At 69.8% G+C, this 54,517-nt stretch carries 33 protein-coding genes, 2 pseudogenes and 1 riboswitch (1 of these 36 only partly in view); of the genes and pseudogenes, 23 read left to right on the forward strand and 12 right to left on the reverse strand.

Going from position 1 to position 54,517, the window contains the following annotated elements:
* A protein-coding gene (locus BIV25_RS16745) for a cation acetate symporter (RefSeq protein WP_071373132.1) crosses the window boundary here: on the forward strand, positions 1–145 show its 3' portion. Its footprint begins 1,448 nt before the window's first position; 145 of the gene's 1,593 nt are visible here — the last part of the coding sequence; the start codon falls outside the window, past its left edge; the stop codon is at positions 143–145.
* Positions 146–161: 16 nt separating this feature from the next.
* Here the strand turns inward: BIV25_RS16745 and BIV25_RS16750 are convergent, their stop codons facing one another.
* Entirely contained in the window at positions 162–854 is a 693-nt protein-coding gene (locus BIV25_RS16750) for a response regulator (RefSeq protein ID WP_071373133.1), read from the reverse strand.
* A gap of 158 nt (positions 855–1,012) precedes the next feature.
* Here BIV25_RS16750 and BIV25_RS16755 point away from each other — a divergent pair, with 158 nt between their 5' ends.
* The 3 genes from BIV25_RS16755 to BIV25_RS16765 all read left to right on the forward strand — a co-directional run bounded on the left by BIV25_RS16755 (position 1,013) and on the right by BIV25_RS16765 (position 3,804).
* A complete protein-coding gene (locus tag BIV25_RS16755; RefSeq protein ID WP_071373134.1) occupies positions 1,013–1,828 on the forward strand; it encodes an ABC transporter ATP-binding protein in 816 nt (271 codons plus the stop codon).
* Positions 1,818–2,681 (forward strand): ABC transporter permease, encoded by an 864-nt coding sequence (locus BIV25_RS16760; RefSeq protein ID WP_071373175.1) that lies wholly within the window; start codon positions 1,818–1,820, stop codon positions 2,679–2,681. Before BIV25_RS16755 ends, BIV25_RS16760 begins: the two co-directional genes overlap by 11 nt.
* A 67-nt stretch (positions 2,682–2,748) precedes the next feature.
* Positions 2,749–3,804 (forward strand): ABC transporter substrate-binding protein, encoded by a 1,056-nt coding sequence (locus BIV25_RS16765; RefSeq protein WP_071373135.1) that lies wholly within the window; start codon positions 2,749–2,751, stop codon positions 3,802–3,804.
* 18 nt (positions 3,805–3,822) lie between these two features.
* Here BIV25_RS16765 and BIV25_RS16770 read toward each other — a convergent pair whose 3' ends face one another.
* The 4 genes from BIV25_RS16770 to BIV25_RS16785 form a co-directional block, all read right to left on the reverse strand.
* Positions 3,823–4,503: a response regulator gene (locus tag BIV25_RS16770; RefSeq protein ID WP_071373136.1), complete on the reverse strand. Its 681-nt coding sequence runs from the start codon at positions 4,501–4,503 to the stop codon at positions 3,823–3,825.
* Positions 4,500–6,191 carry a sensor histidine kinase gene (locus BIV25_RS16775; RefSeq protein WP_071373137.1) on the reverse strand — a complete coding sequence of 564 codons (1,692 nt, stop codon included), beginning with the start codon at positions 6,189–6,191 and terminating at the stop codon, positions 4,500–4,502. Before BIV25_RS16775 ends, BIV25_RS16770 begins: the two co-directional genes overlap by 4 nt.
* Positions 6,192–6,279: 88 nt before the next feature.
* Positions 6,280–7,221: a sucrase ferredoxin gene (locus tag BIV25_RS16780; protein ID WP_071373138.1), complete on the reverse strand. Its 942-nt coding sequence runs from the start codon at positions 7,219–7,221 to the stop codon at positions 6,280–6,282.
* Between the two features lie 77 nt (positions 7,222–7,298).
* A complete protein-coding gene (locus BIV25_RS16785) occupies positions 7,299–8,555 on the reverse strand; it encodes a citrate synthase (protein WP_071373139.1) in 1,257 nt (418 codons plus the stop codon).
* 125 nt (positions 8,556–8,680) lie between these two features.
* Here BIV25_RS16785 and BIV25_RS16790 point away from each other — a divergent pair, with 125 nt between their 5' ends.
* Together BIV25_RS16790 and BIV25_RS16795 are read left to right on the forward strand one after the other, a co-directional pair.
* The gene (locus tag BIV25_RS16790; protein WP_071373140.1) at positions 8,681–9,847 is read left to right on the forward strand and encodes a citrate synthase/methylcitrate synthase; all 1,167 of its coding nucleotides are present in this window, start codon (positions 8,681–8,683) and stop codon (positions 9,845–9,847) included.
* A 64-nt stretch (positions 9,848–9,911) separates the two neighbouring features.
* Positions 9,912–10,982 carry a GTP-binding protein gene (locus BIV25_RS16795; RefSeq protein WP_071373141.1) on the forward strand — a complete coding sequence of 357 codons (1,071 nt, stop codon included), beginning with the start codon at positions 9,912–9,914 and terminating at the stop codon, positions 10,980–10,982.
* Here the strand turns inward: BIV25_RS16795 and BIV25_RS16800 are convergent.
* A complete protein-coding gene (locus BIV25_RS16800) occupies positions 10,979–13,438 on the reverse strand; it encodes a DNA topoisomerase (ATP-hydrolyzing) subunit A (protein ID WP_071373142.1) in 2,460 nt (819 codons plus the stop codon). The two genes, BIV25_RS16795 and BIV25_RS16800, sit on opposite strands and share 4 nt — an antisense overlap.
* Before the next feature lie 269 nt (positions 13,439–13,707).
* Between BIV25_RS16800 and BIV25_RS16805 the strand changes: the two genes are divergently transcribed.
* The 4 genes from BIV25_RS16805 (at position 13,708) to BIV25_RS16820 (ending at position 18,525) form a co-directional block, all read left to right on the forward strand.
* Entirely contained in the window at positions 13,708–15,099 is a 1,392-nt protein-coding gene (locus tag BIV25_RS16805) for a pitrilysin family protein (RefSeq protein ID WP_071373143.1), read from the forward strand.
* A gap of 17 nt (positions 15,100–15,116) precedes the next feature.
* Entirely contained in the window at positions 15,117–16,499 is a 1,383-nt protein-coding gene (locus tag BIV25_RS16810; RefSeq protein WP_071373176.1) for a pitrilysin family protein, read from the forward strand.
* Between the two features lie 210 nt (positions 16,500–16,709).
* A riboswitch (cyclic di-AMP (ydaO/yuaA leader) is annotated at positions 16,710–16,868 on the forward strand.
* Between the two features lie 12 nt (positions 16,869–16,880).
* On the forward strand, positions 16,881–17,621 hold the full coding sequence (locus BIV25_RS16815) for a M23 family metallopeptidase (RefSeq protein WP_071373144.1): 741 nt from the start codon (positions 16,881–16,883) through the stop codon (positions 17,619–17,621).
* A gap of 217 nt (positions 17,622–17,838) precedes the next feature.
* The gene (locus BIV25_RS16820; RefSeq protein ID WP_071373145.1) at positions 17,839–18,525 is read left to right on the forward strand and encodes a GntR family transcriptional regulator; all 687 of its coding nucleotides are present in this window, start codon (positions 17,839–17,841) and stop codon (positions 18,523–18,525) included.
* Between the two features lie 192 nt (positions 18,526–18,717).
* Here BIV25_RS16820 and BIV25_RS16825 read toward each other — a convergent pair whose 3' ends face one another.
* Entirely contained in the window at positions 18,718–18,999 is a 282-nt protein-coding gene (locus BIV25_RS16825) for an HPr family phosphocarrier protein (protein WP_071373146.1), read from the reverse strand.
* Positions 19,000–19,175: 176 nt separating this feature from the next.
* Here BIV25_RS16825 and BIV25_RS16830 point away from each other — a divergent pair, with 176 nt between their 5' ends.
* The 5 genes from BIV25_RS16830 to BIV25_RS16850 all read left to right on the forward strand — a co-directional run bounded on the left by BIV25_RS16830 (position 19,176) and on the right by BIV25_RS16850 (position 26,736).
* A complete protein-coding gene (locus BIV25_RS16830; RefSeq protein ID WP_177235307.1) occupies positions 19,176–22,010 on the forward strand; it encodes a bifunctional GNAT family N-acetyltransferase/acetate--CoA ligase family protein in 2,835 nt (944 codons plus the stop codon).
* Positions 22,011–22,043: 33 nt separating this feature from the next.
* Positions 22,044–22,415, forward strand: coding sequence for a hypothetical protein (locus BIV25_RS16835; RefSeq protein ID WP_071373147.1), 372 nt, complete (start codon positions 22,044–22,046; stop codon positions 22,413–22,415).
* 55 nt (positions 22,416–22,470) lie between these two features.
* On the forward strand, positions 22,471–23,067 hold the full coding sequence (locus BIV25_RS16840; protein ID WP_071373148.1) for a DUF5998 family protein: 597 nt from the start codon (positions 22,471–22,473) through the stop codon (positions 23,065–23,067).
* On the forward strand, positions 23,067–24,260 hold the full coding sequence (locus tag BIV25_RS16845; protein ID WP_071373149.1) for an alkaline phosphatase family protein: 1,194 nt from the start codon (positions 23,067–23,069) through the stop codon (positions 24,258–24,260). Before BIV25_RS16840 ends, BIV25_RS16845 begins: the two co-directional genes overlap by 1 nt.
* A 1,825-nt stretch (positions 24,261–26,085) precedes the next feature.
* Positions 26,086–26,736, forward strand: a complete 651-nt coding sequence (locus BIV25_RS16850; RefSeq protein ID WP_071373150.1) for a thymidine kinase — start codon at positions 26,086–26,088, stop codon at positions 26,734–26,736.
* A 734-nt stretch (positions 26,737–27,470) separates the two neighbouring features.
* Here BIV25_RS16850 and BIV25_RS54370 read toward each other — a convergent pair.
* Positions 27,471–27,767, reverse strand: coding sequence for a hypothetical protein (locus BIV25_RS54370; protein ID WP_371273031.1), 297 nt, complete (start codon positions 27,765–27,767; stop codon positions 27,471–27,473).
* A 62-nt stretch (positions 27,768–27,829) separates the two neighbouring features.
* On the reverse strand, positions 27,830–29,515 hold the full coding sequence (locus BIV25_RS16860) for a ribonuclease J (protein ID WP_071373151.1): 1,686 nt from the start codon (positions 29,513–29,515) through the stop codon (positions 27,830–27,832).
* Positions 29,516–29,641: 126 nt separating this feature from the next.
* Between BIV25_RS16860 and BIV25_RS52805 the strand changes: the two are divergent.
* The 4 genes and pseudogenes from BIV25_RS52805 to BIV25_RS16875 all read left to right on the forward strand — a co-directional run.
* Positions 29,642–29,885, forward strand: a pseudogene (locus tag BIV25_RS52805) (thymidine kinase); the annotation flags it as partial.
* A 174-nt stretch (positions 29,886–30,059) separates the two neighbouring features.
* Positions 30,060–31,211, forward strand: a pseudogene (locus BIV25_RS16865) (DEAD/DEAH box helicase); the annotation flags it as partial.
* Positions 31,212–31,439: 228 nt separating this feature from the next.
* A complete protein-coding gene (locus BIV25_RS16870; RefSeq protein WP_071373152.1) occupies positions 31,440–31,682 on the forward strand; it encodes a DUF5302 domain-containing protein in 243 nt (80 codons plus the stop codon).
* Positions 31,683–32,219: 537 nt separating this feature from the next.
* Positions 32,220–32,861 (forward strand): thymidine kinase, encoded by a 642-nt coding sequence (locus BIV25_RS16875; RefSeq protein WP_071373178.1) that lies wholly within the window; start codon positions 32,220–32,222, stop codon positions 32,859–32,861.
* 979 nt (positions 32,862–33,840) lie between these two features.
* Here the strand turns inward: BIV25_RS16875 and BIV25_RS16880 are convergent.
* From BIV25_RS16880 to brxD, 3 genes are all read right to left on the reverse strand, one after another.
* Complete coding sequence (locus BIV25_RS16880) at positions 33,841–34,566, reverse strand: DUF3800 domain-containing protein (RefSeq protein ID WP_071373153.1); 726 nt, start codon at positions 34,564–34,566, stop codon at positions 33,841–33,843.
* A 96-nt stretch (positions 34,567–34,662) separates the two neighbouring features.
* The gene (locus BIV25_RS16885; protein WP_071373154.1) at positions 34,663–36,801 is read right to left on the reverse strand and encodes a DEAD/DEAH box helicase; all 2,139 of its coding nucleotides are present in this window, start codon (positions 36,799–36,801) and stop codon (positions 34,663–34,665) included.
* Positions 36,801–38,114 carry a BREX system ATP-binding protein BrxD gene (brxD, locus tag BIV25_RS16890; protein ID WP_071373155.1) on the reverse strand — a complete coding sequence of 438 codons (1,314 nt, stop codon included), beginning with the start codon at positions 38,112–38,114 and terminating at the stop codon, positions 36,801–36,803. The genes BIV25_RS16885 and brxD overlap by 1 nt, the downstream gene beginning before the upstream one ends.
* Before the next feature lie 252 nt (positions 38,115–38,366).
* Here brxD and pglW point away from each other — a divergent pair, with 252 nt between their 5' ends.
* The 4 genes from pglW to pglZ are packed head-to-tail and all read left to right on the forward strand — an operon-like array spanning position 38,367 to position 53,198.
* Positions 38,367–42,908 carry a BREX system serine/threonine kinase PglW gene (pglW, locus tag BIV25_RS16895; RefSeq protein WP_071373156.1) on the forward strand — a complete coding sequence of 1,514 codons (4,542 nt, stop codon included), beginning with the start codon at positions 38,367–38,369 and terminating at the stop codon, positions 42,906–42,908.
* Entirely contained in the window at positions 42,905–46,540 is a 3,636-nt protein-coding gene (pglX, locus tag BIV25_RS16900; protein ID WP_071373157.1) for a BREX-2 system adenine-specific DNA-methyltransferase PglX, read from the forward strand. The genes pglW and pglX overlap by 4 nt, the downstream gene beginning before the upstream one ends.
* A 14-nt stretch (positions 46,541–46,554) precedes the next feature.
* Positions 46,555–50,394 carry a DUF6079 family protein gene (locus BIV25_RS51055; protein WP_071373158.1) on the forward strand — a complete coding sequence of 1,280 codons (3,840 nt, stop codon included), beginning with the start codon at positions 46,555–46,557 and terminating at the stop codon, positions 50,392–50,394.
* Positions 50,394–53,198, forward strand: a complete 2,805-nt coding sequence (gene pglZ / locus BIV25_RS16910) for a BREX-2 system phosphatase PglZ (RefSeq protein ID WP_071373159.1) — start codon at positions 50,394–50,396, stop codon at positions 53,196–53,198. Before BIV25_RS51055 ends, pglZ begins: the two co-directional genes overlap by 1 nt.
* Positions 53,199–54,517: the final 1,319 nt, after the last annotated feature.

Here is a 54,517-nt window from a genome sequence, read left to right on the forward strand (position 1 = left end):
CCCGCTCCAGAACCCCGGCATCGTCTCCATCCCGCTCGGCTTCGTGGCCGGCTGGCTGGGCACGGTCACCTCGGCCGAGGTCGCGGACGAGGCCAAGTACGCCGAGACCGAGGTGCGGTCGCTGACCGGTGCCGGGGCCGTGTAGCGCGCCGGACGGATCGCTACGGCGCCACCCAGGCGTAGCGGTGCTCCGGTCGGCCGGTGTCGCCGTACTTCAGGGAGAGGCGCAGTCGGCCGGCCTGTTCCAGGTGGCGGAGGTAGCGCTGGGCCGTGGAGCGGCTCAGGCCGGTCCTGGCGGCCACCTCGTGGGCCGACAGCGGCTGGTCGGCGTGGTGCAGGACGCCACAGATCAGGTCCGTCGTGGGCTCCGAGTGGCCGCTCGGCAGGCCGGGTGCGGACGGTGCCGGGGCTGTGCGCAGTGCCCCGAAGATGCGGTCGACCTGCTCCTGGCCCGTCAGGCCGTGGCCGCCCACCCGGTCCACGGTGCGGCGCAGAGCGGCGTAGGACTCCAGGCGGGTGCGCAGCGCGGCGAAGGTGAACGGTTTGACCAGGTAGTGCAGGGCGCCCAGGCGCATCGCCTGCTGAACGGTCGTCACCTCACTGGCCGCCGTGATCATGATGACGTCCGTGCGGTGGCCCTGCTCACGCATGCGGTGGACGAGGTCGAGGCCGGTCCGGTCCGGCAGAAAGTGGTCGAGCAGGACCAGGTCGACGCTGCCGCGTTCGACGGCCGCCAGCGCCTGGGCGGCGCTGTGCGCGCGGGCGGACACCCGGAACCCGGGAACCTTTGCCACGTACTTGGCGTTTATCTCTGCGACGCGGAAGTCGTCGTCCACGACCAGGACGTCAATCATCAGGCCTCTCCTTCAAGGCCGAGGGGCGTTACGCCCGTGTTTCGGCTCCGCAGTTGTAGCGCGAGCAAAATGAGCACAACAGGCTCCTGCGAGCAAAAGAACGGCTTGTGCCCACAAGACTCCTGCTGTGGCCGGGGCCACACCTACCGTCCCGGGCCATGAGCGCACACACCAGCCCCGCCATCGAGTTGCGGGGCGCGAGCAAGACCTTCAGAACCCCGTCCGGGGGACTGCACACGGCCGTGCGCGGCCTGGACCTCACCGTGCGGCGCGGCGAGTTCGTGGCCGTCGTGGGACCGACCGGCTGCGGCAAGTCCACCACGCTGACGCTGGTCAGCGGCCTGGAGGAGCCCAGCGAGGGCGAGGTGCTGGTGGCCGGGGAGCCGGTCGACGGCGTCGGCGACAAGGTCGGCTTCGTCTTCCAGCAGGACGCCACCTTCCCCTGGCGCACGGTGCTGTCGAACGTCATGGCAGGCCCGCGCTTCCGGGGCGTGCCGAAGACGGAGGCCAAGGAGAAGGCGCGGGACTGGCTGGCCCGGGTCGGACTCGCCGGCTTCGAGGACCGTTACCCGCACCAGCTCTCCGGCGGTCAGCGCAAGCGCGTCGCCCTCGCCGCCACCTTCGTCAACGACCCCGAGATCCTGCTGATGGACGAGCCGTTCTCCGCGCTCGACGTGCAGACCAGGGCGCTGATGTCGGACGAGTTGCTGGAGCTGTGGGAGGGCACGGGCGCCTCGGTCGTCTTCGTCACCCACGACCTGGAGGAGTCCATCGCGCTCGCCGACCGGGTGGTCGTGATGACCGCCGGACCCGCGACCGTGAAGCAGGTCTTCGACATCGATCTGCCGCGGCCGCGCAAGGTCGAGTCGGTGCGCCTGGAGCCGCGGTTCATCGAGATCTACCGCGAGATCTGGGAGTCGCTCGGCGAAGAGGTCCGCATCACCCGCGAGAGGGGTGCCGCCCGTGTCGCCTGACGTTCTCAGCACACCGGCCGTCGAGACCACGAAGGTCCCCGACCGCGCGCAGAGCCGCGCCCAGGCCGCCCGCCGCCGCAAGGTCTTCGTCAACGCCATGCGTGTGGTGCTCCTGGTCGCCGTCCTCGGCCTGTGGGAGGGACTGTCCCGGGCCAAGGTGATCGATCCGTTCAACTTCTCGATGCCCTCGAAGATCTGGGATCAGATCTGGACCTGGGTGATGCACGGCACCGCGCTCGGCTCCCTGGGCGAACAGATCTGGTACACGCTCCACGAGGCACTGCTCGGCTGGATCATCGGTGTGATCGCCGGTGTGCTGCTCGGTATTGCGCTCGGGCGGATCAGATTGCTCGCCGAGGTACTTGGTCCATACATCAAGGTGCTCAACTCGATCCCCAGGATCGTCCTCGCACCCATCTTCCTGATCTGGTTCGGCCTCGGCCCCTCCTCGAAGGTCGCGTCGGCTGTCGTGCTCGTGTTCTTCCCGGTGTTCTTCAACGCCTTCCAGGGCGCCCGGGAGGTGGACCGCAACCTCGTGGCCAATGCCCGCATCCTGGGCGCCGGCGACCGCAGGGTGACCCTCCAGGTGGTCATCCCGTCGGCCACCTCCTGGATCTTCACCAGCCTGCATGTCAGCTTCGGCTTCGCGCTGATCGGCGCCATCGTCGGTGAGTACATCGGCGCCACCAAGGGCATCGGCCTGCTCGTCTCGCAGTCGCAGAACACCTTCAACGCGGCCGGTGTCTACGCCGCGATGGTCATCCTCGCGGTCGTCGCCCTCGTCGCCGAGGGGCTGCTGACCTTCGCCGAGCGCCGCATCTTCCGCTGGAAGCCCGCCGGTTCCGACGACTGACCGGCCCCCTCGGACCAGCCCCCCACGCCTTTCCCGCACCGCCCTCTCACAAGGACGTGACACCGCCATGCGCAAGACCGCCAGATACTCCTCCCTGGCCGCCGCCGGACTCCTCGCCCTCACCTCGCTCACCGCCTGCGCCAACGACGCGGCAAGCTCCACGGCCGACACCGGCAGCGGCGGGGGCGGCAAGGGCGAGTCGGTCAAGATCATGGTCGGCGGCCTGGACAAGGTCATCTACCTGCCCGCGATGCTCACGCAGCGCCTCGGCTACTTCCAGGCGGAGGGACTCGACGTCCAACTGCTCAGCGAGCCCGCCGGAGTCCAGGCCGAGACCGCGCTCGTCTCCGGCCAGGTGCAGGGAGCGGTCGGCTTCTACGACCACACCCTCGACCTCCAGGTGAAAGGCAAGCCGGTCGAGTCGGTCGTGCAGTTCTCCCATGCGCCCGGCGAGGTCGAGGTCGTCTCCGGCAAGGCGGCGGGCGACCTCACGTCGCCCAAGGACTTCAAGGGCCGCAAGCTGGGCGTGACCAGCCTCGGCTCCTCCACCGACTTCCTCACCAAGTACCTGGCGGTCAAGAACGGCGTCGACGTCAGCGAGTTCACACCGGTCTCGGTCGGCGCCGGGCCGACCTTCATCGCGGCACTCCAGAACGGCGCGATCGACGGCGGCATGACGACCGACCCGACCGTCGCGACGATCCTGGACAAGAAGGCGGGCAGGATCCTCCTCGACATGCGCACCCCCGAGGGCTCGCAGGAGGCGCTGGGCGGCCCGTACCCCTCGTCAAGTCTGTACATGAAGACGGACTGGGTGAACGGACACAAGGACACCGTCCAGAAGCTGGTCAATGCATTCGTCAAGACGCTCACGTGGATGTCCACCCACAGCGCCGACGAGATCGCCGCCAAGATGCCCGCCGACTACTCCCAGGGCAACAAGACGCTCTACACCCAGGCCATCAAGAGCACCCTGCCGATGTTCACCAAGGACGGTGTGATGCCCGAGGGCGGCCCCGAGACCGTGGAGAAGGTCCTCAAGTCGTTCAACCCCAACATCAAGAACGCCGAGGTCGACTTGAGCAAGACGTACACGACCGAGTTCGTCAAGGCTGCCAAGTAGTCTGCAAGCCTTGCCCGTTCAGACACGGGTCGCCCACACGTAACGGTGTTCCGGGCGGCCCGCGTCGCCGTACTTGAGGGTGAGCCGCGCCCGTCCCGCGCGCTCCAGGAGCTTCAGATAGCGCTGGGCGGTCTGCCGGCTCACCCCCGTCCGCTCCGCGATCTCCTGTGCGGACAGCGGCCCTTGAGCATGCATCAGCGCCTGACGCACCAGTTCGGCCGTCGCGGGGGAGTGACCCTTGGGCAGGCCGGGCTCCGACGGCGCGGACAGGGCGCCGAAGATCCGGTCCACATCGGACTGTTCGGCCTCCCCGCCGCCGTCCAGGGTGCGTCGCAGCTGCGCGTACGCCTCCAGCCTGCTCCGCAGGCCGGCGAAGGCGAACGGCTTCACCAGGTACTGCAGCGCCCCGTGCCGCATGGCGGCCTGCACGGTCGACACGTCCCGTGCCGCCGTCACCATGATCACGTCGGTCTGGTGGCCGCGCCGGCGCATCTCGCGGACGACCGAGAGCCCGGTGCCGTCCGGCAGATAGTGGTCCATGAGCACCAGGTCCACCCGCGCCGGCGCCGCCACCAGACGCAGCGCCTCGGCCGCGCTGTGCGCCTCGCCCGCCACGTGGAAGCCCGGGACCTTCTCGACGTAGGCGGCGTTGACCCGGGCGACGCGCATGTCGTCGTCCACGACCAGGACCTCGATCATCGCGCCTCCTCCTCGGCAGCGATGGGGGTGTGCTCGGGAGCCGGTGCGGCCGGTCCCGTGAGCGCCGGTTCCGGTTCCGGCCCGCCGAGCGCCTCCGGCAGGACCACGGTGAACTCGGCACCGCCGCCGTCCGCGGTCCCCACCGTCGCGCCGCCGCCCTGCCGTTCGGCCAGCCGGTGCACCAGCGAGAGACCGATGCCCCGTTTGCCGTGCGCGGGCGGCTCCTTGGTGGACCAGCCCTCCGTGAAGATCAACTCCCGCTGGTCCGCCGGGATGCCGGGGCCGGTGTCGCGGACCCCGAGGACGACCGCACGCCCCTCGGTGCGCAGTTCGACCTCCACGCGCGCGTGGAGCGTGCCCGCGACCGCGTCCAGGGCGTTGTCCACCAGATTGCCCACGACCGTGACCAGGCCCCGGGGGTCGATCAGCCGGTCCGGGAGCCGGGTGCGCTCCGACACCCACAGGGCGACGCCGCGCTCGGCCGCCACGGTCGCCTTGCCGACCAGCAGCGCCGCCAGCAGCGGGTCCTGGATCTTCTCGGTGATCTGCTCGGCGGTGACCCGGTGGTCGCCGACCACCTCGCCGACGAACTCCACGGCGTCGTCGTACATGTCCAGTTCCAGGAGCCCGAGCAGGGTGTGCATGCGGTTGGCGTGCTCGTGGTCCTGGGCGCGCAGGGCGTCGATCAGCCCGCGCGTGGAGTCCAGTTCGCGCCCGAGCTGCTCCAGTTCGGTGCGGTCGCGCAGGGTGGCCACGGCGCCGCCGTCGCCGGTGGGCATCCGGTTGGCGACCAGGACGCGCTGACCGCGCACGGTGAGCAGATCGGTACCGGTGACCCGGCCGGCCAGGACATCGGTCGTACGGCCCTCGCCGAGCGCCTCGTCGGGAGTGCGGCCGACCGCCTCGTCGCCGATGCCCAGCAGCCGCCGTGCCTCGTCGTTGAGCAGCCGGACGCGGCCGCCGCGGTCGAGGGCCACCACGCCCTCGCGGATGCCGTGCAGCATCGCCTCGCGCTCCGCGAGCAGCGCCGAGATGTCGGAGAAGGCCAGGTCGCGGGTCTGCCGCTGGACCCGGCGGGAGATCACCCAGGCGGCCAGCGCACCCGCCGCGAGAGCGCCCCCGGCGTACGCGAACAGCCCCGGGATCGCGCTGATCAGCCGTGCCCGCACACTGTCGTACGCGATGCCGACGGAGACCGCGCCGACGATCCGGTGGCCGGCGTCGTACAGCGGCACCTTGCCGCGGGCCGAACGGCCCAGGGTGCCGTCGTCGATCTCCATGACCTGCCGGCCGGCCAGGGCTTCGCGGGGGTCGGTCGAGACGTGCGCGCCGATCTCCGACGGGGTGGTGTGCGACCAGCGCACGCCCCGCCGGTCCATCACCACGATGTACTCGGCGTGGGTGGACCGCCGGATCCGTTCCGCCTCGCGCTGCACCGGACCGTTCGTCGTCGGTTCGGTGGTCAGCACGCCCTCGGCGATCTGCGGGTCCTGGGCCGTGGTCTGGGCGATGGCCAGCGCGCGGCGCATCGCCTCGTGGTCCAGCTGCTTGCTCAGCGGCGCCAGGAACAGCCCGGTCGCCAGCACCGCCACTCCCGCCGCGATCGTCACCTGCATGAGCAGCACCTGGGAGAACGCCCGTCGCGGCAGACCCAGGCGCAGACGGCGGGCGGGAGGACGGGGGCTCATGGGGGACGACGTTACGTGGGAAGGTCCCGTGTGCCCCAGGGGTTGTGGTGGGGATCTCTTGACCAGTTATTGAATGACGGGGCCGCGCTCAGCTCGCCACCGCCGTCGGCCGCAGCTCGCGCACGGCCGTCACGTCCATCCGCGCGGGCGTGCCGAGCACGTCCGCGCCACAGCTCTCCGCGCGCGGCGGCAGCGACGCCCCCTGCGCCACGGTGACCCGCCACAGACGGCCGTCGGTGTGGGCGACGGTGACCTGCCAGTGCGGCGCCGCGCCATCGGTCCGTACGACGCCCAGCACGTCCGCGCGGTCCTCGCCCGCCGCCGTCCGGACGGCCAGCTCGGCCGCCTGGCCGGGCCGTTCCCACGCGGAGCACCCCCGGCACCCCTCGATCACCACACGCCCCTCCCGGGCGCCGCGCAGGGCCTCCTCGACGGTGTGTGCCTCGGCGCGGCCGTAGGCGTAGCCGTACGGCAGGACGAGCACCGTCGGTGAGAAGCGATGTCCACCCAGATGGGTGACCTCCCAGACCCCGTGCACCCCCGAGGCGGCCAGCTCGCCGGCGAGCGGGCGGCCCAGGAGGGCGCAACAGCGGTCGCGCTTGCCATTGGTGCACACGAGCGCGAGCGGGTCGCCCCGGTGCGGGCGTCCGTCGAGCGCGGCGCCGAACGAGTGGTGGTCGCCCGCGCCGAGAGCGGTGAAGTCGAGGTCCAGCAGCCGTTCCGGAGCGCGGACGGTGGCGCTGCGCAGCCACACGTTTCCCGGAACGGTGTGGGCCGCGTACACATGCCGCAGTGGCGGCGTGCCGGGGTCGGCATGCCGCCCTGGGCGCCGTATGAGGGCCACCCGTACGCCGGTTCCCTCGGCCGCCCGCTCCAGCGCCCGGCCCAGCCGGGGATCCAGATGGCTCGAAGTGAGCGCCTTGGCGCCCCACGGGCCGGGCTGTTCCAGCAGCAGCCACGTCGTCGCCGTGGCCGCCGTGCCGGAAACGAGCTCGTCGAGGCTCCGGGAGACGGTCGCGCACCTACTCACAGAGGTGAGCCTAACCTGACTCCGTGCGGGGCGACTTCCGGCCGTGCCCGTGTACTGCTCCGGCAGGGGCGCGGGCCCTAGTCCGGCAGGGGCTGCGGCGGTCGTGTGCCGACGTAGTGGCCGACGGGGCGCATGCGCAGCGGGCGCTCGCCGTACTCCTCCAGAGCGTGCGCGATCCAGCCCGCCGTACGGGCGACCGCGAAGATCGTCTCGCCGGCCGTGGCGGGCATGCCGCTGGACGCCGTGAACACCGCGAGGGCCAGGTCGACGTTGGCGTGCAGTGGGGTGTGCCGGGCGGTCGTGGCGACGATGTCCCGGGCTGCGAGCAGGGCGGACTCCGCGCGCGGCACCTGCTCCAGGAGACCCAACAGCACACGCGCGCGGGGATCCTCGCCCGCGTACAGCCGGTGGCCGAGTCCGGGGACACGGCGGCCCGCGCGCAGTTCGTCGGCGATCACCGGGACCGCCGTGCCCTGGTCGAGCACGTCGAGCAGTATGCGGTGGGCGCCGCCGCTCGCGGCACCGTGCAGCGGGCCCTCCAGGACGCCGAGCCCGGCCGAGACGGCCGCGTAGGCGTGTGCCCGGGCCGAGGCGGCGACCCGGACGGCGAGCGTGGACGCGGCCAGGTCGTGGTCGGCGAGCAGGGCGAGCGCGGTGTCCAGGACCCGCAGGGACGCCTCGTCGGCGGGGCGTCCGGTCAGCCGGCTCCACAGCCGGTGGGCCAGCGGGCCGTCGTCCTTGTGGGTGTGCAGGGCCGGTGGCAGCGCGGCGACGAGGGTGGGGATGAGGATCCGCGCGGTGTTCAGCACCGCGTCCTCGGACAGGTCGAAGCGCAGCGGGTCCTCGGCCGCCGCGGCGATCGCCGCCACCCGCAGCCGGTCGGTGGGCGAGGCGTGCTCGGACAGGGCGTTCACCGCGCGGCGGGCGACCTCGACCGTGGCGACGGGGGCGGTGAACGCGACCCCCGGGGCCGGCCGGCCCGTCCACAGCCATTCCGCGACCTCCTCGTACGAGTGGCGCAGGGCCAGCTCGACGGCGTCCACGCCGCGGAAGAAGTAGCGGTCCTGCTCGATCAGAGTGATGCGGGTCCGCACCGACAGGTCGCCGCCGGAGCCCGGGGCCCCGGCCGCCTCACGCCGGTTGCGCCGGGCGAGGGCCTCGACCTCCTTCGCCTCGAAGGTGCTGGCCCGGCCGCCCGGTTCGCGTCTGCTGCTGAGCAGGCCGCGGCTCACGTACGCGTAGACCGTCTCGGGCTTCACGCCGAGCAGTTCGGCGGTCTCCTTGGTGGTCAGCCTTCGCCCGGGGCGGCCGGGAGCGGGTTCGTGATCGCGCATGGGGGTCACCGTAGCCGTCTCTGGACATCTTGATAGCGATGCATTGATTCAATCAACGTTGACAAGGAAATAGTCAAGCATGGACAGTCGAATTAATTCCAGGGAGGAAAGCAGGGAGGGAATCCATGTCCGTCAACAGGACCGCCACTCCGCTCATCGACGCCCCGCGCGGCCTCGCGGGCGTCGTCGTCACCGAGACCGAGATCGGTGACGTCCGGGGACAGCAGGGCTTCTACCACTACCGCCAGTACTCGGCCGTCGAACTCGCGCGGACCCGTGGCTTCGAGGACGCCTGGCATCTCCTGGTCCACGGCACGCTCCCGGACGCGCGGCGCCGGGCCGCCTTCGTGGCCGAGACCGCCGGGCTGCGCCGGCTGCCCGCGGAGGTCCGCGCCGCACTGCCCGCGATCGCCGCCGCGAGCCGGGTCTCCGGCCCGCTGTCCGGGCTGCGCACGGCCCTGTCACTGCTGGGCGCGTCCCAGGGGATGCGGCCGGTGTACGACATCGACGCCGACCGGCGCCGCGCCGACACCCTGGCCGCCTGCGCGGCCGTACCCACCCTGCTCACCGCCCTGTACCGGCTCGGGCAGGGACTCGATCCGGTCGAGCCGCGCGAGGACCTCGGCCACGCGGCCAACTACCTGTACATGCTCACCGGCGAGGAACCCGAGCCGCGGTACGCCCGTGCGGTCGAGCAATACCTGATCTCCACCATTGACCATGGATTCAACCCGTCAACCTTCACCGCCCGGGTCATCGCCTCCACCGGCGCCGACGTGGTGGCCTGCCTGACCGGTGCCGTGGGTGCCCTGTCCGGGCCGCTGCACGGCGGCGCGCCCAGCCGGGCCCTGGACACCCTGGACGCCATCGGCACCCCGGACCGGATCGACTCCTGGATCCGCGCGCGGGTGCTCGGCGGCGACCGGATCATGGGGTTCGGGCATGCCGTCTACCGCACGGAGGACCCCCGTTCGCGGATGCTGCGGGAGGTCGCCGAGGGCTTCGGCGGCCCGCGCGTCGCGTTCGCGGTGGAGGTCGAGCGGACGGTCGAGGCGATCCTCGCCGAGCTGAAGCCCGGCCGCGAACTCCACACCAACGTCGAGTTCTACGCCGGCGTGGTCATGGAACTGTGCGGCCTGCCCCGCGAGATGTTCACCCCCACCTTCGCGGCGGCCAGGGTGGTGGGCTGGAGCGCCAACATCCTGGAACAGGCAGCCGATTCGAAGATCATCCGTCCCGTCGCCCGCTACGTCGGACCGGAGCCCCCGGTGGCGGTGCCGGCTCAGCCGTGAGTCCGGCCCGGGGCGCCGCTCTTATCCTGGACCGGCAGCCGGTCCACGTGAGAGAGGGCGCCCGTTGGGCAACAGCAGCACTCCGCAGCAGATCCCCGTCGTCGTCCTCGCCGGATTCCTCGGTTCCGGGAAGACCACGCTCCTCAACCACCTCCTGCACCACAGCGGCGGCAGCCGGATCGGCGCGATCGTCAACGACTTCGGGGCCATCGAGATCGACGCGATGGCCGTCGCCGGCGCCCTCGGCGACTCGACCGTCTCGCTCGGCAACGGCTGCCTGTGCTGCGCTGTCGACGCGAGCGAACTCGACGTCTACCTGAACCGGCTCGCCGCCCCCGGTGCCGGCATCGACGTGATCGTCATCGAAGCCAGCGGACTCGCCGAGCCGCAGGAACTCGTGCGGATGGTGCTGGCCAGCGAGCACCCCGGGATCGTCTACGGCGGCCTGGTGGAGGTCGTGGACGCCGCCGAGTTCGACGACACCCGGTCCCGCCACCCCGAGGTCGACCGGCACCTGGCCCTCGCCGACCTCGTGGTGGTCAACAAGCTCGACCGGGCCGCGGACGGCGAGCGGATACTCGGCCTCGTGCGGTCCCTCGCCGACCGCGCCGCCGTCGTCCCGGCCACCTACGGCCGTATCGACCCGGAGTTCCTCCTCGACTGCAAGCCCGGTGAGGAGCGCATCGGGCAGCTGTCCTTCGACGACCTGCACGACCACACCGATGACGACGACCACACCGGTCATCTGCACACCGGCTACGACAGCCTGTCCTTCACCTCCGGCCTGCCCATGGACCCGCGCGCGCTCATGCGGTTCCTGGACAGCCGGCCCGAGGGGCTGTACCGGATCAAGGGGTACGTCGACTTCGGGCCGTACGACACCCGCAACCGGTACGCCGTGCACGCCGTCGGCCGGTTCCTGCGCTTCTACCCCGAGCCCTGGACCGCAGCCGGTGACCGGCTCACCCAGCTCGTGCTGATCGGCTCCGGCATCGACACCGGCGCCCTGGGCAAGGAGTTGGAGGCGGCCGGGAACGACGCCCCACACGCCGACGAACACGGCATGTGGGGCGTCCTGAGGTACGTCCAGGGGCCGCAGGAGACGGAGGCCGGGCCGCAGGACCCGCCGGCCTAGAAGGCCGGTCCCGCGACCACCGAGACCGTCATCGGCAGCGACGTGCCCGAGCCGTCCCGGCGCGGGTCCAGCTCCGGCAACTCGGCCGGGGCGCCGGTCTTCTGGGCCGCGCGCGCGGGAACCGGGCCCGCCCAGGCCAGCGACAGGCAGTCCTCGCCCTTCAGGAACCGCTGGCAGCGCACGCCGCCCGTGGCCCGGCCCTTGCGCGGGTACTGGTCGAACGGGGTCAGCTTGGCCGTCGTCTGCACGGAGTCGTCCAGCGTGCCGCGCGAACCCGCCACCGTGAAGACCACCGCGTCGACGGCCGGGTCGACCGCCGTGAACGAGATCACCTTGGCGCCGTCGGTGACCTTGATGCCCGCCATACCGCCCGCCGGGCGGCCCTGCGGGCGCACGATGGACGCCTGGAAGCGCAGCAGCTGCGCGTCGTCCGTGATGAACACCAGGTCCTCGTCGCCGGTGCGCAGCTCCACCGCGCCGACGATCCGGTCGCCCTCCTTGAGCGTGATGACCTCCAACTCGTCCTTGTTGGACGGGTAGTCGGGCACCACGCGCTTGACGACGCCCTGTTCCGTGCCGAGCGCGAGGCCCGGGGACGACTCGTCGAGCGTGGTCAGGCAGACCACCGTCTCGTCGTCCTCCAGCGACACGAACTCCGCGAGCGGGGCGCCCCCGGCGAGGTTCGGCGCGGTCGCCGTCGGCGGCAGCTGGGGCAGGTCGACCACGTTGATCCGCAGCAGCCGGCCCGCCGAGGTCACCGCGCCGATCTCACCGCGCGCGGTCGCCGGCACCGCCGAGACGATCACGTCGTGCTTGACGCGCTTCGCGTCGGCCCCTTCGGGGAGCGCCTCGTCTGCCGCCGTGCGGGCCAGCAGGCCGGTCGAGGACAGCAGCACCCGGCACGGGTCGTCGGCCACCTGGAGCGGCACCGCGGTCACCGGGGCGCCCGCGGACTCCAGCAGCACCGTGCGCCGGTCGGTGGCGAACTTCTTGGCCACGGCGGCCAGTTCGGCCGAGACCAGCTTGCGCAGCTCCGCGTCGGACTCCAGGATCCGGGTCAGCTCCTCGATCTCCGCGGTGAGCCTGTCCTTCTCCGCCTCCAGTTCGATGCGGTCGTACTTGGTGAGCCGGCGCAGCGGCGTGTCGAGGATGTACTGCGTCTGGATCTCGCTCAGCGAGAAGCGCTCCATCAGGCGCTGCTTGGCCTGCGCGGAGTTCTCGCTGGAACGGATCAGCCGGATGACCTCGTCGATGTCGACCAGGGCGGTGAGCAGACCCTCGACCAGGTGCAGCCGGTCGCGGCGCTTGGTGCGGCGGAACTCGCTGCGGCGCCGGACCACGTCGAAGCGGTGGTCGAGATAGACCTCCAGCAGCTCCTTCAGGCCCAGCGTGAGCGGCTGGCCGTCCACCAGCGCCACGTTGTTGATGCCGAAGGACTCCTCCATCGGGGTCAGCTTGTACAGCTGTTCCAGGATCGCCTCCGGCACGAAGCCGTTCTTGATCTCGATGACCAGGCGCAGGCCGTGCTCGCGGTCGGTGAGGTCCTTGACGTCGGCGATGCCCTGGACCTTCTTCGCGTTGACCAGGTCCTTGATCTTCGCGATGACCTTCTCGGGGCCGACCGTGAAGGGCAGTTCGGTGATGACCAGGCCCTTGCGGCGGGCCGTCACCGTCTCCACCGACACCGTGGCACGGATCTTGAAGGTGCCGCGGCCCGTCGCGTACGCGTCCCGGACGCCGTCGAGGCCGACGATCCGGCCGCCGGTGGGCAGGTCCGGGCCCGGGACGTGCCGCATCAGCGCGTCCAGGTCGGCGTTCGGATGCCGGATCAGATGGCGGGCGGCCGCGATCACCTCGCCGAGGTTGTGCGGCGGCATGTTCGTCGCCATGCCGACCGCGATGCCCGAGGAGCCGTTGACCAGCAGGTTCGGGAAGGCGGCCGGCAGTGCCACCGGCTCCTGCTCCTGGCCGTCGTAGTTGGGCGCGAAGTCGACCGTGTCCTCGTCGATCGACTCGGTCATCAGGCCCGTCGCCTCGGCCATCCGGCACTCGGTGTACCGCATCGCGGCCGGCGGGTCGTCGTTGCCCAGCGAGCCGAAGTTGCCGTGGCCGTCGACGAGCGGCACGCGCATGGAGAACGGCTGGGCCATGCGCACGAGGGCGTCGTAGATCGACGCGTCGCCGTGCGGGTGCAGCTTGCCCATGACCTCGCCGACGACACGCGCGCACTTCACGTAGGCGCGGTCGGGGCGCACGCCCATCTCGTTCATCTGGTACACGATCCGGCGGTGCACCGGCTTGAGGCCGTCACGGGCGTCCGGCAGGGCGCGCGAATAGATGACCGAGTACGCGTACTCGAGGTAGGAGCCACGCATCTCGTCCACGACGTCGATGTCGAGGATCTTCTCCTCGTACGAGTCGTCGGGCGGCGGGGTCTTCGTGCTGCGGCGGGCCATCCTGCCTGGCTCCTTGCTGAAGCGTTTGACGGATCTGACGCCGACCATTGTGGACCGAGGCACTGACAACCCGTGCCACGACCCGGTAACCGCGGCCCCGTCGGCCGCCGAAAGCCGCCTCGGCACCCGTCCGGCACGGCGCGCGCGATCCGCTGTGGGCGTACGGCCCGCGGGAACTTCGCCGAGGTCCCGCACGCTTTGCATACAGTGGCAGACACGGCAGGAAAACCGCGGTTAGCACAACCGCCTCCGCTCGCGAAGGGACGTACATGCCCATGGGTCACACGACCACAGCCGAGGCAGGCTCCGGGGGCCTGACAGCGACCGAGCACCGCCTGGCCAACGGTCTGCGCGTGGTGCTCTCCGAGGACCACCTGACCCCGGTGGCGGCGGTCTGCCTCTGGTACGACGTCGGCTCCCGCCACGAAGTCAAGGGGCGTACCGGCCTGGCTCACCTTTTCGAGCACTTGATGTTCCAGGGCTCGGGACAGGTGAAGGGCAACGGCCACTTCGAGCTGGTGCAGGGCGCCGGCGGCTCGCTGAACGGCACCACCAGCTTCGAGCGCACCAACTACTTCGAGACCATGCCCGCCCACCAGCTGGAGCTCGCGCTCTGGCTGGAGGCCGACCGCATGGGCTCGCTGCTGGCCGCCCTCGACGACGAGTCCATGGAGAACCAGCGGGACGTCGTCAAGAACGAGCGCCGCCAGCGCTACGACAACGTCCCCTACGGCACCGCCTTCGAGAAGCTGACCGGCCTCTCGTACCCGGAGGGCCACCCCTACCACCACACGCCGATCGGCTCGATGGCGGACCTGGACGCGGCCACCCTGGAGGACGCCCGCCAGTTCTTCCGCACCTACTACGCGCCGAACAACGCCGTGCTGTCCGTGGTCGGCGACATCGACCCCGTACAGACCCTCGCCTGGATCGAGAAGTACTTCGGCTCGATCCCCGCGCACGACGGCAAGCCCGCGCCGCGCGACGGCTCCCTGCCCGAGGTCATCGGAGAGCAGAAGCGCGAGGTCGTCGTCGAGGAGGTCCCGGCGCGCGCCCTGATGGCCGCCTACCGGCTGCCGGAGGACGGCACGCGCGCGTGCGACGCGGCCGACCTCGCCCTGACCGTCCTCGGCGGCGGCGAGTCCTCGCGCCTCTACAACCGGCTGGTGCGCCGCGACCGTACGGCCGTCGCGGCCGGCTTCGGCCTGCTGCGCCTCGCCGGCGCGCCCTCGATGGGCTGGCTGGACGTGAAGACCTCCGGCGACGTCGAGGTCCCGGTCATCGAGGCCGCCATCGACGAGGAGCTCGCCCGGTTCGCCGAGGAGGGCCCCACGCCGGAGGAAATGGAACGCGCCCAGGCTCAGTTGGAGCGCGAGTGGCTGGACCGGCTCGGCACGGTGTCCGGCCGCGCCGACGAACTGTGCCGGTTCGCCGTCCTGTTCGGTGACCCGCAGCTCGCCCTCACGGCCGTGCAGCGCGTCCTCGCGGTGACCTCCGAGGAGGTCCAGGAGGTCGCCAAGGCCCGCCTGCGCCCCGACAACCGCGCGGTCCTCGTCTACGAGCCGAAGTCCCCGGAAGCCCCTGACGCCGACGTGCCCGAGGACCCGGAGCAGGAAGCGACCGTAGAGGCCGGCAACGAGAACGAGGAGACGGCCAAGTGACCGAGCAGCTCACCAGCATGGACTTCCACCCTCAGCCGCAGCCGGGTGAGGCCAAGCCCTGGGCGTTCCCGGCCCCCGAGCGCGCGGCGCTCGACAACGGCCTGACGGTGCTGCGCTGCCACCGCCCCGGCCAGCAGGTCGTCGCCGTCGAGGTGCTGCTCGACGCGCCCCTGGACGCCGAGCCGGCCGGTCTGGACGGCGTCGCCACGATCATGGCGCGAGCCTTCTCCGAGGGCACCGACCGGCACTCCGCCGAGGAGTTCGCGGCCGAGCTGGAGCGCGCGGGCGCCACGCTCGACGCGCACGCCGACCACTCGGGCGTCCGCATCAGCCTGGAGGTGCCCGCCTCCCGCCTCGCCAAGGGCCTTGGCCTGCTCGCCGACGCCCTGCGTGCGCCCGCGTTCGCCGAGAGCGAGGTCGAGCGGCTGGTCCGCAACCGCCTGGACGAGATCCCGCACGAGCTGGCCAACCCCACCCGCCGGGCCGCCAAGGAGCTGTCCAAGGAGCTGTTCCCGGCGACCTCGCGCATGTCGCGCCCGCGCCAGGGCACCGAGGAGACGGTCGAGAAGATCGACGCGGCCGCCGTACGCGCCTTCTACGACCGCCATGTGCGCCCCGCCACGGCCACCGCGGTCGTGGTCGGCGACCTCACCGGCATCGACCTGGACGCCCTGCTCGGTGAGACCCTGGGCGCCTGGAGCGGCACCCCGGGGCAGCCCCGGCCCGTGCCGGCCGTGAGCGCCGACGACACCGGCCGCGTGGTCATCGTGGACCGGCCCGGTGCGGTCCAGACGCAGCTGCTCATCGGCCGCGTCGGCCCCGACCGGCACGACCGTGTGTGGCCCGCGCAGGTGCTCGGCACGTACTGCCTGGGCGGCACCCTCACCTCCCGCCTGGACCGCGTCCTGCGCGAGGAGAAGGGCTACACCTACGGTGTGCGCGCCTTCGGCCAGGTCCTGAGGTCCGCGCCCCCTTCTCCCGGTGGGGCTACGGGCGCCTCCCTGCTCGCCATCAGCGGCTCGGTGGACACGCCGAACACCGGTCCCGCGCTGGACGACCTGTGGAAGGTGCTGCGCACCCTCGCGGCGGAGGGCCTGACCGACGCCGAGCGGGACGTGGCCGTGCAGAACCTCGTCGGGGTGGCGCCGCTCAAGTACGAGACGGCGGCGGCCGTCGCGAGCACGCTGGCCGACCAGGTCGAGCAGCATCTGCCCGACGACTTCCAGGCGACGCTGTACCGGCAGCTGGCCGCCACGGGCACGGTGGAGGCCACGGCGGCCGTCGTGAACGCCTTCCCGGTGGACGGCCTGGTGACCGTGCTCGTCGGTGACGCCGCGCAGATCAAGGCGCCGGTGGAGGCGCTCGGCATCGGCGAAGTCAGCGTGGTCGCGGCCGAGTAGGGCACGCGTGCGTGGGGCCCTGACCGCCTACGGGTCGTCAGGGCCCCTTGTCGTTCCGCACTCTTCCCCAGATGCCCGATTTGGGGCGGAGGTTGCCTGTCTGCCCTGTGGGATGCGCTACAAAAGCCCGGTTCGGTTTGGGGACCGGCGTCCGGCCCGCCTAGCGTCGTCCGGGCTGTTCGTCAGGCAGTGCGCCGCACCCGCGGCACCGGACAGCCATCGCCGAGTCCCCGTACGGCGCGAGCCAGGGGAGCCGGGGACCCAGTCCCTTGGGGTGAATCGGACGCCCACGCGTGCGCGTGGCGGCCGTAGGAGACCTTCCTGCTCCGAACCCGTCAGCTAACCCGGTAGGCGAGAGGGAAGGAAAGGACCAGCCACTCCATGGCGTTCATGTGCGCCACCGGGAAGCACCGCAAGCCCGGCCGGGTCACGCGCACCACCGCTCAGGCGGCCGGTATCGCGGCCCTCACCACCGGTGTCATCGGCACGCTCGCGGCGTCCCCCGCGTCCGCCGCCCAGAACTCCGTCGAGCGGACCGGCCTCACCCCGGTGATCAGCGTGGGCGACGACATCGCCGAGCAGATCGACGCGCAGGCGGCCGCCCAGCGGCAGGCCGCCGCGCAGAAGGCGGCCGAGGAGGCCGCGGCCCGGCGGGCCCAGGAGGTCCGGGAGGCCAAGGCCCGCGCCGCACGCGAGGCCGAGCGCGAGCGGCTGAACCGTTTCGTCGCCCCGATCACGGACTCGTACGTCTCCACGGGCTACCAGGCCAGCAGCTCCCTGTGGTCCTCCGGTTCCCACACCGGCATCGACTTCCACGCGGCCGGCGGCACGCCCGTCCACGCGGTCGGCTCCGGCACCGTCGTCTCCACCGGCTGGGGCGGCGCGTACGGCAACGAGATCGTGATCCGGATGGCCGACAGCATGTACACCCAGTACGGCCACCTGTCGTCCATCGGCGTCACGGTGGGGCAGCAGGTCACCCCGGGCGAGCAGATCGGTCTGTCCGGCGCGACCGGCAACGTCACCGGCCCGCATCTGCACTTCGAGGCCCGTACGACCCCCGACTACGGCTCGGACGTCGACCCGGTCGCCTATCTCCGCAAGCACGGCGTGAACGTCTGACGCGCACGGCGCACGCGACACGGCATCCGAAGCCCCGGCTCACCGAGCCGGGGCTTTCGTCGTTATCCGCTGTGTCCGCAGTGCGCTTAGGGGAGCCACTGTCCAAAAAATATCCATGGATTCCGGCCCGCCGTCGGAAATTCTGGCTCATTGCAATAGAGTCACGGAACACGCGTCCATCGTCGACGTGTCACGGGGATTAAGGCGGAGGTCGGTCATGCGTATTCCGGCGCACTCGGTATGCACAGCGATCCGGGACGACATCGTCGCCGGTGTCCACGAGCGCGGCAGCCGCCTCACCGAGGAAGTCCTGGCCCGTCGCTACGGCGTCTCGCGCGTCCCTGTCCGTGAGGCCCTGCGCACGCTGGAGGCGGAGGGTTTCGTGGTGACGCGCCGGCACGCGGGCGCGTGCGTGGCCGAGCCGACCGAGCGGGAGGCGGCCGACCTGCTGGAGATGCGGATGCTCCTGGAGCCGCTCGGTGCCGCCCGGGCCGCGCAGCGGCACACGGAGGCGCATCTGAAGGTGCTGCGCGGCCTGGTCAGGCTGGGCCAGGAGCGGGCCAGGCGGGGCAGCAGCGAGGATCTTCGGCAGCTGGGCGGCTGGTTCCACGAGACACTCGCCCAGGCCTGCGCGAGCCCGTCGCTGACCTCGGTGCTGACCCAGCTGCGCCACAAGATCGCCTGGATGTACGCGGTGGAGGCGCTGCCGAGCCCGGTCGAGTCCTGGGCGGAGCACGGCGCGATCGTGGACGCGGTGGCGCGCGGCGACGGAGAGCGCGCGCGGACGCTCACCGCCCTGCACGGCGAGCGCGCGACGGCCGCGCACCGGCTTCGCTTTTCCGCAGGCGGCGAGCGTGTGAGGACTTCGCAACACGCCGTAAACATGGGCGGCCTGCGTCATTAACACGAGCGCCGTATACAAAGAAGAGTAATTCGGCGGAGGTGTATTCCGGCCGCCTGAATTCCGGTGTGTTCGCGCGTACCTGCCCGGGCATTTCATGGTCGGGCATTCGCGAAAAGCGGTGCCGAACGGCGAAGCCGCGCCGCCCGGAAAGGGCGACGCGGCTTCGGTGTTCCGTGTTCCGGGCGAGCCGGTTCAGACGGTCTCGGGCAGCTCCTCCAGGCCCTCGGCGACCAGCTTGGCCAGACGGTCCAGGGCGATGTCCGCGCCCTCGGCGTCGGAGGCGAGGACGATCTCCTCGCCACCCTGGGCGCCCAGACCCAGGACGGCCAGCATGGAGGCCGCGTTGACGGGGTTGCCGTCAGCCTTGGCGATCGTCACCGGGACGCCTGCGGCCGTGGCGGCTCGGACGAAGATGGAGGCGGGGCGGGCGTGGAGACCCTCGGCCCAGCCGACGTTGACGCGGCGCTCAGCCATGTGTTGCTGCCCTTCGGTGTTCAGGGTTGTCTAGACCAGTTTCCCATATCGCGAAGCGTGCCCGGAGCGGACCCTCGTCCCCTCCGGTGCGACATCGGACCGCGGCCTCGATCCGACTTTCGTCCCCCACAGACTGCCTCGCGCCGTTGTCGGACGCGAGCCGTACTCTGGGGCCCATGCAGAGCTCGGCGGACCGGCAGGACCGGTACGAGTACCCCGCCCACTGGGAGGCGGACGTGGTGCTGCGCGACGGGGGCACCGCGCGCATCCGGCCCATCACCATTGATGACGCCGACCGCCTGGTCAGCTTCTACGAGCAGGTCTCGGACGAGTCGAAGTACTACCGCTTCTTCGCGCCGTACCCACGACTGTCCGCCAAGGACGTCCACCGCTTCACGCACCACGACTTTGTGGACCGGGTGGGACTCGCGGCCACCATCGGCGGCGAGTTCATCGCCACCGTACGCTACGACCGCATCGGTGCCGACGGCCTGCCCGCCTCCGCGCCCTCCGACGAGGCCGAGGTCGCCTTCCTGGTGCAGGACGCCCAGCAGGGCCGCGGCGTCGCCTCCGCGCTGCTGGAGCACATCGCGGCCGTCGCGCGCGAGCGGGGCATCCGCCGCTTCGCCGCCGAGGTGCTGCCCGCCAACACCAAGATGATCAAGGTGTTCACGGACGCCGGGTACACCCAGAAGCGCAGCTTCGAGGACGGCGTCGTCCGTCTGGAGTTCGACCTCGAACCGACCGACCGCTCGCTCGCCGTCCAGCGCGCGCGGGAACAGCGCGCCGAGGCCCGCTCGGTACGGCGGCTCCTCGCCCCCGGCTCGGTGGCCGTCATCGGTGTCGGCCGCGCCCCCGGCGGCGTCGGCCGCAGCGTCCTCGACAACATCCGTGACGGCGGCTACGGCGGCCTGCTGCACGCCGTGAACCAGGCCTTCCCCGAGGACTGCAAGGAGATCGACGGGGTGCCCGCGCACCGCTCGGTGCGGGACATCGACGGCCCGGTCGACCTCGCGGTGGTCGCGGTACCGGCCGATCACGTGCCCGCGGTGGTCGCGGAGTGCGGCGAGCACGGCGTGCAGGGCCTCGTGGTCCTGTCCGCCGGATACGCCGAGAGCGGGCCCGAAGGACGGGAGCGACAACGGGCGCTCGTGCGCCACGCGCGCGCGTACGGCATGCGGCTCATCGGCCCCAACGCCTTCGGGATCATCAACACCGCGCCCGACGTACGGCTGAACGCCTCGCTCGCCCCCGAGATGCCCCGCCCCGGCCGCATCGGCATGTTCGCCCAGTCCGGCGCCATCGGCATCGCCCTGCTGTCCCGGCTGCACCGGCGCGGGGGAGGCGTCACCGGGGTCACGGGCGTCTCCACGTTCGTCTCCGCCGGCAACCGCGCTGACGTCTCCGGCAACGACGTCCTCCAGTACTGGTACGACGACCCCGAGACCGACGTCGCCCTCATGTACCTGGAATCCATCGGCAACCCGCGCAAGTTCACGCGGCTCGCGCGGCGCACGGCGGCGGCGAAGCCGCTGGTCGTCGTACAGGGCGTCGGCTCCGCCCCGCAGGGGCACGCGGTGCGGGCGACCCGGCTGCCGCACGCCACCGTCTCCGCGCTGCTGCGGCAGGCCGGGGTGCTGCGCGTCGACACGATCACCGAACTGGTCGACACGGGCCTGCTGCTCGCCCGGCAGCCCCTGCCGGCCGGACCGCGCGTGACGATCCTCGGCAACTCCGAGTCGCTGGGTGTGCTGGCGTACGACCGCTGCCTCGCCGAAGGGCTGCGGCCGTCACGGCCGCTGGACCTGACGACCGGGGCGACGGCGGCGGACTTCCACCGGGCGTTGGCGGCCGCGCTGGCGGACGAGACGTGTGACGCCGTCGTCGTCACCGCGATCCCCGCGATCGGAGAGGGCTCGCCGGGGGACGCCGAGCTGGCGCAGGCGCTGCGGTCGGCCGCGGCGGCGGTGCCGGGCAAGCCGGTGCTGGTGGTGCACGTGGAGCTGGGGGGACTGGCCGAGGCGCTGTCGGCCGCGGCGAGCACGGCACCGCAGGCCGTCGGGAAGACGTCCGGGACGCCCGCCACCGAGGGCGCCGCCCCGCCCTTCCGCCCGGCCGAACGGCTGCCCGCCGAAGAGGCCGCGTCCGCCCGGGCCATCCCCGCCTACCCCGCCGCCGAACGCGCGGTGCGGGCCCTCGCCGAGGCCGTCAAGTACGGGCAGTGGCGGCGGGAGGCGGCGGAGCCCGGGAAGGTGCCCGAGTACGACGACATCGACGAGAAGGGAGCCGCGCGGCTGATCGGGGGGCTGCTCGCGCGCGGGGAGGGGCTCACGATCTCCGCCGCCGAGACCTGCGAGCTGCTCGGCAAGTACGGCATCCCCGTCCGCCAGGCCCTGCCCGCCCCGACCGCCGACGCCGCCGCCGAGGCCGCCCGCACCCTCGGCTACCCCGTGGCCCTCAAGGCCACCGCTCCCCATCTGCGGCACCGCGCGGACCTGGGCGGCGTACGCCTCGATCTCGCGGACGAGGAGCAACTGCGGCGGTCGTACGCCGAGTTGACCGAGCTGTTCGGGGCACCGGAGGAGCTGCGGCCGGTGGTGCAGGGCATGGCGCCCCGAGGAGTCGACACGGTCGTCCGCGCGGTGATCGATCCCGCCGCCGGCGCCGTGCTGTCCTTCGGGCTCGCCGGGGCCGCCTCCCAGCTGCTCGGGGACATGGCGCACCGGCTGATCCCGGTCACCGACCGCGAGGCGACCTCGCTCGTGCGCGCGATCCGCACGGCCCCGCTGCTGTTCGGCTGGCGAGGCTCCACCCCCGTCGACACCCCTGCCCTGGAGGAGCTGCTGCTGCGGGTGTCCCGGCTGGTCGACGATCACCCGGAGGTGGTCGCCGTCACCCTGGAACCGGTCGTCGTCGCCCCGCACGGCGTCGGAGTCCTCGGCGCCACCGTCCGCCTCGCACCCCCGCCCGCCCGCGACGACCTCGGACCACGCACGATGCCGGCGTACTGACGGCCGGCGGAACGGGACGAGCGGAGGGGGACGATGGAGATCGCGGGGCGGCAGCTGCCCGAGGGCAGCTGGTGGGACTGGGAAGCGATCGTCTGGGACGGCGGCCGGCTGCGGCTGGCCGCCGGGTACGACCTGACGTACCACCACGGACTGGAGGTGGTTCTCACCGACCCGTGCTTCGTCTCGTGCCCCGCGGCCTTCCAGGACCCCGTCTTCCGGGAGCCCATCGCGGAGGAGACCGCGCGGCTGCGGCGGGCGCTCGGCGGGGAGCCGCCCGTCGTGGTCGCGTTCGAGGCGGACGCCGGCGGACCCGGACCGGTCTCCTGCCTGATCGCCGCCGAGCGGCTGGACATCGTGCCGGGGTTCTTCCGTCGGGACGACGACGGGCGGGCCACGCGCGCGTGAACGGCCCGCCTCGGTCCCGGTGACTGGCCCGGAGCGGCCCTGCCCACGGATTAAGATGGACGCCATGGCCAAGACCAGTACGACGACCCAGGGGCTGCGCGCGGCGATCGAGCGCAGCGGCTACTACCCGGCCCTCGTGGCCGAGGCGGTGGAGGCCGCTGTGGGCGGCGAGCCGATCCGGTCGTACCTGGTCCACCAGGAGACCACGTTCGACCAGAACGAGGTGCGCCGCCATGTGACCGTCCTGGTCCTCACCGGCAACCGCTTCATCGTCAGCCACACCGACGAGCAGGCCGCCGACAGCACCTCCCCGACCCCGTACGCCACCACCTCGACCGAGTCCGTGAAGATCGGCCGGATCTCCTCGGTCGTGGTCAGCCGGGTCGTCGCGAACCCCGAGCAGTACACCCCGGGCACCCTGCCCCGCGAGGTCGTGCTCACCATCGGCTGGGGCGCCGTCAGCCGCATCGACCTGGAGCCCGCCGCCTGCGGCGACCCCAACTGCGACGCCGACCACGGCTACACCGGCAACTCCACGGCGGACGACCTCAGCCTGCGCGTCAGCGAGGCCGGGGACGGCCCGGAGACGGTGCGCCAGGCGCTCGCCTTCGCGCAGGCCGTCTCGGAGGCGACCGCGGACCTCACGCGCTGATGTCCCAGCTCACCTCCGCCTGGGACCACCCGGAACCCCTCGCCCTGGACACCGCCCCGCTGCCCGAGTACGGCACGGGTTCCCTCGCCGACCTGCTGCCCACCCTGGCCGCGGGCATGGGCGTGCCCGGCATGACCGCCACGATCGGGGAACTGACCCCGGCCGACCGGGTCTGCGTCCTCCTGGTCGACGGGCTCGGCTGGGAGCAGCTGAGGGCCCACCCCGACGAGGCCCCCTTCCTGACCTCCCTGCTCGGCAGCTCGCGCGGCGGCACCGGCCGCCCGCTCACCGCCGGCTACCCGGCGACCACCGCGACCTCCCTCGCCTCGGTCGGCACCGGCCTGCCGCCCGGCGCCCACGGCCTGCCCGGCTACAGCGCCCGCAACCCGGCCACCGGCGAGCTGATGAACCAGCTCCGCTTCCAGCCGTACACCGACCCGCGCCCCTGGCAGCCGTACCCCACCGTCTTCCAGCTGGCCCACGAGGCCGGGGTGCACTCCGCCCAGGTCTCCTCGCCCGCCTTCCAGCACACCCCGCTCACGAAGATCGCGCTCAGCGGCGGCACCTTCCACGGCCGGCTGAGCGGCGAGGAGCGCATGGACGCCGCCGCCGAGCAACTGGCCGCCGGGGACCGCTCGCTGGTCTACACGTACTACTCCGAGCTGGACGGCTCCGGCCACCGCTACGGCGTCGCCTCCGACACCTGGCGCGGCCAGCTGATGTACGTCGACCGGCTCGCCCAGCGCCTCGCCGAGCAGCTGCCCCCGCGCAGCGCGCTCTACGTCACCGCCGACCACGGCATGGTCGACGTCCCGTTCGACGACGAGCACCGCTTCGACTTCGACACGGACTGGGAGCTGCGCGCCGGGGTCGCCCTGCTGGGCGGCGAGGGCCGGGCGCGGCACGTGTACGCGGTGCCGGGCGCCGAGAACGACGTACTGACCTGCTGGCTCGAGGTCCTCGGCGAGCAGTTCTGGGTGGCCTCGCGCGACGAGGCGATCGCGGCGGGCTGGTTCGGACCACGGATCGACGAGCGGGTGTACGACCGGCTCGGCGACGTGATCGCGGCGGCCCACGACGACGTCCTGATCATCGCCACCGAGCGGGAGCCCAAGGAGTCGGCGCTCGTCGGCAACCACGGCTCGATGACCCCCGCCGAGCAGCTCGTCCCACTGCTCGAAGTCCGCTCCTGACGCACGCCCCGACGCACGCCCCCGACTACTCGCCGAAAGGTGTTCAACTCCTCATGCCCGAGCTGGTGTTCTTCTCCGGAACGATGGACTGCGGGAAGTCAACCGACTTGCTTGGGTATTCGCCATCGGGCGGCCGTGTCGTGGGCAGTGCGGTGTCACCCGATGATGCATTTGCCCGTATTGGCGATGTTTGTCGTCTTCTTTGTTCGACTCGAAGGGTTCCGGGTCTCTGATGTCTGAGTTGGTGTTCTTTTCGGGGACTATGGACTGTGGGAAGTCAACTGACTTGCTTGGGTATTTGCCATCGGGTGGCCGTGTCGTGGGCGATGCTTTGTCATCTGGTGATGCATTTTTCTGCATTGGTGATGTTCGTCGTCTTCGTTCGACTCGAAAGGTCCCGAGTCTCTGATGTCCGAATTGGTGTTCTTCTCAGGGACGATGGACTGCGGGAAGTCAACCGACTTGCTTGGGTATTCGCCATCGGGCGGCCGTGTCGTGGGTGGTGTGGTGTCACCCGATGATGTATTTGCCCGTATTGGCGATGTTTGTCGTCTTCTTTGTTCGACTCGAAGGGTTCCGGGTCTCTGATGTCTGAGTTGGTGTTCTTTTCAGGGACGATGGACTGTGGGAAGTCAACTGACTTGCTTGGGTATTCGCCATCGGGCGGCCGTGTCGTGGGCGGTGTGGTGTCACTCGATGATGCGTGTGTCCGTGTTGGTGATGTTCGCCTTCTTCGCTCCCGAAAGGTCGCGAGTCTCTGATGTCTGAGTTGGTGTTCTTTTCGGGGACTATGGACTGTGGGAAGTCAACTGACTTGCTTGGGTATTTGCCATCGGGCGGCCGTGTCGTGGGTGGTGCGGTGTCACCCGATGATGCATTTGCCCGTATTGGCGATGTTTGTCGTCTTCTTTGTTCGACTCGAAGGGTTCCGGGTCTCTGATGTCTGAGTTGGTGTTCTTTTCGGGGACTATGGACTGCGGGAAGTCAACTGACTTGCTTGGGTATTCGCCATCGGGCGGCCGTGTCGCGGGCGGTGTGGTGTCACTCGATGATGCGTTTGTCCGTGTTGGTGATGTTCGCCTTCTTCGCTCCCGAAAGGTCGCGAGTCTCTGATGTCTGAGTTGGTGTTCTTTTCGGGGACTATGGACTGTGGGAAGTCAACTGACTTGCTTGGGTATTCGCCATCGGGCGGCCGTGTCGTGGGCAGTGCGGTGTCACCCGATGATGCATTTGCCCGTATTGGCGATGTTTGTCGTCTTCTTTGTTCGACTCGAAGGGTTCCGGGTCTCTGATGTCTGAGTTGGTGTTCTTTTCAGGGACTATGGACTGTGGGAAGTCAACTGACTTGCTTGGGTATTCGCCATCGGGCGGTCGTGTCGTGGGCGGTGTTGTGTCGTCTGACGATGCGTTTGCCCGTATTGGCGATGTTTATCGTCTTCGTTCGGCTCGAAAGGTTCCGAGTCTCTGATGTCTGAGTTGGTGTTCTTTTCAGGGACTATGGACTGTGGGAAGTCAACTGACTTGCTTGGGTATTTGCCATCGGGTGGCCGTGTCGTGGGTGGTGCGGTGTCACCCGATGGTGTATTTGCCCGTATTGGCGATGTTTGTCGTCTTCTTTGTTCGACTCGAAGGGTTCCGGGTCTCTGATGTCTGAGTTGGTGTTCTTTTCAGGGACTATGGACTGTGGGAAGTCAACTGACTTGCTTGGGTATTCGCCATCGGGTGGCCGTGTCGTGGGCGGTGCGGTGTCACCCGATGATGCATTTGCCCGTATTGGCGATGTTTGTCGTCTTCTTTGTTCGACTCGAAGGGTTCCGGGTCTCTGATGTCTGAGTTGGTGTTCTTTTCAGGGACTATGGACTGCGGGAAGTCAACTTTGGCGCTACAGATTGCGCACAACCGCTCGGCCCGGGGGCTTCAGGGTGTGATCTTCACGAGGGACGACCGGGCGGGGGAGGGGAAGCTGTCCTCGCGGCTGGGTCTGGTCACGGAGGCGGTCGAGGCCAAAGAGGGCATGGACGTGTACGGGTATCTGGTCGATCGGTTGTCCAAGGGCGGCAAGGTCGACTACGTGATCGTCGACGAGGCGCAATTCCTGGCACCTGACCAGATCGACCAGCTGGCGCGGGTCGTCGATGACCTCGGGTTCGATGTCTTCGCCTTCGGTATCACCACCGACTTCCGCACCAAGCTCTTTCCTGGCTCGCAGCGGCTGATCGAGCTGGCCGACCGGATCGAGGCCCTCCAGGTGGAGGCCCTGTGCTGGTGCGGCGCCAGGGCCACGCACAACGCCCGTACGGTGGGCGGGGAGATGGTGGTCGAGGGTGCCCAGGTGGTCGTGGGAGATGTCAACGGCCCCGTAGAGGAGATCGGTTACGAGGTCCTGTGCCGCCGCCACCACCTTCGCCGGATGACCAGTGCTTCGTCCCAAGCGGGCGCGTTGTCGCCCGACGTCCTGCCGGTCACATCAGCTTGACGGCGGGGTTCCTCCTCGGCGTCCCCTGTTGCGGTGCCAGGCCGGGGGCACGATTCGAGTCATCTGGTGTCGTTGAGCAGCATGAGGCCACTCGGCCCCAGCGCTCAAGGCGGTGACGCGGTTGAAGCGCAGAAGCAGCGACCGGGATGCCGAACGTGCGGCACAGTTCCAAGTCAAGGCCCACTCCTTCACGCCCGATGCGGTGGTGCCGAGGCGAACGCTGTGCCGAAGTGCGTTCGTATGCCATGACGCCCAGCGGCGCCACCTGCCCACCGTGATCCTTCGCCCCTGAGTAGCCATCTGGTCGATCCGGCTCGCGTCCTGTCGCTGCCGTGTGGGTTCAGCTGGAGCAGGAAGCGTGCGGTATGCGGGACGCCGGGCGGGCGCAGCAGCCGTAGCACGGTGGCGTTCTCGTGGACCGCGGGCGGGAGCCGGCCAGGAGCTGTGGAGCCCACCGGGACGTCGTGAGCGGCAGGCATGCTCGTCGGCTGCGGGGTCTTCCCTGAGCGCCCGCGAGGGAGTACACAGCTACTTCTTCCGCGCCACGTAGACGGTGTTGGTCGCGGTGCCGTCATGGAGCGGGTGCCGAAGTCGACGACGTGGGCCTCGGGCAAGGCGAAGAGGTCCTTGAGCGCGGAGGTGAATCGCTCGTCTGGTGGGTCGTTGGACCACAGGGCGAAGACGCCCTCGGGTTGGAGGTGATCGGCGAGGACGCGGAGTCCTGGAGGGTGGTCCTACGATGTTGGTGGGTCGGATGGGCTGTCGTATTGTCCGGAAGATCCAGTGGCCCGGGCGGTGTAGCCGAGTCCGAGGCCGCCCACCGCGACGTCCAACTCGGCACCGGTCAGCCGTGCCAGCCCCAGTTGCGCGAGCGCGATCTCTCCGGCCGTGAAGAGGCTGGACATCAGGTAATCGTCGCCGGGTTTCACCTCGTACACATCGGTGCCCGATCCCGGATACCGACGGCGCCGCAGGCTGATCTCCCCCAGCGGGGCCGGGTGCCAGTCGATCTCTTCGAAACGCGCGCTCATCCATGCGCCTTTCTCTGCGGTGGCTGCCAACCGGTGAGTTCGGCCTGCCGCCTGGCTGTGGCTCAGGCGTCGATGATGACGGGGATGATGAGGGGCTTGCGGCGGTGGGTGCGGAACGCCCAGTTCGCCACGGCGCGGGCGAGGAGTTGTTCGAGTTGGCGCGCGTCCCCGACGCCTTCCTCGGCTGCGGCGGCCAGGGTCTTCTCGATGACGGGGATGACCGGCTCGAAGGTGGTGTCGTCGTGGACGAAGCCGCGGGCCAGGAAGTCGGGGGCCTCGGCGAGGGCGCCGGTGTCGGCGTCGACGATCGCCACCACCGTGACCACGCCTTCGGCGGCGAGGGTGAGGCGGTCCTTGAGGGAGGCTTCGGTGGCGCCGCCGACTTCCATGCCGTCCACGTAGACGTTGCCGGCGGGGACCTTGCCGGTGATGGAGGCGCGCCCGTCGACGAGGTCGACGACGACGCCGTCCTCGGCGATGACGACCCGGTCGGGGTCGACGCCGGTGCGGATGGCGAGGTCGGCGTTGGCCCGCAGGTGGCGCCATTCGCCGTGCACGGGCATGACGTTGCGGGGTTGGACGATGTTGTAGCAGTAGACGAGTTCGCCGGCGCTGGCGTGCCCGGAGACGTGCACCTTGGCGTTGCCCTTGTGGACGACGTGGGCGCCCCACCGGGTGAGTCCGTTGATCACCCGGTAGATGGCGTTCTCGTTGCCGGGGATGAGGGAGCTGGCGAGCAGGACGGTGTCGCCCTTGCCGATGCGGATCACGTGGTCGCGGTTGGCCATCCGTGACAGCGCGGCCATCGGCTCGCCCTGGGAGCCGGTGCACACCAGAGTGATCTTGTGGTCCGGGAGCTTCTCCAGTTCCTTCGTGCTCACGACCAGACCGGAGGGGACCTTCAGATAGCCCAGGTCACGGGCGATGCCCATGTTGCGGACCATCGACCGGCCGACGAAGGCGACCTTGCGGCCGTGCTGGTGGGCGGCGTCCAGGACCTGCTGGATGCGGTGCACGTGGCTGGCGAAGCTGGAGACGATGACCCGGCGCGGCGCGGTGCGCATCACCTGCTCGATCGCCGGGTTCAGCTCTCGCTCGGAGGTGGTGAAGCCGGGTACTTCGGCGTTGGTGGAGTCGGTGAGGAACAGGTCCACGCCCTCCTCACCGAGGCGGGCGAAAGCACGCAGATCGGTGATGCGGTCGTCGAGGGGGAACTGGTCCATCTTGAAGTCACCGGTGTGCAGCACCATCCCGGCCCGGGTGCGGATCGCGACCGCGAGGCTGTCCGGGATGGAGTGGTTGACCGCCACGAACTCGCAGTCGAAGGGCCCGAAGCCACGCCGGTCGCCCTCCCGCACCCGCACCGTGCGCGGCCGGATGCCGTGTTCCTTGAGCTTGGCCTCCAGGAACGCCAGCGTCAGCTTGGAGCCGACGACGGGAATGTCGGACCGCTCGCGCAGCAGGTACGGCACGCCGCCGATGTGGTCCTCGTGGCCGTGGGTGAGGACCACGGCCACGATGTCGTCCAGCCGGTCCCGGATCGAGGTGAAGTCCGGCAGGATCACGTCCACCCCGGGCTGGGTCTCCTCGGGGAACAGCACGCCGCAGTCGACGATGAGCAGCTTGCCGGCGTGCTCGAAGACGGTCATGTTGCGGCCGATCTCACCCAGGCCGCCCAGGGCGATGACCCGCAGCCCCCCTTCAGGCAGGGGAGGGGCGGCTTTCAGCTCGGGGTGCGGATGACTCATACCCTGACGGTACCCGGAGAGCGGGACGGGGTGATCCATTGCCGGTGGAGACGGAAGCGTACGGACATCCGGTGCAAGCAGCCATCGTCCGAGGTATGGGAGGTCCGCCGGGGTTCCTGGGAGTGGCAGGGTGCGATCTTTACGCGTGATGACCGGGCCGGGGAGAGGAGGCTGTCTTCGCGGCTTGGTCTGGTGACGGATGCTGTTGAGGCATCGCCGGAGACGGATCTGTACTGAGCCAGGCTCTTCCCGGGCTCGCAGCGGCTGATCGAGCTGCCGGACCGGATAGAGGCGCTCCAGGTGGGCGGCGATGTGCTGGTGTGGGGTGCGTGCCACGCACAATGCCCACACGGCGGGTGGCGAGGTGGTGGCGACGGTGAGCAGGTTGGACAGTTCCTCGCACGGTGCGGGATCTCGACGGCCAGCTTCTTCGCGCTGCCGCGGCATGTACATGTTAAGAATCCGGTGCGCCCGCGCCCCAAAACGTCGCGTCCCGCGAGGGCGTTGGGCAGCGTGGCTGCTTGGATCGGGAAGGGCTCGCGCACGGACGGGCGGGTGGCACGCGGAACCGAAGCAGCCTCTGGCTCTGATCCTGGTGCCTACCCGGGAGCTGGCTCAGCAGGTCACCGAGGCGCTTGCGCCGTACGCCGAGGCACTGCGGCTGCGGATGGCCACTGTCGTCGGCGGAATGTCGATCGGCCGGCAGGCGGCCGCGCTGGGCGACGGAGCCGAGGTCGTCGTCGCCACCCCCGGCCGTCTGCACGACCTCATCGAGCGCAGGGCCTGCCGCCTGGGACGGGTACGGATCACCGTCCTCGACGAGGCCGACCAGATGTGCGACCTGGGTCTCCTGCCGCAAGTCACCGAGGCCCTCGACCAGGTGCATCCCGACGGTCAGCGGATGCTGTTCTCGGCCACCCTGGACCGCGACGTCGACCAGCTGGTCCGCCGCTATCTCCACGACCCCGTCGTCCACGCGGTCGACCCGTCCGCCGGCGCGGCCACGACGATGGACCACCATGTGCTGGTCGTCCACGGCCCTGACCGGCACGCCGTCACCACGGAGATCGCCGCCCGGGACGGCCGCGTACTGCTGTTCCTGGACACCAAGCACGCCGTCGACCAGCTCACCCGGCATCTGCGGGCCAGCGGAGTGCACGCTGCGGCCCTGCACAGCGGCAAGTCCCAGCCGCAGCGCACACGGGCCCTGGCGCAGTTCAAGAACGGCCAGATCACCGTCCTGGTGGCGACCAATGTCGCGGCCCGTGGCCTGCACGTCGACGACATCGATCTCGTGGTCAACGTTGACCCGCCCACCGACCCCAAGGCCTATCTGCACCGCGCGGGCCGCACCGCCCGGGCGGGTGAGTCCGGCAGCGTCGTCACGCTGGTGCTGTCGGGCCAGCGCCGCGAGATGAGCCGGCTGATGGCCGGGGCCGGCATCGAGCCGACCGTCACCAAGGTGCGCTCGGGCGAGGCGGAGCTGAGCCGGATCACCGGGGCCAAGGCCCCCTCCGGCACCCCGCTCGACGGCGGGCCCGCCGCGCCCCGGCCCAAAAACACCAACGCTCAGTTCCGCGGCCTGGGCACCAGCAAGGACGCCTCCCGCGGCGCCGGCGGCAAATCCCGAAGGGTCGGCGAGGCCCGCAAGCTCGCAGAGGCCCGCAAGGCGGCCCTGGTGCGTCGCGGCGGCTGAGAGCCGCTGCCCTGACAGCCGAAATAGTCCCGACCACGGGATGGAGAACCTCCAGCCCGGCCCGAAGCCCTCCTGTGCGTACACCTACGGGATGAACGCCTCGTGGTGTGCCCGGTGCCGCGAGGGGATACCCGCCGAAGCCGGAGCCAAGATGATGTTGCCGGCGCCCCCGCACTGCGCCCGGCATGACAAGCTGTCCTTCCCAATGGCCGAACCCAGGAGGTCACCGTGACCGCAGAGTCTGCATCCAACGAAGGTTCGGAGCCAGCTGACCCCGAGATGTCCGCTCCGGTGCCCGACAGCGACGGCCACGACGACCTGAAACGCAAGTTCCGGGAGGCCCTGGCGCGTAAGCGCGGTCTGCAGGCGGACGCCGCTGACCTTGCTGCGGACGTCGATGCGTCGAAGGTCCGTGGGACTCACGGCCCGGCTGCGAGCCAGCGGTCGTTCCGGCGCAAGAGCGGCGGCTGAGTCGGCAGTTCGGCGATCTGGCCGCCCCAACACACCCTGGGTACCACGGACTCGTGCGCCCGGTGCCGAGGCCCGGGACGTGTGCATGCCCCCGTGCCGGTTGCTGGTGCAGTGCTTGCTTCCTCGTCCTGCTCCGGCAACCCCTTCGAAGAGCGACTGCACCATGTAGTCGCGGCCGTTGACCTCGCGGGTGAGGTCAACGGCGATAAGGCGGGGCATGAGAGGCGGGAGGTCTGCTCATAGGGCAGGCAGGCGTACTCATTCCGCATCGAGGCCCGCTCCGAAGCGAACTGGCGGCCCGGCTCCGGGGCGATCCGCAGAGTCACCGGCCGCTGCTGGCCGGTGACGGCGACTTGAAGGGTCATGTTGTACGTTCTGGTACCGAGCTCGGCCCGGAGAGCACCCTCGTGTCCGTTCCACGGGCCCGGCGGCAGACTACCTCGCTCTCGTAGCAGTCACAGGCTGCTGTTACGCCTCGGGCACGGTCCGAACGCCGTCAGTCAGCCTCTCCCTCTGGCACAGCCTGCCGAGGCCGGTATCACGGGTTCTCGGCAGACGGTGGAGTCAGGCAAAAGGACTTTGGCGCTACAAATCGAACATAATCGAACGGCGCGTGGCCTGCAGGGGCTGATCTTCACGCGTGATGACCGTGCGGGTGTGGGCAAGCTGTCGTCGCGTCTGGGGCTGGTGACCGACGCGGTGGAGGCCGGGCCGGAGCTGGATCTGTACGGCTATGTGGTGGAGCAGCTGTCTCGGGGTGGCCGGGTCGACTATGTGATCGTGGACGAGGCCCAGTTCCTGCTGTCCGAGCAGATCGACCAACTGGCCCGGATCGTAGACGACTTGGAGCTGGACGTCTTCGCGTTCGGCATCACCACTGACTTCCGGACGAGGCTCTTCCCCGGCTCGCAGCGTCTGATCGAACTCGCCGATCGGCTGGAGACTTTGCAGGTTGAGGCGATGTGCTGGTGCGGTGCTCGGGCCACGCACAATGCACGCACCGTGGGTGGAGAGATGGTCGTCGAGGGGGAGCAGGTCGTCGTGGGTGACGTGGCTCAGTCGGCGGCGGAGGTCGGGTACGAGGTGCTCTGCCGGCGTCATCACCGCCGACGGATGACGAGCGCCACAGCGCGAGCAGCGGTGCTGTCGCCGGATGTGCTGCCGGTCACCGCTACTTGACCTCTGGCCGGCGGAAGGCGCGTCGACCTGCTTGTCGGCCGCGCCGGTCGTGGGGGGCGGGGCGTTGGTGGTGACGGCGACCGTGTCGCACTGAACCCGGCGTACAGCCCGACTCGTCTGCCATTGGGGCCCTGACCAGGGGAAACGACCTGGTCAGGGCCTTGGTGTATCTGGCTGGGGTTCCCGGCTGTACCTGCGGTTTCCTGGGAGTTCCCGGGCGATTGTGTACGGGGCGTGCCCGCTGGTCCCGGGTGTCAGGGGTATGTCGTTCGGCTGCGAAATGATGCGCAACCCAGGTGTCAGCCCCCGGCGGGGGACCCGGAACATGGGAATGGGGAAAGTCGCTGGTGGGTGGGGACGGGCTGGTGATCCGGTCGGTGGTGCGGCTTAAGACGTAGGGGTTGTGGCCGCGGGTTCGGGGTAGTAGCCGCAGCCAAGAGCTGGTCGTGGCGCATCCGCCGTGACCTGTGGAGATTCACTCGTGGTGACCATGCCGGGGGCGTCTGCAAGAGACGCCGGGCCGGTGACGTGGTGGAGTTCCTCAACGTGTAGCGGCTGACTTATCACCACGTCGCTAATCTGGCAAACATGCAGGTCGGAGAGGGTCCGACTCTTCAGGGTCGGGCCCTTAGCTTTTCCCGTGCTGGGATGGTGCTGGGATAGCTGACCCCTTGTCACCTGTCGTCATCCCTGGTCATCCGTACCGTGCTGGGACTGTGCTGGGGCGTGGATGGGTTGCCGGGTGCTGAGAATGAGCCGGCGTAGCGCTTGCCTCGTCTGCCTTCCCGTCCCTGGTCTGCGTAGCGTTGGGCGCCGTGATATGTCCCGATCCGCGCACCCCGAGAGCCGAGGAGACGCACACTGCCGCCGGACCGTGGACCGTGCTAGCCTGCGCAGCAGGGACGTCTTCAAGTAACGACGCCCGGTTCGCCTCAGGCCCCGCGTATGCGGGGCCTTTGTGCATCACGAGTCCTACTGGTCATCCCCTCGACTCATGCTGCTCACACTCTTCGTGCACCACCCGACCGGCCACGTATGACCACAGTCGCTCACTCGTCTGCCGCGCCCGCGGGCTGGAGTCCTGGCCGGAGGCAAGCCTGCGGTACAGGTAGGCGACGAGGTCCGCGGCCTGGAGCAGGCGGCTCGCGCGGGACGGGGCGAAGTGGATTGTGTCGACGATCTCCGGGAGGCGGTTGCCCCCTATCCCATCGATGCCGTCGCGCTGGTAGAGGCGGAAGTGCTGCTGGTGCTCGGTTGCCCCGTCAATCTCGTCGGCGATGATCAGCGTCCACTGCCCGTAGGCGCGCGCCTGATCGTTGACGCGGCTCAGGAGATCCTTCAGGACTCGCTGGTGGGGCGGCACGGGCAGTTCCGCCCGAGACGGGTACCGCTCCAGGTTCAGACCCCTGATGATGATCTGCACGTCATGCGCACCGATCGCCTTGAGTGCATCACCGTAGACACCGATCCGGGCGCGCACCATGTCACCTTCCTTGGTGCGCATGGCTGCCCAGTCCTCCCTGGCCTGCAGCAGCGCGTGTCCGTGGAGTTCGGCGGACTCATCGACTGGGTATGACTCCGCCGCCTTGCGGACCACCGCGTCGAGAGCACGCTGCAGCGGACGCACATGATGCTCGGTGATGACCAGAGCCACCATCCAGTAACGCTGGCGGTCGTACGACTCGTCGACATAGGTCAGTAACACCGGGTGATTGTGGCACACAAGTTCTGTAGGGCACGCTCTTGTTGATCCCAGGGTCGGAGGCTCCCGTGGGGGGACTCCCCTCAAGGGCTTCGGCAGTTATTGTCGTGTCTCCCAGCGCACGGCCTCGTCAAGGACGGACCGGGCGCCGTCGAAGTCCGCCAGGCGAGCGGCGACAGTGCGTGCGGCGAGGCGCTCGGGGAGGGCGGCCGAGAACTTCAAGCCCTGTACGGCACGGGGGTTGACCTCAGGCAGGACCAGGTGGTCGGCGAGGTCGGTGCGGGCTGCCTGCCAACTCTGCGGTGTCGTTGCCGCATTGAGACGGATCCGCGCGTCGTCGGGTTGTTGTACGGGGTCGGCGAGGGCCCCGAGAGATGCGATGAGGGTGGCGTTGGCGCGGAAGCCGGCCCAGGTCCACCACTCGAGCTTGTGGCCCTCGCGGCGTAGGAGCGTCCCACGCGTGGTGACGTGCGAGGCTCGGTTCTCGCGGAGTTCGGCGAGGCGTGCTTGTGCACGCCGGGTGAGGCGGACGGGCGGGTCCGCTCCGAGGAGTACGTCACGCATGGCGCGGGTGAGCTGGAAGGATAGGCCGCTGAGCCCGTAGCTATCCCAGCGGGCGCGGCCACCGCCGTCGGCGGGTTCGACGAAGGTGCGCCTGCGGCCGAAGTCGATATGCCCGACTTGCCAGCTGTGTCCACCTAGGAGCAACAGGCGTGGACCTTCACGCTGTTCGAGGAGGAGTTGGGGGTCGATGGTGCCGAGATCCTTGCGGCCGAAGTAGACGGTGAACTGGGGCGGGGCGGTGAAGGCCGCGGTGAGGGCCATGAAGTGGCGGCGGCCGAAGTGCTTCTCGGCATGAGGGCCGATGAAGAGCAACCCGTCGTCACTTTCGAGGAAGCCTTCGCCGATCAGGTACTTCATGATCGGTGTCGCGCTCTTGTCGAAAGGTGCGAGACCGTTCCACTCCTCGCACCAGGTTCGATCGCCGAGCGTGTGCTGCTGCAGGGCGGCCGCGAGAATCTGCTGGGCTACAAGGTGACGCGGCTGCGGCGGCGGGACGACGGGCTCGACCCAGTGGCGGCCCCACAGCAGGAGTAGTGCCGCGGCTTTGAGGAGGGCGGGCTCCTCGGTGGCGAGGAAGAGCGCGTTGCGTACGGTTCCGTCGCGCCGTCCTGTGCGGCCCAGGCGCTGCAGGAAGGCGGCGACAGTGTCAGGGGCGCCGATCTGGATGACGCGATCCAAGTCGCCGACATCGATCCCGAGTTCGAGGGTCGAGGTGGAGACGATCACGCAATCGCGGGCCTCGGCGAAAGCCTCTTCGGAGCGGCGCCGCTCGTCGAGGGAGAGGGAGGAGTGAGAGAGGTACGTCGTCACGCCGCGGATGCGGAGCTTCTCGCCGAGCTCCTCGACCTGAGCGCGGGAGTCGCAGAAGACGAGACGCTTTTCGCCGCCGTGGAGGAGGGAGATGAGCTTGGCTGCATTATCGAGGGAGCCCACGTAGTCGAGTTCGATGTCGCCAGGCGGTGGGGGGCTTCCCTCGGGAGCTGTGAGCTGTACACCGGGTGCGACGACGCGGCCGGCGCGCTCGTGCGGTCGTGCCCCTTGCAGCCAGTGCAGCAGGTCCTCGGGGTTACCGACGGTGGCGGACAGGCCGATGCGCTGGATGCGCCGGCCTGCGAGGCGTTCGAGGCGTTCGAGCACGGCGAGCAGGTGCCAGCCACGGTCGTCCGAGGCGAAGGCGTGCACCTCGTCGACGACCACAGCCCGCACCCCGCCGAGCATGTGCTTGTGGTCGGTCTTCTCGCTGATGAGCTGCGCTTCGAGGGATTCGGGGGTGGTCAGGAGGATGTCAGGGCTTTCTACCCGCATCCGCTTGCGGGCGGATTCCCTGGTGTCGCCGTGCCACAGCCCCGCCGTCCGGCCGAGCCATCCCGCGTAGGTCGCAAGGCGCGGTTCGAGGTTGTTGAGGAGGGCCTTGAGGGGGGCGAGGTACAGCACCGAGGTGCCCTGCCAGTCGCCGGCCTCCATGGCGGCGAGCAGCGGGAAGGAGGCCGCCTCGGTCTTGCCTCCCGCGGTGGGGGCGAGCAGCACGGCGTCCTCGCCGTCCATCAGCGGGTCGATGGCGGCCTTCTGCAGGGGGCGCAGGTCGGGCCAGCCAAGGCTGTTGACGATGTGGTGCAGGAGTACGGGGTGTAGACGGTCCGCCGGGTTCGGGCGGTCCGCCTGGTCCGGCGCCATCACAGCTCGAGACCGATGTCGTCCGCGGTCGCCGCGTTGCGTTCCACAGCGGTCAACTCGTTCCCGGAAACGGTCAGTTGATAGTGGACCCGCGGGTCGAACTCCTCGAACTGGTCAATCCGGTCGAGGACGTCCCCGACGAGCTTCTTCAAGAAGATCCGCGGGGCGACGCCGACCTTCCCGCCCAGGTGCCCGCCGACGGCCTTGGCGAGGTCGTCGATGTACGCCTCGTCGGCCACCGCCCGGATCCGCCCCGGATCGCCCGCTCCGGCGGCGTACAGGTCACGTGCCTTCAGTCCGAGCTGGACGAGGCGCTCCCCGGTGAAGCCCGGCAGGCGGATCTGCACGGCACGCGGGTTGTCGAAGCGCGGGTCGGTCGTGAAGTCGGTGGCGAGCCGTTGTGCGAGGGGGGCGAGCCGCTGTACGCCCTGTGGACCGTCGTAGAAGGCCGGGGTACCGGTGATCACCAGGTAGAGGCCGGGGAACCGGCCGGAGTGCACCTCGTCGATGAGCTGGCGCAGCGCGTTGAGAGCCTTGTCGCGGGCGTCGGAGCGGACCCTCTGCAGCGTCTCCACCTCGTCGAGTACGACGACGAGGCCGGCGTGACCGGTGTCGCGCAGGACGGTGAGGAGTCCCTGGAGGAACCCGAGGGCCCCGAAGTGGTCGAGGTCACCGCGCACCCCGGCGGCCTTGCGAGCCGCCGCGGACACATGTGGCTGCCCGCCTAGCCAGGCGAGGACGGCGGCTGCCGCCGTCTCGTCCCCGGCTTCGAGCGCCTGACGGTAACCGCGTAGCGCGGCGGCGAAGGCCGGTGCGTGCCGGGAGACCTCGGCGAGTCGTGCCGACATCAAATGGTCCACGGCGTCGGCGAGCGCGTCCTCGGCGACACCGTCGGCGAGGGCGTCCTCCTCCAGCGCGTAGAACCAGCCGTCGACGACCTGCTGCAGCGCGCTGGGCGGGAAGGCCGAGGTGGTGAGCCGCTCGATGAGCCGCCGGTAGACGGTTTCGAGTCTGTGCAGTGGCGTCTCGTTCTCCGACACCTGGATCTCGCTGACGGCGAATCCGCGGGCCTTGCCCCGCTCGGCGAGCCACCGGGTGAAGAACGTCTTGCCGGAGCCGTACTCGCCGCGTACCGCTTTGAAGACGGAGCCGCCGCCCGCGATGGTTGCCAGCTCCTCGTCCAAGGCGGGAGCGAACCGGTCGAGGCCGGTCGCGAGCAGATCGAGCCCCTGCTCGGGCACGGCTCCCCGCCGCAGTGCGTCCACGACGCCTCGCCGCCGTACGGCGCTGACCTGACCACGTACGTCATTCACGGCGCCATCCTCGCAAACCTGCTCCTCCTGCTGCCCGTGATCGCTGTGCACGAGCCACTTCGGCACCGCGATCGTGGGGTCGAAAGCCCTGGTACGGGGTGAGCGGAAAGGGGTGGGGGGTGGTGATCGCGCCCGTACAATCGAACGGGGTGGGTTGTCGCGATGGCGGACACGAGCTACTCGCTGCAACCATTCGTAACCCACCGGGGTCGCCCTGGGCGGCGGGGCGTGCGGGATCGGAGAGTCAGGCTTATGAAGAAGGGTCGCTGGACGGCCGTCGCTGCTTCCGAGTTCCCGCATGAGCAGGCGGCCCTCGAGAGGATCCTCACGCCCCTGCCGGACGACGGTCCGTGGCGGGCGTGGTCCAACTTCACCTTCGTCAGCCAGACGGGTCACGTCCGTGAGGTCGACCTCCTGGTGGTCACGCCGGGTGGCGTGCACATGATCGAGTTGAAGAGCCTGCACGGCCGGGTGGAGCGGCGCGGTGGTCAGTGGGTGCAGATCCCGCCGGGGAACCGACGCGGCTACGGGAAGGGCCTCGGCGATCCACTGCGTCTCACCAACCAGAAGTCCAAGGAACTGGCTTCCCTGCTGCGCAGGTACGGCGCGAAGGTGTACATCACCGAGGGGGTGTGCTTCACCGAGGATGGCCTCGACCTGGCGCTGCCACCGCACGAGTTGAACGCCCACATCTACAACTGCATCCCGGCCCTCCTCAAAGAGCTCCAACTGCCTCCGCGTGAAGACCGGTTCAGGATCTCCTCCCAGGGCAGCGCCGACATCGGCAGGGCGCTCGCCCAGGTCGGTATCCAGCAGGTGGTGAGGGAGGCGAAGGTCGGCCCGTTCATCCTGGACAAGCGCCCCTTCGACACGGGTGCCACCTGGGCCGACTACGCGGGCAGACACGAGCAGCTGTCCGAGACGGTGCGGGTACGGGTCCATCTGCGGCCCCGCAATTCGAGCAGCGAGGCGCGCAAGGCGCTTCTCGAGGCGGCGAAGCGGGAGGCCGACACACTGAAGCGGATCCACCACCCCGGTGTGGTGCGCATCCGGGACTACTACCCCTCCGACCATGAAGCGGGCCCGGCACTCACCTTCGACCATCATCCGGAGCGGCTGCATCTGGACGAGTTCCTCGACCGGTGGGGTGGGAAGCTGGACCTGGAGGACCGGCTCGCACTCGTCCGCCAGATCGCCGAGGCGATCAAGTACGCGCACGCCAAGCGGCTCTATCACCGCGCCCTCACACCACGCTCCATCCATGTCATCCCTCGTCACAAGGGCGCGGGAGGGCATGAACTGAGCGAGGAGGAGCGCTGGCGGCGGCCCTTGACGCAAGTCTCCGACTGGCAGCTGGCCTCGCGTACGGTCACCTCCAGCGGTGTGAGCCTGGCGCCGTCCACGGTGTCGGACGGGAGCGTCGACGACGCCTCGGACCCTTACCTGGCGCCGGAGCTGACCGCCCCGAAGGCCGATCCGGCGCGCATGGACGTGTACGGCATCGGCACGCTCGCCTATCTGCTCACCACCGGCAGCGCTCCCGCCGCGACCAGCGCGGAGCTGCAGGCCCGCGTGGAGAGCGGTGAGCGACTCGCCCCGTCGGCGGTCAAGGACGGCATCCCGCCGTTCCTGGACGACCTGATCGACGCCGCCACCGCCCAGCAGCCGGACCGGCGGCTCGACGCGGTGGGCGACTTCCTGGAAATGCTGGCAGAGGTCGAGGAGGACCTTCGGCCCGCCGCCGCACTGGACGACGAGCAGCCGGGGCAGGAGGAGCCCGCCGACGACCTCGACCCGCTGGAGGTCCCGCCCGGCACGCTGCTGCAGGGGCGTTGGCGGGTACGCCGCCGCCTCGGCACCGGCTCGACGGCGCGCGCCCTGCTCGTACTCGACGAACAGCAAGCGGGGAAGAGCGACGCGTTCGCGGTGCTGAAGGTGGCGCTCGACGACGACAAGTCGGAGGCGTTGCAGCGCGAGGCGGAGACGCTCGGCCGACTGCGGGACTCGAGCATCATCCGGCTGCTGGTGCCCGGCACCTTCACCGTGGGCGGGCGTACGGTCCTGGCCACCGAGTACGTCGGCAACATCAAGGCCGAGGCGGACGACAAGCGCGACGACCGCACCGCGCGGGACGAGACCATGGCGCGCGTCCTGGGACGGCAGGGCCGCCTCACCATGGACGACCTGGAGCGCTACAGCGACAACCTGTTCAACGCCCTCTACTACCTGGAGGGCGAGAGCGTCTGGCACCGCGACATCAAACCGGACAACATCGCGATCCGGATCCGCCCCAACGGCACCAGGCAGGCGCTGCTCCTCGACTTCTCGCTGACCGCCGTCTCGGCCCGCGAGACCGGCGCGGGCACATCCGGCTATCTCGACCCGTTCGTCGGCGCGGTCATGCGGAACCTGTACGACGACGCCGCGGAGCGGTACGCGCTCGCCGTGACACTGCACCAGATGGCGTCGAACGAGCTGCCGCAGTGGGGCGACGGGTCCGTCACCCCGCGGATGACGGACCCGAAGGAGTGGCCGTACCCGACGATCGCGTCGGAGGGCTTCGAGGACGAACTGCGTGACGGGCTTACCGAGTTCTTCCGCAAAGCGTTGAGCAGGGATGCGAAGAACCGCCACAAGGACCTGCGGGACATGCGCACGTCCTGGCAGCGGGTGTTCCAGGACGCTCAGCGGCTCGCCGCAAGCGCCGGACACGAGTCGCTGAGGCGGCAAGGACAGGGCTCCGCACCGGACGGCGAAGCCGACACCGCCGAGCTGCGCGACCAGCTGGCCGAGGTCGCCACCCGTGACACTCCTCTGGTGCGTGCGGGCCTGACGCCGTCCGCGTACTCGATCCTGCGGGACATGAAGCTCACCACGGTCGGTGAGTTCCTCGACCGGGCCAGCCGTACGTTCATCAACCGGCCAGGGCTCGGCGCGCGGACGCGTACGGAGATCCAGCACCGGCAGAAGGAGTGGCGAGCCCGTCTCGGCTCGCGGCCCGAGCCGCAGCCCGTGCCCGAGCCGTCGCCGGAGCCCGGGACGCCGCTCGAGAAGAACCTCGCGCGCATGATCGGGGAGGGCTCCGAAGCCCAGGACATCGACCATCTCCTGGCCCGGATCATCCCGCCTGCCACCGGCCGGACGAAGCGGCTGCACGACGTGGCCGTGCACCTGCTGCGCGCGCCTGGAGCCGACGGGACGCTGCCCGATCTTCCCGTGTGGCCGCGGCAGCACGATGCCGCGCAGGCCGTCGGGGTCGCCAACCAGTCCTCGATCTCCGGCGAGTTGAAGAAGCTCCGCAAGCGCTGGGCCGAGGACGAGGGCCTGGTGGAGGTACGGGCAGCGATTCTGGAGCAGCTCCGCGCGCTCGGCCGGGTCGCCTCCGTGGACGCCCTCGCCGGCTGGCTGCTCGGCACCCGCGGCTACTCCCTGGGCGACCCGGACGTACGACGGGCCGCAGCCTTCGCCGTACTCCGCGCTCTGATCGAACGCGAGCAGCAACTACCCGTAGCCGACAGGGCTTTCCAGCACTTCGCCCCGTACAAGGCGACCGATCCGGTACGGCGCGCGGGCTTCCTCGCGCTGGAGGTCGACCCGGACAACGAAGCCGACGGACCCGACACCCCCGCCCCGGCCGCACTGCTGAGCTATGTGAAGCGGCTTGGTGACGCCGCCGACAAGCTCGCCGGAAGGGACTCCCTTCCGGGTTCGAGCACGGTCCTCGCCGAGCTGAGCGCCGTGCGGCTGCCCGAGGGCGACTTCTCCTGGGACGACCGGCGCGTCGCCAACCTCGCCGCCCAGGCGAGCCTGAACGCCGCGCTGTCGCCGCGGCTCGAAATCTACCCGCGCGACCTGGGCCTCGTTCGCGCACTGCGGCTCACCCAGGCGGGCCTGGTCCGGGTTTTGCCGGGTCTGCCCGAGATACAGCAGCCAGGGCTGCCCCTGCGCGAGGTCCTGGAGCGGGTCAACGACCGCTTCCCCGCTCTGGCGGCGCTCGCCGGGACGAAGGACAGGCCCGAGGAGTTGCTCAAGGCGCTGCGCGAGGCGGGCTTCGACCTCAAGTACGCGGCCGACAAGAAGGCGTTCCTGCCCCGGAAGTTCGAGGCGGTCGTGACGTACACCTCGGCCCTGAGCGGCAGCGGCTCCGGGACCGGTGGTCCGCTGGACCGGGAGTCGACCGCCGCGCGGGCCGAGGCGCAACTGGCGGGCGCTGCGCGGCGCGACGGGCTTCGCGTGCTGACTGTGCGCGCGCGGAGCTCCCCGGTGGTGGGGCGGGAGCTGAGTCGCCAGTACGGGGCGCGGACGGTGTCGGTGACCGAGTTGTTCCTGAAGGGGCTGCGGGGCGAACTCACGCCCGGTCGCGCGATGCCGCAGTGGGAGGTCGTCGTCAAGGCGGACGTCCTCCCGGCCGGGCAGCGACCGACGGGTTTCACGAACCTGGTGGGGGCGGTGTGGCAGGCCGTGCAGGGTGTCCTTGAAGGGGAGCTGGCGGCTTCGGAATCGGCTTCGGCTTCGGGGGGCGACCGTAGTGCTCCTGTGCTGCTCACCGATGCCGCCGTCTTCGCCCGCTACGACGGCATGCACGTCCTCGACCGGCTGACCGCGCTCGCCCGGCGCGGCGGCCGACCCCTGTGGGTGCTTGTCGCTCAGGACGACGAGACCGCCGTCCCGAAACTCGCCGGCCACCCCGTCCCGTACCTCGAGGCCCAGCAGGAGTGGATCCCCATTCCCAAGTCTTGGACCCGTATGCACGAACCGAACGCCCTGACAGTCCCTGAAGGAGCCACCAAGTGATCGACCGCAAGGCGCTGCTCTCCGACCTGCAGGCACAGGTCAAGGCGGCGGAGACGGATCTTGAGGGCCAGGTCAAGCGGGAGGACGCGGTACGCGGCCGGCTCCGCGCCGAGTACGACGCGTCGAAGAAGGTCGGCCGGACGGCGGCGACCTGGCAGTCGTGGCTGGACGAACGGATCACGCAGGTGGCGGTGGCGTGGGTGCTCGGGACCGTCTTCGTGCGGTTCGTCGAGGACAACGGTCTGGTGTCGGAGCCGTACATCACCGCGCCGGACATCGCCGGGCGCGAGGTCGCTCAGGCGCGGTACGACGAGTACGTGGACGAGGCGGAGGACCCGACGTACCGGGGCTGGTTCGAGCGCGCCTTCGAGGAGCTGGCGGCCGGGCCGGCGGGGGCCCTGCTGTTCTCGGAACACAATCCGCTGAAGCAGATCCCGCTGTCGCACGAGGGGGCCGGGGCGCTGCGGGACTTCTGGCAGCGGACGGCCGACGACGAGGCGGGTAGGTCGGTCCTGGTCCACGACTTCACGGACCCGCTGCCGGAGGGTGCCGACGCCGACGGGACGAAGGGTTGGGACACCTGGTTCCTAGGCGACCTTTACCAGGACCTGAGCGAGGCCGCCCGGAAGAACTACGCGCTACTGCAGACCCCGGAGTTCGTGGAGGAGTTCATCCTCGACCGCACGATGAACCCGGTGGTACGGGAGCGGGGCGGCGTCGAGGGCCTGAAGATGATCGACCCCACGTGCGGGTCGGGCCACTTCGTGCTGGGCGCCTTCCGGCGGCTGGTACGTGAATGGGCTGTGCGGCGGCCAGAGTTGGACGCGCACGCGCGGGTGCGCGGGGCGCTGGAGTCGGTACACGGGGTGGACGTCAACCCGTTCGCGGTGGCGATCGCGCGGTTCCGGCTGCTGATCGCGGCGATGGCGGCGGCGGGGGTGCGGACGCTGGGGGAGGCGGCGTCGTATGACTGGCCTATGCAGTTGGCGGTGGGGGACAGCCTGATCCGTAACCGGAAGATCCGCGGCGAGCAGGGCACGTTCGACTTCGACGAGGAGGACGAGCCGGATCCGCTGGTCGACTTCCGGTACACGACCGAGGACGTCAACGACTTCGACCAGATCCTGCAGCGCGGCCGGTACGACGTAGTCGTCGGCAACCCGCCGTACATCACGGTCAAGGACAAGAAGCTCAACGACCTGTACCGGTCGATCTACGATGCCTGCCAGGGGACGTACGCGCTGTCGGTGCCGTTCGCGCAGCGGTTCTTCGAGCTGGCGAAGATCGGAAGCGCGGATACAGGCGAAGGGTGTGGCCGCGTCGGGCAGATCACGGCGAACTCCTTCATGAAGCGGGAGTTCGGGACACGACTGATCGAGTCGTTCTTCGGGCACGAGGTGGAACTGACGGAGGTCATCGACACGAGCGGGGCGTACATCCCGGGGCACGGGACGCCGACGGTGATTCTCGTGGGGACGCGGCGGGGGTACAGCAAGCGCGGGGCGACTGTTCGAACGGTTCGGTCGGTTCAGGGGGAGCCTTCGGCTCCGGAGAATCCGGAGGAGGGGTTGGTCTGGCGGGCGATCGTCGAGCAGATCGACGCGCCTGACTCCAAGAGCCAGTGGGTGTCTGTTGCGGATCTTGAGCGGGAGCGCTACTTCGCGAAGGCTCCCTGGATCCTCGCGGATGGCGGCGCCGAGCTCGATGAGCGGCTGAGCGCTGGTCGCACGGTCCCGATGAAGGCGGTTATCGAACCACCGATCGGCCGGGCCATTCGAGCAGGCTCGGACGAGGCATACATTCGGCCACTGCGACCGACATTCCGCACCGTCACCGACCGAGATGCACTGCGCCCCCTAATGAAGGGCAACAACGTTCGCGACTGGATCGCGACCCCTGAAGAATTGATCTGGTATCCCTACGCCGCCGGGGTTGATCTGGACGACTTGCGCACGGATTTGTGGCCTTTGAGGGCGATGCTCGCTGCGCGGCGCACATTCCAAGGTGACATGGCGGATGCTGGCCTCGGCTGGTGGGACTACATGCAGCACACGGCCTCGGCTTACAGGACCCCGCTGTCGATCACGTTCGCCGAGATTGCAACACATAACCACTTCATGCTGGACCGGGGTGGAAGGGTGTTTAACCGCACTGCGCCGGTGATCAAGATGCGGGAAGAGGCTACCGAGGAAGATCACCTCCAACTGCTAGGTGTTCTTAATAGCTCCACGGCCGCGCTCTGGCTCAAGATGGTCTGCCATGACAAGGGCAACGGTGGAATTGGGGGTGGTATTTCGGATGAGTTTTGGGAGCACCGTTTTGTGTTCAACGGCGCCAACGTCCAAGACTTCCCGCTCCCCCCCACCTATCCCACCCCCCTCGCCGTCTCCCTGGACGCTGCCGCCCACGACCTCACCGCCTCCTCCCCCACTGCCGTAGCAGCCAACGCCACCCCCACCTCCACCTCCCTCCGCGAAGCCCGCACCACCCACGAAGCCACCCGCGCCCAAATGATCGCCCTCCAGGAGGAACTGGACTGGCAGGTCTACTCCCTCTACGGCCTCACCGACACCGACCTGCGCCCCGCAGACCCGGCAGACGTCCCGCCCCTCGCTCTCGGCGAGCGCGCCTTCGAGATCGTGCTTGCCCGTGCCATCGAGCGTGGCGAGGCGTCCTCCGAGTGGTTCACGCGGCACAACTCCACACCCATCACCGAGCTCCCCGACCACTGGCCGGCCGCGTACAAGGACATCGTCAACCAGCGCATCGCGACGATGGAGTCGAACTCCGCGATCGGCATGGTCGAGCGCCCCGAGTACAAGCGACGCTGGGCCACCGACGGGTGGGACGCCATGCAGACGGCGGCACTCCGCGCGTGGCTGCTCGACCGGATCGAGGCCCGGCGTGAGCTGTGGTTCGACGGGAGCGATCAGCCCACCCTCATCACGCTGCCCCGCCTGACCGACCGGCTTCAGGAAGACGACGACTTCGCCGCTGTCCTCAACCTCTACGCGCCCCGCGCCGACTTCGCGAAGACCGTCGCCGAGCTGGTCGGCGACCAGCACGTCCCGGCCGCCGCCGCCCTGCGCTACAAGCCCGCCGGCCTCAAGAAGCGTGCCGACTGGGAGCGGACCTGGGAGAAGCAGCGTGCGGAGGACGCCGCTACCTCCGAGGACGAGAAGCGGAAGATCCGTGAGGCGACCGCCGTGCCGCCCAAGTACACCTCCGCCGACTTCCTGCGCACCAGCTTCTGGTCGCAGCGCGGCAAGCTCGACGTACCCAAGGAGCGGTTCATCTCCTACGGTGCGCAGAGCAACGTACAGACTCCCGTCCTGCTCGGCTGGGCAGGCTGGGACCACCTCCAGCAGGCGCAGGCCATCGTCGGCTACCTCAACGAGAACCAGCTGACGCAGGACGAGCTCGTCCCGTACCTCGCCGCCCTGCTCGAACTCCAGCCGTGGCTGGACCAGTGGCACGGCGAGTACCTCCCCGACTTCGGCCAGTCGGCGGCGCAGGCGTACCACGACTTCCGTCTCGCCCTTCAGGGCGAGCACGGGCTGACCGACGACGACATCCGGGCCTGGCGGCCCGTGGCGGCGGCGCGCGGTGGCCGCGCCAAGACGACGAAGTGAGCTGAAGAAGCGACATGGCAGCGAACCCCGCGAACGGCAACAACGGCACCCCGCTCCTCCGCGAGCTGATCAACATCAAGCCGGAGGTGTCCAGCTCCGACTACGTCCTCCAGCTCGCCGACGCCACCACTCCCGACGGCGCCGAGAGGGCCCTCGCCGACTACGTCGTCACCGACGACCTCGTGCAGCACTTCAACGAGGCCCTCGGCATCATCAAGTCGGCGGTGGACAGCCACTCCTCGAAGGCCGCCTATCTGCACGCCTCGTTCGGTGCCGGTAAGTCGCACTTCATGGCCGTCCTGCACGCCTTGCTCAACCAGGCCCCGGCGGCTCGTGGCAAGACCGACTTCGACCCGGTGTTCGCGAAGAACGGCTGGCTGCAGGACGGTGAGCGGCGGTTCCTGATGGTGCCGGTGCACATGCTCGACGCCAAGTCGATGGAACAGCGGATCCTCGGCGGATACGTCAAGCGGATAAGGGAGTTGGAGCCCGGCGCGCCGACCCCGCGGGTCTACCGCACCGATGCCATGTTCCGTGATCTGCAGTCCATGCGGGACCGGCTCGGCGACGAGGATGTGATCAAGTTCCTGGCGGGTGCCGCGCCCGCTGAGTCCACCGGAGAGTGGGGCGAGTTCGGGGCAGCCTTCACCTGGACCACTGAGCTGCTCGACGACGCGATGGCCGCCGAGGAGCTGGAAGTCGGGCAGGAGTTCAACCCCGCCGACCCGTCCACCCCCGGCGAGCTGCGAGCCCGGCTCGCCCAGGACACGGCCAAGGTGCTGCCCGGCTACGAGGAGCGCGCCGTCGAGCAGGACGGCGGCTTCATCAGCCTCGACCGGGGCCTGTCGGTGATCGCCCAGCATGCGAAGAGCCTGAACTACGACGGGATCGTGCTCTTCCTCGACGAGCTGATCCTGTGGTTCGCCTCCCGTATCTCGTCCTCGGAGTTCGTGTCGCGGGAGACCGCGAAGATCACGAACCTGGTGGAGGGCGGCGACGAACGCCGCGCCGTCCCCGTCGTGTCCTTCATCGCCCGCCAGCGCGACCTGCGCGACCTGGTCGGATCCGCTGAGGACGGGGGCCGCTACCAACGGGCCATCGTCGACAACCTGGAGCTCGCCTCCGGGCGGTTCGACCGCATCAGTCTGGAGGACCGCAACCTTCCGCAGATCGCCCACGCGCGCCTCCTCAAGCCGCTGACGACCGAGGCGGACACGGTGATCGGGGAGGCGTTCAAGAAGGCGAAGTCCACCAACGCCAAGTTCTGGGACGAGCTCCTGGGCGGCGACGAGAACAACGTGGGCGCCACGGAGACCGCGTTCCGTTTCACGTACCCCTTCTCGCCCGCCTTCATGGACACCCTCGTCCACCTGTCCTCGGCCCTTCAGCGCTCCCGCACCGGCCTCAAGCTGATGGGCGAGCTCCTCGCCGCGCGGCGCAATCTGCTGCGCGTCGGCCAGTTGGTGCCGCTCGGCGACATCTACGCGCTGATCTCGGGCGGCGGCGACAAGCCGTTCACCGACGAGCTGCGGGTCGTGTTCGACGAGGCCGACCGGCTGTACCGCAACCGGATGCGCCCCTACCTCCTCGACCAGTACCGGGTCGCGGAGGAACAGGTCGCGGCGTACCAGCAGGACCCCGCCGCCATCGAGGACGGTGATCTCGCACGTCGGCTCGGGCAGTTCACCGACGACGACCGGCTGATGTCGACCCTCGTCCTGTCCGCCCTCGCGCCCGCCGCGCCCGCCTTCCAGAACATGACGGTCAAGCGGCTCCTGGCCCTCAACGCTGGCACCATCAAGGCGCTCCTTCCCGGCGGCGAGATCCCCGCACTGATCAACAAGTTGAAGGAGTGGGCGGGCCGGATCCCCGAGATCAAGCTCGCGGGCGACGGCGTGGCGATGACCGTACGCCTGGAACTGAGCGGTGTGGACAGCGAGTCCGTCGTCCGCAACGGCCGCGAAGCCTTCGACAAGCCCCGCTACCGCCACGACGCCGCCGTCGAGCTGCTGCGCTCTCAGTTCGCACTGACCGCGGCCAAGGGACAGGGCGGCTTCGACGCCTACGACACCCTCGACTTCACCTGGCGGGGCAGCAAGCGCCGTACCGAGATCGTCTTCGCCAATATCGCCGACCGGGAGGAGACTACCGACTCCATGCTCACTCCGGTCGACGCGGAGACCTGGCGTCTCGTCGTCGATCTGCCGTGGGATGAAGGAGAGTTCGGGCCGCGCGAGGACCTGAACCGGATGAACAGCTTCTGGGAGCGGCACCCCGAGGTCCAGCACTCCCTCGCCTGGGTGCCCACCCATATGACGACGACGATGTACGCGGACTTCAACCGGTACGTGGTCATCAAGCGGATCCTGAACAGCGGCAGCGACTTCGACAGCCGTTTCGCCGCTCACCTCGGCCCCGACGACCGGGTGCGGGCACGAGGGCTGCTCACCACGCAGGCCGAGACCCTGCACGACCGTGTGCTCGCCGCCTTCAAACAGGCGTACGGCCTGGCGAAGAAGCAGGAGGGGGACGTCCTCGACGACTTCTCGGAACACATCGCCACCAAGCCGGGCGCACCCACGCCCGCGCTCGGCCTGAGCGCCGCCCCGCGCGATGCGATCCGCGACATCGCGGGCAAGATGCTCGCCTGGCAGTACCCGGCCCACCCCGACCTCGGCCCGGGGGCCGTCACGCCCGCCCAGGCGCGTACCGTCCTCGGATACGTCAGCGAGGCCGCCGGGGCCCGCGAGGGCAAGGCGGAGATCGCGCGCGGGGACCAGGGGTTGATGCGGACGGTCGCGCAGCCGCTCAAGCTTGGCACGATGGGGGAGAGCTACTTCACCCTCGGCGGGTACTGGCGCGATCACTTCAACCGGCTCGCGAAGAACGACCCGGACGCGGACATCGGCTACGGCTCGCTGACCGCGTGGACGGACGAACCGCAGCGGATGGGGCTCCCGACCCACATCCAGCAGCTCGTCGCAGCCGCGTACGGCGAGATGGAGGACCGGGTGTGGGTGATCGGCGGGGCCCCCGTCGCGGACCTCAAGCTGGGCGAGATCAAGGACGGCTGGGCACTGCGCCGCCAGCCCCTGCCCTCCGAGTCGGCCTGGGAGGCGGCCCGTGCGCGGTACGAGAAGATCTTCGGCACGACGGCCCCCGTGCAGTTGCGCGGGCGGATCGTCAATTCCTTCGCCGAGCTGGTCCGTACCCACGTCGACAAGCACGTGCCCGCCAACCGCGAGCTGGTGGCCGAGCTGGAGCGGCGAGCGGACTTCCTCGGCCTCGACGACACCGCAGTCAGCGGCCGTCTGCACACCGCACGCCGCGGCCTCGCCCTGCTCGAGGAACTGCTCGCGGCGAAGGGGCGCGGGGCCAAGCAGGTCGTCGAGACCCTCGCCTCGTTCGGCCTCGGCGAGCTGACGCCGGAACGGCTCGGCTCGTCCGTCTCGACGGCGGACGTAGTTGCCCCCGCCCTGCAGAACGCCTCCTGGGACGTGCTCGAACTCGGTACGGGCATGGACGCTCTCACCACCCTCCAGGAGGACGCGCGCGAGGACCAGTTCAGCCGGAAGCTGCAGGACTCCCTGCCGCGGGCCCAGCGGGCGATCACCCAGGCCCTGGCCGTCCAGCGGCAACAGCAGCAGCGGACCGAACCACCGGCACCGACCCCGGCCTCGCCCACCCCGGACCAGGTGCCGCTGACCACCGACACCTCGCACCCCAAGGTCGAGACCACCGCCCGTACGGGCTCCGTCCAGGGCAGCGCCACCGAGGTCGAGCAGGCCCTGCACCAGGTGGCGGCCGCGCATCCCGGCAAGGCCATCGAGATCACGTGGAAGGTGGTCGACTGATGCCTCAGGCCGGCCGGGGCGTCGCCCGTCTCACGCCCACCGCCGTCGCGAACTACCTCGCGGGTCAGCGCGCGCTGCTCAAGCAGCCCGAGCAGCCGGACGGTGACACTCGCCAGGTGGTGCTCCTGCGCTCGGCACCCACGTGGGAGGAGCAGGCGATCCTGCCCTGGAACGGCGGCAGGCACGCACGGGTGGCCGCCGCGCCGTCCGTGCTCGCCGTCTACCAGGAGGCGCTCGGCCACCTCGACGCCTCCGGTCCTGGTTCGGCAGAGGACCCGTCCCTGCTCGTCCTGCTCACCGACCGGGAGGACGCCGAACTCGACCCCGGCATCCTGGTCCGTGCGTACCGGCACGCCATCCAGCATGTCGACAACTGGGACCTCATCCGCGAGACCTTTACCGCCTCCGGTATCGATCCACGGCTCGGCGACGAGACCTGGGGGGTGGCCGAGGCCCTCCTCGAAGCCGTCCCGGCGGGCGGCTGGCCCGGCCTCAACCGGCAGGTCCTGTCCCGAACACACGCCCTCGCCACCCTCGCACGGCGACGGCTGCTGCTCGACGCGGACGCCCAGCTCGACATCGACACGCTGCTGCTGTGGAGCCGCACCTCATCCGAAGGACCGCGCGCCTACCGCGCGCTGCGTGACGGGGAGCGGGCCGGGCTGCGGCGCTTCCTCGCCGAGGTGGACCAGGCTGGTCCGACCGCCGACGCCCTGCTGTCGATCACCGAGCACGACGAGCCGTCCGTCGCCCTGCCGTTCGGGCTCGTCGCCGCCGCGCTGTGGCAGCACGCCCCGGCCGGCCCCGAGGTCTTCCGGGCGCGCGGCCGAGCGGAGAACATCCTCGGCCGCGAGTTCACCGACGAGGCCATGCGACGCTACGGGGAATCCACCGAGAACCTCGTCGCACGCAACGCACAGCTCCTCGCCGAGGTCACTCCGGACGCCGAACGGCTCGCCGGACATCTGGGTGCGACCGAGGCCGTACGCCACAGCCCCTACTTGCCCGCCGGACTCGAAGCGCGCCTGTCCGCCGTGGGTTCGGCGATCGCCGACCGAGATCTCGATGCCTGCCGTACGGCGCTGCGTGCAGTGCAGGCGCAGCACCTCGCCGAGACGGCCCGCACCCGGATCGGCCGCGCCCGGATGGCCGTGCGCCTGGTGCAGTGGCTGGCCACCGAACCCGCATGGACACCGGACACCGTCGCGGGCGCCCTGGCCCACTACAACGCCGAACTCTCGTGGTCCGACCGTGCGTTGGAGCACCTGGAGGCGGGTGGCGACACCGAGCCCGCCCTGTCCGGTGCCTACGACGCGCTCGCCGCTGACGTGCGCAAGGTGCGGCGCCGCATGGACCGGGCCTTCGCCGAGCAGGTCGCCGAGTGGACCACGGCGGGTACCGCTCCCGGCTCGATGCTGACGGTCGAGACCTTCCTCGAGCGGGTCGCGAAGCCTGTGGTGAAGTCCCAGCGGCGGCTGATGCTGCTCGTCGTGGACGGCATGAGCGCCGCACTCGCGGGGCAGCTCGGCGAGGAACTCGCGGCGCACTGGACCGAGTACGACCCCACTGGCGAAAAGGGCATGCCGCCTACCCGCCAGGCGATGGCCGCCGCCCTGCCCACCGTCACCGCCGTCAGCCGCACCACTCTCCTCACCGGCAGGCTGCAACGCGGCGACCAGAAGACCGAGAAGCGTGAATTCCCTGCCCTGCGGTTGTGGTCGGGGCAGAAGGCGGCCGTCTTCCACAAGGACGACCTCCGCCCCGCCGGCACTGGTGGACGCTTCGGGCCTGACCTGGAGGCGGCGCTGGCCGACGACGCGTCACACCTCGCGGTCGTCCTCAACACCGTCGACGACGGACTGAAGAACGACGAACGACTCGACGAGTGGGACTGGACGATCGACGACGTCGACGCCCTGACCCCACTCCTGGACGAGGCCCGCCGGCGGGGCATGGCCGTAATCATCACCAGCGATCACGGGCACGTACTGGAGCACCGTGGCGTGAAGGTACCCGTCCCTGAGGTGGTCAACGCCCGCTACCGCGACGTACCGGATGGTGGAGCCGAACAGCTGGTCAGCGAAGCAGAGATGGCGCTCGCCGGTCCCCGCGTGGTCGGAGTCCCGATTGTCGCCCTGTGGTCGGCCGACACCCGCTACACGAATCGTGCCGCCGGATACCACGGGGGCGTGCACCCGGCCGAGTTCACGATCCCAGTGCTCGCGTACCTGCCGAACGGCGCGACAAAGGACATCCCGCCAGGGTGGCGGCAACTCACGGACACGTATGAGCCGCACTGGTGGAAGCTGGACACGAAGCGCCTGCACGCGACCTCGACACCACTCTCCGCAGAGACCGGGACGACACAGCCGGCGAAGTCCAGGCGTACCTCGACGAAGAAGTCCGCTCCTCAGGACACGGGTCTGTTCGAGATCGGGGTGTCCCTCCAACCGTCCGAAGCCGAGGGGACACTGCTCTCCCTGCAAGCCCAGTCTCCGGTGGAGCCGCTCCTGGATGACCTCTTCGCCTCCCCGGCCTTCAGTGACCAGCTCGCCCTCCTCCCCCGCAAACAGGACCCGGAAAGACTTCGCCAGGCCCTTGCGGCGCTCTGTGAGAACAACACTCTCCCCCTGACAGCCGTGGCCGCCGCCGCGGGCATGCCACCTGCCCGGGCCCGCGGCTACGCCGCCGTCCTCATCCAGCTCCTGAACATGGACGGAATCCAGGTCCTCGAACTCCTCCCCGACAACAAGACACTGAAGCTCAACCCGGCGTGGCTGAAGTCCCAGTTCGGGCTCGGCTAGTAGGTCCGTTGCCGGTATCCATGCTTAGAACTGGCTGGACAAGGGTCCCTGGCCACTGAGTTGAGCGACCGTCTGCTACTGCCTGCACCCTGACCACGCGCACTGCTCAGCCCGAGGCGCCTGGACGCTCTGGCATGAAGCTCACGTGCGGGCTGGCATTCCGGTTGTGGCTCTCGCGTGGCCGCATCGACCGTCCGGGAGCTCGGTACCCCGCACTGCCCCAGCGGGCTGCTGCGTTGTGGATGAATCCTTCAAGCCTTGGCCGGCTGCCGGCCCTGTTGTGTAGCGTGGGCGCTCCTGAGCGCTCTTGTACGTTGTCGTGAACCCTGTGCTGGGATGGTGCTGGGATGCGCTTGCATAACCGCAGGTCAGACCAGTTGTGGTGGAGTTCCGCTTCAATGTATAGGCCACGCATTACCGTGGATCCTGTGAATTAGCAAAACGCCAGGTCAGGCGGGGTCGGCCCGAATTCGGGTCGACCCGCTCGCGTGCCCGTGGCTGGATTTTGGCTGGATGATCTGACGCTTCGTCAACTGTCGTCATCCGTCGTTCTCTGCACGCTGGCTGGAACGCGGCTGGACGTAGCTGAACCACGAGTCAGTTCGGAGGGGTGGCGCGCATGCTCCTGGGCGGGAAGAACGGCCCTGTCGTCGCCCGCACGGGCAGGTTGGCCGGACGTCATGGCAGTCCCGCGGGTGCGCCTGGCCGCAGGTTCGAGTCCCGGGCGGGAGCCACCAAACAGGGGAATCGGAACCGTCGCGGACGCGGGGCGGGACGCTGGTGGTGACGGCGGCCTTCTCGCTGTGAACCCGGCGTACAGCCCGACTCGTCTGCCATTGGGGCCCTGACCAGGGGAAACGACCTGGTCAGGGCCCCATTGTGTACGGCCGGGCTTCCCCCTTGTACCTGCGGTTTCCCGGGAGTTCCCGGGGGATTGTGCACGGGATGTGCACGCTGGTCCCGGTGCCAGGGGGAGTGCCGTCGAGCTGCGAGATGGTGCGCAGGTGGCAGCCCCGGCGGGGGGACGCGGAACATGGGAACAGGGAAAATCGCCAGTCGCGGGCGGCCGGCTCGTGCTCCCGGCCGCTGTCCGATTGAACCCATAGGTGGTTGTAGCTTGGCCGCAGCTTCGAGCCCCGGCAGGAACCGCAGCCAAGGGCCGGTCGTGCTGAACCCCCTGTGGCCTGCGGAGATTCGCTAGTCGTCGCCATGTCGGCACATCTGCCGAAGTCGCGTGTCGGCTGATGCAGTGATCACGCTCCTTTGAGCTGCTTTGCGTTGCCCAGGTTCGGAAGATTTCAAGTCCAGTGAGACGGTTG

Source organism: Streptomyces sp. MUSC 14 (genome assembly GCF_001866675.1).
In the GTDB taxonomy this organism is placed as follows: Bacteria; Actinomycetota; Actinomycetes; order Streptomycetales; family Streptomycetaceae; genus Streptomyces.

Bases quoted from the DNA above. Each gene is read 5' to 3' on its own strand.
- BIV25_RS16820 (WP_071373145.1), top strand. From the start codon at position 17,839: ATGCGTATTCCGGCGCACTCGGTATGCACAGCGATCCGGGACGACATC.
- BIV25_RS16830 (WP_177235307.1), top strand. From the start codon at position 19,176: ATGCAGAGCTCGGCGGACCGGCAGGACCGGTACGAGTACCCCGCCCAC.
- BIV25_RS16840 (WP_071373148.1), top strand. From the start codon at position 22,471: ATGGACGCCATGGCCAAGACCAGTACGACGACCCAGGGGCTGCGCGCG.
- BIV25_RS16850 (WP_071373150.1), top strand. From the start codon at position 26,086: ATGTCTGAGTTGGTGTTCTTTTCAGGGACTATGGACTGCGGGAAGTCA.
- BIV25_RS16755 (WP_071373134.1), top strand. From the start codon at position 1,013: ATGAGCGCACACACCAGCCCCGCCATCGAGTTGCGGGGCGCGAGCAAG.
- BIV25_RS16825 (WP_071373146.1), bottom strand. From the start codon at position 18,999: ATGGCTGAGCGCCGCGTCAACGTCGGCTGGGCCGAGGGTCTCCACGCC.
- BIV25_RS16805 (WP_071373143.1), top strand. From the start codon at position 13,708: ATGCCCATGGGTCACACGACCACAGCCGAGGCAGGCTCCGGGGGCCTG.
- BIV25_RS51055 (WP_071373158.1), top strand. From the start codon at position 46,555: ATGGCAGCGAACCCCGCGAACGGCAACAACGGCACCCCGCTCCTCCGC.
- BIV25_RS16790 (WP_071373140.1), top strand. From the start codon at position 8,681: ATGTCCGTCAACAGGACCGCCACTCCGCTCATCGACGCCCCGCGCGGC.
- BIV25_RS16845 (WP_071373149.1), top strand. From the start codon at position 23,067: ATGTCCCAGCTCACCTCCGCCTGGGACCACCCGGAACCCCTCGCCCTG.
- BIV25_RS16770 (WP_071373136.1), bottom strand. From the start codon at position 4,503: ATGATCGAGGTCCTGGTCGTGGACGACGACATGCGCGTCGCCCGGGTC.
- BIV25_RS16860 (WP_071373151.1), bottom strand. From the start codon at position 29,515: ATGAGTCATCCGCACCCCGAGCTGAAAGCCGCCCCTCCCCTGCCTGAA.
- BIV25_RS16835 (WP_071373147.1), top strand. From the start codon at position 22,044: ATGGAGATCGCGGGGCGGCAGCTGCCCGAGGGCAGCTGGTGGGACTGG.
- BIV25_RS16800 (WP_071373142.1), bottom strand. From the start codon at position 13,438: ATGGCCCGCCGCAGCACGAAGACCCCGCCGCCCGACGACTCGTACGAG.
- BIV25_RS16775 (WP_071373137.1), bottom strand. From the start codon at position 6,191: ATGAGCCCCCGTCCTCCCGCCCGCCGTCTGCGCCTGGGTCTGCCGCGA.
- pglZ (WP_071373159.1), top strand. From the start codon at position 50,394: ATGCCTCAGGCCGGCCGGGGCGTCGCCCGTCTCACGCCCACCGCCGTC.
- BIV25_RS16810 (WP_071373176.1), top strand. From the start codon at position 15,117: ATGGACTTCCACCCTCAGCCGCAGCCGGGTGAGGCCAAGCCCTGGGCG.
- BIV25_RS16885 (WP_071373154.1), bottom strand. From the start codon at position 36,801: ATGGCGCCGGACCAGGCGGACCGCCCGAACCCGGCGGACCGTCTACAC.
- BIV25_RS54370 (WP_371273031.1), bottom strand. From the start codon at position 27,767: ATGAGCGCGCGTTTCGAAGAGATCGACTGGCACCCGGCCCCGCTGGGG.
- BIV25_RS16765 (WP_071373135.1), top strand. From the start codon at position 2,749: ATGCGCAAGACCGCCAGATACTCCTCCCTGGCCGCCGCCGGACTCCTC.
- pglW (WP_071373156.1), top strand. From the start codon at position 38,367: ATGAAGAAGGGTCGCTGGACGGCCGTCGCTGCTTCCGAGTTCCCGCAT.
- BIV25_RS16815 (WP_071373144.1), top strand. From the start codon at position 16,881: ATGGCGTTCATGTGCGCCACCGGGAAGCACCGCAAGCCCGGCCGGGTC.
- BIV25_RS16750 (WP_071373133.1), bottom strand. From the start codon at position 854: ATGATTGACGTCCTGGTCGTGGACGACGACTTCCGCGTCGCAGAGATA.
- BIV25_RS16785 (WP_071373139.1), bottom strand. From the start codon at position 8,555: ATGCGCGATCACGAACCCGCTCCCGGCCGCCCCGGGCGAAGGCTGACC.